This is a genomic window from Escherichia sp. XD33 (genome assembly GCF_019375075.1).
Taxonomy (GTDB): Bacteria; Pseudomonadota; Gammaproteobacteria; order Enterobacterales; family Enterobacteriaceae; genus Enterobacter; species Enterobacter flexneri_A.
On the sequence record NZ_JAENDM010000013.1, the window covers coordinates 1 to 57,671 of the forward strand.

General features: G+C 50.8%; 57 protein-coding genes and 1 pseudogene. 42 read left to right on the forward strand and 16 right to left on the reverse strand.

Annotated elements, in window-relative coordinates; all coding sequences use genetic code 11:
- The coding region (locus K0778_RS09860; protein ID WP_024169623.1) for an IS1 family transposase at window positions 1–225 on the forward strand (225 nt) is incomplete at its 5' end.
- A 15-nt stretch (window positions 226–240) separates the two neighbouring features.
- On the opposite strand, the pseudogene yecR reads toward K0778_RS09860, so the two are convergent.
- A pseudogene (gene yecR, locus K0778_RS09865) lies at window positions 241–441 on the reverse strand (YecR family lipoprotein); the annotation flags it as partial.
- Between the two features lie 262 nt (window positions 442–703).
- Here yecR and azuC point away from each other — a divergent pair.
- Together azuC and yecJ are read left to right on the forward strand one after the other, a co-directional pair.
- Window positions 704–790 carry a stress response protein AzuC gene (gene azuC, locus K0778_RS09870; RefSeq protein WP_010723106.1) on the forward strand — a complete coding sequence of 29 codons (87 nt, stop codon included), beginning with the start codon at window positions 704–706 and terminating at the stop codon, window positions 788–790.
- Window positions 791–904: 114 nt separating this feature from the next.
- Complete coding sequence (gene yecJ, locus K0778_RS09875) at window positions 905–1,156, forward strand: DUF2766 family protein YecJ (RefSeq protein ID WP_000082127.1); 252 nt, start codon at window positions 905–907, stop codon at window positions 1,154–1,156.
- Between the two features lie 78 nt (window positions 1,157–1,234).
- Here the strand turns inward: yecJ and K0778_RS09880 are convergent, their stop codons facing one another.
- Window positions 1,235–1,738, reverse strand: a complete 504-nt coding sequence (locus K0778_RS09880) for a non-heme ferritin-like protein (RefSeq protein WP_000179469.1) — start codon at window positions 1,736–1,738, stop codon at window positions 1,235–1,237.
- Between the two features lie 796 nt (window positions 1,739–2,534).
- Here K0778_RS09880 and araF point away from each other — a divergent pair.
- The 5 genes from araF (at window position 2,535) to otsA (ending at window position 8,475) form a co-directional block, all read left to right on the forward strand.
- Window positions 2,535–3,524 carry an arabinose ABC transporter substrate-binding protein AraF gene (gene araF / locus K0778_RS09885; protein WP_153449074.1) on the forward strand — a complete coding sequence of 330 codons (990 nt, stop codon included), beginning with the start codon at window positions 2,535–2,537 and terminating at the stop codon, window positions 3,522–3,524.
- A 69-nt stretch (window positions 3,525–3,593) separates the two neighbouring features.
- Entirely contained in the window at window positions 3,594–5,108 is a 1,515-nt protein-coding gene (araG, locus tag K0778_RS09890) for an arabinose ABC transporter ATP-binding protein AraG (RefSeq protein ID WP_001187819.1), read from the forward strand.
- A 14-nt stretch (window positions 5,109–5,122) separates the two neighbouring features.
- Window positions 5,123–6,109 carry an arabinose ABC transporter permease AraH gene (araH, locus tag K0778_RS09895; protein WP_000100205.1) on the forward strand — a complete coding sequence of 329 codons (987 nt, stop codon included), beginning with the start codon at window positions 5,123–5,125 and terminating at the stop codon, window positions 6,107–6,109.
- A gap of 166 nt (window positions 6,110–6,275) precedes the next feature.
- Complete coding sequence (gene otsB, locus K0778_RS09900; protein WP_063084783.1) at window positions 6,276–7,076, forward strand: trehalose-phosphatase; 801 nt, start codon at window positions 6,276–6,278, stop codon at window positions 7,074–7,076.
- On the forward strand, window positions 7,051–8,475 hold the full coding sequence (gene otsA / locus K0778_RS09905) for an alpha,alpha-trehalose-phosphate synthase (RefSeq protein WP_001295646.1): 1,425 nt from the start codon (window positions 7,051–7,053) through the stop codon (window positions 8,473–8,475). The genes otsB and otsA overlap by 26 nt, the downstream gene beginning before the upstream one ends.
- A gap of 6 nt (window positions 8,476–8,481) precedes the next feature.
- Here the strand turns inward: otsA and uspC are convergent, their stop codons facing one another.
- Window positions 8,482–8,910, reverse strand: a complete 429-nt coding sequence (gene uspC, locus K0778_RS09910) for a universal stress protein UspC (protein WP_000122426.1) — start codon at window positions 8,908–8,910, stop codon at window positions 8,482–8,484.
- Window positions 8,911–9,689: 779 nt separating this feature from the next.
- Between uspC and flhD the strand changes: the two genes are divergently transcribed.
- From flhD to flhe, 15 genes are all read left to right on the forward strand, one after another.
- Entirely contained in the window at window positions 9,690–10,040 is a 351-nt protein-coding gene (gene flhD / locus K0778_RS09915; protein ID WP_001295647.1) for a flagellar transcriptional regulator FlhD, read from the forward strand.
- 2 nt (window positions 10,041–10,042) lie between these two features.
- Complete coding sequence (gene flhC / locus K0778_RS09920) at window positions 10,043–10,621, forward strand: flagellar transcriptional regulator FlhC (RefSeq protein ID WP_001291581.1); 579 nt, start codon at window positions 10,043–10,045, stop codon at window positions 10,619–10,621.
- 126 nt (window positions 10,622–10,747) lie between these two features.
- Entirely contained in the window at window positions 10,748–11,635 is an 888-nt protein-coding gene (motA, locus tag K0778_RS09925; RefSeq protein ID WP_063084782.1) for a flagellar motor stator protein MotA, read from the forward strand.
- Window positions 11,632–12,558 carry a flagellar motor protein MotB gene (motB, locus tag K0778_RS09930; protein ID WP_000795630.1) on the forward strand — a complete coding sequence of 309 codons (927 nt, stop codon included), beginning with the start codon at window positions 11,632–11,634 and terminating at the stop codon, window positions 12,556–12,558. The genes motA and motB overlap by 4 nt, the downstream gene beginning before the upstream one ends.
- A gap of 4 nt (window positions 12,559–12,562) precedes the next feature.
- Window positions 12,563–14,527 (forward strand): chemotaxis protein CheA, encoded by a 1,965-nt coding sequence (cheA, locus tag K0778_RS09935; protein WP_001300654.1) that lies wholly within the window; start codon window positions 12,563–12,565, stop codon window positions 14,525–14,527.
- Window positions 14,528–14,547: 20 nt separating this feature from the next.
- The gene (gene cheW, locus K0778_RS09940) at window positions 14,548–15,051 is read left to right on the forward strand and encodes a chemotaxis protein CheW (RefSeq protein ID WP_000147302.1); all 504 of its coding nucleotides are present in this window, start codon (window positions 14,548–14,550) and stop codon (window positions 15,049–15,051) included.
- Window positions 15,052–15,195: 144 nt separating this feature from the next.
- Window positions 15,196–16,857: a methyl-accepting chemotaxis protein II gene (tar, locus tag K0778_RS09945; RefSeq protein ID WP_001297437.1), complete on the forward strand. Its 1,662-nt coding sequence runs from the start codon at window positions 15,196–15,198 to the stop codon at window positions 16,855–16,857.
- A 45-nt stretch (window positions 16,858–16,902) separates the two neighbouring features.
- Window positions 16,903–18,504 carry a methyl-accepting chemotaxis protein IV gene (gene tap / locus K0778_RS09950; RefSeq protein ID WP_000483239.1) on the forward strand — a complete coding sequence of 534 codons (1,602 nt, stop codon included), beginning with the start codon at window positions 16,903–16,905 and terminating at the stop codon, window positions 18,502–18,504.
- Between the two features lie 18 nt (window positions 18,505–18,522).
- Complete coding sequence (cheR, locus tag K0778_RS09955) at window positions 18,523–19,383, forward strand: protein-glutamate O-methyltransferase CheR (RefSeq protein WP_000204337.1); 861 nt, start codon at window positions 18,523–18,525, stop codon at window positions 19,381–19,383.
- Between the two features lie 2 nt (window positions 19,384–19,385).
- Complete coding sequence (gene cheB, locus K0778_RS09960; RefSeq protein WP_000036360.1) at window positions 19,386–20,435, forward strand: protein-glutamate methylesterase/protein glutamine deamidase; 1,050 nt, start codon at window positions 19,386–19,388, stop codon at window positions 20,433–20,435.
- Between the two features lie 14 nt (window positions 20,436–20,449).
- Window positions 20,450–20,839, forward strand: coding sequence for a chemotaxis response regulator CheY (gene cheY / locus K0778_RS09965; protein ID WP_000763867.1), 390 nt, complete (start codon window positions 20,450–20,452; stop codon window positions 20,837–20,839).
- Between the two features lie 10 nt (window positions 20,840–20,849).
- Window positions 20,850–21,494 carry a protein phosphatase CheZ gene (cheZ, locus tag K0778_RS09970; RefSeq protein WP_000983609.1) on the forward strand — a complete coding sequence of 215 codons (645 nt, stop codon included), beginning with the start codon at window positions 20,850–20,852 and terminating at the stop codon, window positions 21,492–21,494.
- A 201-nt stretch (window positions 21,495–21,695) separates the two neighbouring features.
- A complete protein-coding gene (flhB, locus tag K0778_RS09975) occupies window positions 21,696–22,844 on the forward strand; it encodes a flagellar biosynthesis protein FlhB (RefSeq protein ID WP_063084780.1) in 1,149 nt (382 codons plus the stop codon).
- Complete coding sequence (gene flhA / locus K0778_RS09980) at window positions 22,837–24,915, forward strand: flagellar biosynthesis protein FlhA (RefSeq protein ID WP_000066951.1); 2,079 nt, start codon at window positions 22,837–22,839, stop codon at window positions 24,913–24,915. The genes flhB and flhA overlap by 8 nt, the downstream gene beginning before the upstream one ends.
- Window positions 24,915–25,307: a flagellar protein FlhE gene (gene flhe / locus K0778_RS09985; protein ID WP_001259583.1), complete on the forward strand. Its 393-nt coding sequence runs from the start codon at window positions 24,915–24,917 to the stop codon at window positions 25,305–25,307. The genes flhA and flhe overlap by 1 nt, the downstream gene beginning before the upstream one ends.
- A gap of 119 nt (window positions 25,308–25,426) precedes the next feature.
- Here flhe and K0778_RS09990 read toward each other — a convergent pair whose 3' ends face one another.
- Window positions 25,427–25,915: a lysozyme inhibitor LprI family protein gene (locus tag K0778_RS09990; protein ID WP_001299676.1), complete on the reverse strand. Its 489-nt coding sequence runs from the start codon at window positions 25,913–25,915 to the stop codon at window positions 25,427–25,429.
- Window positions 25,916–26,005: 90 nt separating this feature from the next.
- Between K0778_RS09990 and yecV the strand changes: the two genes are divergently transcribed.
- Window positions 26,006–26,050, forward strand: a complete 45-nt coding sequence (gene yecV, locus K0778_RS09995; protein WP_211180499.1) for a protein YecV — start codon at window positions 26,006–26,008, stop codon at window positions 26,048–26,050.
- Between the two features lie 41 nt (window positions 26,051–26,091).
- Here yecV and argS read toward each other — a convergent pair whose 3' ends face one another.
- Entirely contained in the window at window positions 26,092–27,825 is a 1,734-nt protein-coding gene (argS, locus tag K0778_RS10000; RefSeq protein WP_001025322.1) for an arginine--tRNA ligase, read from the reverse strand.
- A 215-nt stretch (window positions 27,826–28,040) separates the two neighbouring features.
- Between argS and K0778_RS10005 the strand changes: the two genes are divergently transcribed.
- The 4 genes from K0778_RS10005 (at window position 28,041) to torZ (ending at window position 33,309) form a co-directional block, all read left to right on the forward strand.
- The gene (locus K0778_RS10005) at window positions 28,041–28,607 is read left to right on the forward strand and encodes a VOC family protein (protein WP_001326725.1); all 567 of its coding nucleotides are present in this window, start codon (window positions 28,041–28,043) and stop codon (window positions 28,605–28,607) included.
- 13 nt (window positions 28,608–28,620) lie between these two features.
- Entirely contained in the window at window positions 28,621–29,367 is a 747-nt protein-coding gene (cutC, locus tag K0778_RS10010; RefSeq protein WP_001185741.1) for a copper homeostasis protein CutC, read from the forward strand.
- Between the two features lie 387 nt (window positions 29,368–29,754).
- Window positions 29,755–30,855 (forward strand): NapC/NirT family cytochrome c, encoded by a 1,101-nt coding sequence (locus tag K0778_RS10015; RefSeq protein ID WP_001214290.1) that lies wholly within the window; start codon window positions 29,755–29,757, stop codon window positions 30,853–30,855.
- A 24-nt stretch (window positions 30,856–30,879) separates the two neighbouring features.
- Window positions 30,880–33,309 carry a trimethylamine N-oxide reductase TorZ gene (gene torZ, locus K0778_RS10020; RefSeq protein ID WP_000176782.1) on the forward strand — a complete coding sequence of 810 codons (2,430 nt, stop codon included), beginning with the start codon at window positions 30,880–30,882 and terminating at the stop codon, window positions 33,307–33,309.
- Between the two features lie 164 nt (window positions 33,310–33,473).
- Here torZ and cmoB read toward each other — a convergent pair whose 3' ends face one another.
- The 5 genes from cmoB to K0778_RS10045 are packed head-to-tail and all read right to left on the reverse strand — an operon-like array spanning window position 33,474 to window position 37,055.
- Complete coding sequence (cmoB, locus tag K0778_RS10025) at window positions 33,474–34,445, reverse strand: tRNA 5-methoxyuridine(34)/uridine 5-oxyacetic acid(34) synthase CmoB (RefSeq protein ID WP_000564725.1); 972 nt, start codon at window positions 34,443–34,445, stop codon at window positions 33,474–33,476.
- Window positions 34,442–35,185 carry a carboxy-S-adenosyl-L-methionine synthase CmoA gene (cmoA, locus tag K0778_RS10030; protein ID WP_000019590.1) on the reverse strand — a complete coding sequence of 248 codons (744 nt, stop codon included), beginning with the start codon at window positions 35,183–35,185 and terminating at the stop codon, window positions 34,442–34,444. Before cmoA ends, cmoB begins: the two co-directional genes overlap by 4 nt.
- A 40-nt stretch (window positions 35,186–35,225) precedes the next feature.
- Window positions 35,226–35,621 carry an MAPEG family protein gene (locus K0778_RS10035; RefSeq protein WP_000252980.1) on the reverse strand — a complete coding sequence of 132 codons (396 nt, stop codon included), beginning with the start codon at window positions 35,619–35,621 and terminating at the stop codon, window positions 35,226–35,228.
- 52 nt (window positions 35,622–35,673) lie between these two features.
- The gene (locus K0778_RS10040) at window positions 35,674–36,492 is read right to left on the reverse strand and encodes a DUF72 domain-containing protein (protein ID WP_000639274.1); all 819 of its coding nucleotides are present in this window, start codon (window positions 36,490–36,492) and stop codon (window positions 35,674–35,676) included.
- Window positions 36,489–37,055 carry a hydrolase gene (locus tag K0778_RS10045; RefSeq protein ID WP_000891621.1) on the reverse strand — a complete coding sequence of 189 codons (567 nt, stop codon included), beginning with the start codon at window positions 37,053–37,055 and terminating at the stop codon, window positions 36,489–36,491. Before K0778_RS10045 ends, K0778_RS10040 begins: the two co-directional genes overlap by 4 nt.
- A gap of 309 nt (window positions 37,056–37,364) precedes the next feature.
- Between K0778_RS10045 and aspS the strand changes: the two genes are divergently transcribed.
- The 4 genes from aspS (at window position 37,365) to ruvC (ending at window position 41,032) form a co-directional block, all read left to right on the forward strand.
- On the forward strand, window positions 37,365–39,137 hold the full coding sequence (gene aspS / locus K0778_RS10050; RefSeq protein ID WP_001258678.1) for an aspartate--tRNA ligase: 1,773 nt from the start codon (window positions 37,365–37,367) through the stop codon (window positions 39,135–39,137).
- Window positions 39,138–39,254: 117 nt separating this feature from the next.
- Window positions 39,255–39,707: a dihydroneopterin triphosphate diphosphatase gene (gene nudB / locus K0778_RS10055; RefSeq protein WP_001300367.1), complete on the forward strand. Its 453-nt coding sequence runs from the start codon at window positions 39,255–39,257 to the stop codon at window positions 39,705–39,707.
- Window positions 39,708–39,735: 28 nt separating this feature from the next.
- A complete protein-coding gene (locus tag K0778_RS10060; RefSeq protein WP_000907234.1) occupies window positions 39,736–40,476 on the forward strand; it encodes a YebC/PmpR family DNA-binding transcriptional regulator in 741 nt (246 codons plus the stop codon).
- A gap of 34 nt (window positions 40,477–40,510) precedes the next feature.
- Window positions 40,511–41,032 (forward strand): crossover junction endodeoxyribonuclease RuvC, encoded by a 522-nt coding sequence (gene ruvC, locus K0778_RS10065; protein ID WP_001295503.1) that lies wholly within the window; start codon window positions 40,511–40,513, stop codon window positions 41,030–41,032.
- A gap of 1 nt (window position 41,033) precedes the next feature.
- Here the strand turns inward: ruvC and K0778_RS10070 are convergent, their stop codons facing one another.
- Window positions 41,034–41,636: a YebB family permuted papain-like enzyme gene (locus K0778_RS10070; RefSeq protein WP_001024904.1), complete on the reverse strand. Its 603-nt coding sequence runs from the start codon at window positions 41,634–41,636 to the stop codon at window positions 41,034–41,036.
- A 70-nt stretch (window positions 41,637–41,706) separates the two neighbouring features.
- Here K0778_RS10070 and yobI point away from each other — a divergent pair, with 70 nt between their 5' ends.
- From yobI to ruvB, 3 genes are all read left to right on the forward strand, one after another.
- Window positions 41,707–41,772, forward strand: a complete 66-nt coding sequence (yobI, locus tag K0778_RS10075) for a stress response small protein YobI (RefSeq protein WP_072094247.1) — start codon at window positions 41,707–41,709, stop codon at window positions 41,770–41,772.
- 138 nt (window positions 41,773–41,910) lie between these two features.
- On the forward strand, window positions 41,911–42,522 hold the full coding sequence (ruvA, locus tag K0778_RS10080) for a Holliday junction branch migration protein RuvA (protein ID WP_000580327.1): 612 nt from the start codon (window positions 41,911–41,913) through the stop codon (window positions 42,520–42,522).
- Window positions 42,523–42,530: 8 nt separating this feature from the next.
- Window positions 42,531–43,541 (forward strand): Holliday junction branch migration DNA helicase RuvB, encoded by a 1,011-nt coding sequence (gene ruvB / locus K0778_RS10085; RefSeq protein WP_042111557.1) that lies wholly within the window; start codon window positions 42,531–42,533, stop codon window positions 43,539–43,541.
- A gap of 340 nt (window positions 43,542–43,881) precedes the next feature.
- Here the strand turns inward: ruvB and znuB are convergent, their stop codons facing one another.
- Window positions 43,882–44,667 carry a zinc ABC transporter permease subunit ZnuB gene (znuB, locus tag K0778_RS10090; RefSeq protein ID WP_000571479.1) on the reverse strand — a complete coding sequence of 262 codons (786 nt, stop codon included), beginning with the start codon at window positions 44,665–44,667 and terminating at the stop codon, window positions 43,882–43,884.
- Entirely contained in the window at window positions 44,664–45,419 is a 756-nt protein-coding gene (znuC, locus tag K0778_RS10095) for a zinc ABC transporter ATP-binding protein ZnuC (protein ID WP_000202990.1), read from the reverse strand. The genes znuB and znuC overlap by 4 nt, the downstream gene beginning before the upstream one ends.
- Before the next feature lie 78 nt (window positions 45,420–45,497).
- On the opposite strand from znuC, the gene znuA reads away from it, so the two are divergent.
- From znuA to lpxM, 3 genes are all read left to right on the forward strand, one after another.
- Window positions 45,498–46,430, forward strand: a complete 933-nt coding sequence (gene znuA, locus K0778_RS10100; protein WP_001300644.1) for a zinc ABC transporter substrate-binding protein ZnuA — start codon at window positions 45,498–45,500, stop codon at window positions 46,428–46,430.
- Window positions 46,431–46,445: 15 nt separating this feature from the next.
- Entirely contained in the window at window positions 46,446–47,768 is a 1,323-nt protein-coding gene (gene mepM, locus K0778_RS10105; protein WP_001184045.1) for a murein DD-endopeptidase MepM, read from the forward strand.
- Window positions 47,769–47,887: 119 nt separating this feature from the next.
- The gene (lpxM, locus tag K0778_RS10110; protein ID WP_153449077.1) at window positions 47,888–48,859 is read left to right on the forward strand and encodes a lauroyl-Kdo(2)-lipid IV(A) myristoyltransferase; all 972 of its coding nucleotides are present in this window, start codon (window positions 47,888–47,890) and stop codon (window positions 48,857–48,859) included.
- 130 nt (window positions 48,860–48,989) lie between these two features.
- Here lpxM and pyk read toward each other — a convergent pair whose 3' ends face one another.
- Window positions 48,990–50,432 (reverse strand): pyruvate kinase, encoded by a 1,443-nt coding sequence (gene pyk, locus K0778_RS10115; protein WP_000091148.1) that lies wholly within the window; start codon window positions 50,430–50,432, stop codon window positions 48,990–48,992.
- A 127-nt stretch (window positions 50,433–50,559) separates the two neighbouring features.
- Entirely contained in the window at window positions 50,560–51,429 is an 870-nt protein-coding gene (gene hexR, locus K0778_RS10120) for a DNA-binding transcriptional regulator HexR (RefSeq protein WP_021823808.1), read from the reverse strand.
- A 337-nt stretch (window positions 51,430–51,766) separates the two neighbouring features.
- Here hexR and zwf point away from each other — a divergent pair, with 337 nt between their 5' ends.
- The 3 genes from zwf to kdgA all read left to right on the forward strand — a co-directional run bounded on the left by zwf (window position 51,767) and on the right by kdgA (window position 55,966).
- On the forward strand, window positions 51,767–53,242 hold the full coding sequence (zwf, locus tag K0778_RS10125; protein WP_000301727.1) for a glucose-6-phosphate dehydrogenase: 1,476 nt from the start codon (window positions 51,767–51,769) through the stop codon (window positions 53,240–53,242).
- 234 nt (window positions 53,243–53,476) lie between these two features.
- Entirely contained in the window at window positions 53,477–55,288 is a 1,812-nt protein-coding gene (gene edd / locus K0778_RS10130; RefSeq protein WP_063084779.1) for a phosphogluconate dehydratase, read from the forward strand.
- Between the two features lie 36 nt (window positions 55,289–55,324).
- Entirely contained in the window at window positions 55,325–55,966 is a 642-nt protein-coding gene (gene kdgA / locus K0778_RS10135; protein ID WP_000800512.1) for a bifunctional 4-hydroxy-2-oxoglutarate aldolase/2-dehydro-3-deoxy-phosphogluconate aldolase, read from the forward strand.
- 55 nt (window positions 55,967–56,021) lie between these two features.
- Here the strand turns inward: kdgA and purT are convergent, their stop codons facing one another.
- Window positions 56,022–57,200 carry a formate-dependent phosphoribosylglycinamide formyltransferase gene (gene purT, locus K0778_RS10140; RefSeq protein WP_000173509.1) on the reverse strand — a complete coding sequence of 393 codons (1,179 nt, stop codon included), beginning with the start codon at window positions 57,198–57,200 and terminating at the stop codon, window positions 56,022–56,024.
- 133 nt (window positions 57,201–57,333) lie between these two features.
- Here purT and yebG point away from each other — a divergent pair, with 133 nt between their 5' ends.
- A complete protein-coding gene (yebG, locus tag K0778_RS10145; protein WP_000257738.1) occupies window positions 57,334–57,624 on the forward strand; it encodes a DNA damage-inducible protein YebG in 291 nt (96 codons plus the stop codon).
- Window positions 57,625–57,671 lie beyond the last annotated feature (47 nt).

The following is a 57,671-nucleotide window of genomic DNA, read 5'->3' on the forward strand; positions in this document are numbered from 1 at the left end:
GAGGTCGTGGTATGGATGACGGATGGCTGGCCGCTGTATGAATCCCGCCTGAAGGGAAAGCTGCACGTAATCAGCAAGCGTTACACTCAGCGAATTGAGCGGCATAACCTGAATCTGAGACAACATCTGGCAAGGCTGGGACGGAAGTCACTGTCGTTCTCAAAATCGGTGGAGCTGCATGACAAAGTCATCGGGCATTATCTGAACATAAAACACTATCAATAAGTTGGAGTCATTACCGGTATAGCCTTCCTGCTGGCATGCGCGATCGGCGATCCCGCGACTGACATAACGATCGGTATGGGCATGCTGCAAAAAAGCCTGGTCATAAACTAACCGTACAATACCTGTTGCCGCGTCAACTTCGCTCACATGGGCTTGGCGAGTAACCGTACACCCCGCCAGCGTTATTAATGAAAGAGTCAGAATCAGAAGTCTCATGGTCCAGCCAGAAGAGTAAGAGAAAGCACTATTTTACGCGTTACAGTGCTGCGACAATGGCCGGAAAAGACGCCTGGCAGGCGCTATTTCTTGCCATCTGTAGGTGTCAGAAATAGGGGGGCTGTTTTTTGATTATCATTTTTATAACATTAAAGGGGTATTTATGTGATTTGTATCACATAAAGATTGATTTTTGTGATGGTTGTCATATTATAAGCGCAAAGACAATAACACCTGTATAACAAATGGTCGGAGTGCCGCGATGAAACTGCGCAAAATCCTGAAAAGTATGTTCAATAACTATTGCAAGACGTTCAAAGACGTACCGCCAGGCAATATGTTCCGATAACAAAAAACCTGCTCCGGCAGGTTTTTTTGTGTCCTGATGACGGTGGATGTGACTATCGCTGAAGATGTGAAGTCGCTACTATAACGGCTTTCAAAATGCTATCAGGAGTTTACGATGTCCCAGCCGCTGAATGCCGATCAGGAATTGGTTTCTGATGTGGTTGCTTGCCAGTTGGTTATCAAACAAATTCTGGATGTTCTCGATGTAATCGCGCCCGTTGAAGTTCGTGAAAAAATGTCCAGTCAGCTGAAGAATATCGACTTTACTAACCATCCCGCCGCCGCAGACCCGGTCACCATGCGGGCAATCCAAAAAGCCATCGCGCTTATTGAACTCAAGTTTACCCCACAGGGTGAATCCCATTAAAAAAACCGCTGCTTCAAACAGATGAGGCAGCGGTTTCTCAAAACCTTCATCGGCGCAATGCATTAGCGCCGATGATGATCAATGCAGCTGGTGTGACACGACATTCAGAACATGTTGGTCGGTCTGCACAGGGCACATACCCGCAAGTTTCGCACTGCGCACTTCATCAAGAATGGTTTGCAGCAACAGACCATCATGCTGCTGTTCTTTTTCCAGATCGCGCAGGAAATTGACGGTTGAATCATCATTCAGTTCTTTCGCTTCATCGGCTAACTGTGCCAACGTACTAGAACGTTGCTCGTATTCTTCCATCGTTTTTTGGAACAGTTCTTCCAGAGAGTTCAGTTTTTCACCGGGAACATCAATGGCTTTAACGATGGGGGTAGCGCCGACACTCTTCATAAAGTTAAACATGCGCATCATTTGGGTCACATTACTCTGTGCCTGGGCGCGAAGGAAAGTGGCGGTGCCGTTCAGACTCTGTTCAGAACACCAGTTACTCAGGTGAAGGTAGAGATTGGATGCGTAAAACTCGCGGTTCATTTGAGAGTTGAGTTTGAGAAGCATTCCAGCGGTTGCCATACCTAATATCCTTATATCCAGAAGTGGAGAGGTGCAAGATAAATCAAAACACCATAATTACTGTTTGCAGAATAATTCCTTTCTGCCGGTCCGAAATGTGATCGTGGAGTCAATTCTGACGATGATCTGAAATAAGAATAACGTCTGAACGGGTATAAGAAAATGCTTAAATCATCAAGTTTATATATTTTTACATTTCATTGATGAAATCAATGTAACTGCAATGAATTTTAATGATAGTGCTTTTTGTATCTTGTTGATATTAATCAATGAATTTGAATTCATGATGAAGTGATGATTTTATAAAACGTTTTTTCATTTTTGCGAGATGGCTCTCATTATACGTGTTCTGTTAATTAATGAGCACAGTGATAATTAATGACGAAATGAATGACGTGCATTTTCCACATCTTTGAGTTGCGGTTATTACACCATTTCAAAAACTCAACGCCAGGTAATGCGGCCTATTGACTGGTTAAAAAGAAGACATCCCGCATGGGTACCAAAGACAACAAGGATTTCCAGGCTAATCTTATGGATTAATCTGCTGTGCATTCGACAATTTGTCTGACAAATTGGCTTTCCCTTATGTCTTTTCCCGCTAAATTTATGCACGTTCTCACTGTAATTCTGCGATGTGATATTGCTCTCCTATGGAGAATTAATTTCTCGCTAAAACTATGTCAACACAGTCACTTATCTTTTAGTTAAAAGGTAATGCTTTGTTTTCCGATTAATTTAACGAATGTCATTCGTTTTTGCCCTACACAAAACGACACTAAAGCTGGAGAGAACCATGCACAAATTTACTAAAGCCCTGGCAGCCATTGGTCTGGCAGCCGTTATGTCACAATCCGCTATGGCGGAGAACCTGAAGCTCGGTTTTCTGGTGAAGCAACCGGAAGAGCCGTGGTTCCAGACCGAATGGAAGTTTGCCGATAAAGCCGGGAAGGATTTAGGGTTTGAGGTTATTAAGATTGCCGTGCCGGATGGCGAAAAAACATTGAACGCGATCGACAGCCTGGCTGCCAGTGGCGCAAAAGGTTTCGTTATTTGTACTCCGGACCCCAAACTCGGCTCTGCCATCGTCGCGAAAGCGCGTGGCTACGATATGAAAGTCATTGCCGTGGATGACCAGTTTGTTAACGCCAAAGGTAAGCCAATGGATACCGTTCCGCTGGTGATGATGGCGGCGACTAAAATTGGCGAACGTCAGGGCCAGGAACTGTATAAAGAGATGCAGAAACGTGGCTGGGATGTCAAAGAAAGCGCGGTGATGACGATTACCGCCAACGAACTGGATACCGCCCGCCGCCGTACTACGGGATCTATGGATGCGCTGAAAGCGGCCGGATTCCCGGAAAAACAAATTTATCAGGTACCTACCAAATCTAACGACATCCCGGGGGCATTTGACGCTGCCAACTCAATGCTGGTTCAACATCCGGAAGTTAAACATTGGCTGATCGTCGGTATGAACGACAGCACCGTGCTGGGCGGCGTACGCGCGACGGAAGGTCAGGGCTTTAAAGCGGCCGATATCATCGGCATTGGCATTAACGGTGTGGATGCGGTGAGCGAACTGTCTAAAGCACAGGCAACCGGCTTCTACGGTTCCCTGCTGCCAAGCCCGGACGTACATGGCTATAAATCCAGCGAAATGCTTTACAACTGGGTAGCAAAAGACGTTGAACCGCCAAAATTTACCGAAGTTACCGACGTGGTACTGATCACGCGTGACAACTTTAAAGAAGAACTGGAGAAAAAAGGTTTAGGCGGTAAGTAATTTGCCGGAAAAATTCCCCTCTGCATGATGCAGAGGGGGTGTGAACGACCAGTGATTCACGGAGACGTTATGCAACAGTCTACCCCGTATCTCTCATTTCGCGGCATCGGTAAAACGTTTCCCGGCGTTAAGGCGCTGACGGATATTAGTTTTGACTGCTATGCCGGTCAGGTTCATGCGTTGATGGGTGAAAATGGCGCAGGAAAATCAACTCTCTTAAAAATCCTCAGCGGCAACTATGCGCCAACCACGGGTTCTGTAGTGATTAATGGGCAGGAAATGTCCTTTTCCGACACGACCGCAGCACTTAACGCGGGCGTGGCGATTATTTACCAGGAACTGCATCTCGTGCCGGAAATGACCGTCGCGGAAAACATCTATCTCGGCCAGCTGCCGCATAAAGGCGGCATTGTGAATCGCTCATTGCTGAATTATGAGGCGGGTTTACAACTTAAACATCTTGGTATGGATATTGACCCGGACACGCCGCTGAAATATCTCTCCATTGGTCAGTGGCAGATGGTTGAAATCGCCAAAGCGCTGGCGCGTAACGCCAAAATTATCGCCTTTGATGAGCCAACCAGCTCCCTCTCTGCCCGTGAAATCGACAATCTTTTCCGCGTTATTCGTGAACTGCGAAAAGAGGGGCGGGTAATCTTATACGTTTCTCACCGTATGGAAGAAATATTTGCCCTCAGCGATGCCATTACTGTCTTTAAAGATGGACGTTATGTCAAAACCTTTACCGATATGCAGCAGGTTGACCACGACGCGCTGGTGCAGGCGATGGTCGGGCGCGACATTGGCGATATCTACGGCTGGCAACCGCGTAGTTATGGCGAGGAGCGCCTACGTCTTGATGCTGTGAAAGCACCAGGCGTGCGTACGCCAATAAGTCTGGCGGTTCGCAGTGGTGAAATTGTTGGGCTGTTTGGTCTGGTAGGGGCGGGGCGTAGCGAATTAATGAAAGGCATGTTTGGCGGGACGCAAATCACCGCCGGTCAGGTTTATATCGACCAACAGCCGATCGATATTCGTAAACCGAGCCACGCCATTGCCGCAGGCATGATGCTCTGCCCGGAAGATCGCAAAGCGGAAGGCATTATTCCCGTGCACTCCGTTCGCGACAATATCAACATCAGTGCCAGACGTAAACATGTGCTCGGCGGTTGTGTAATCAACAACGGTTGGGAAGAAAACAATGCCGATCACCACATTCGTTCGCTCAACATCAAAACGCCGGGCGCGGAGCAACTGATCATGAATCTCTCAGGCGGAAATCAGCAAAAAGCCATTCTGGGCCGCTGGTTATCGGAAGAGATGAAGGTCATTTTGCTGGATGAACCTACGCGCGGCATTGATGTTGGCGCTAAGCACGAAATATATAACGTAATTTATGCGCTGGCGGCGCAGGGCGTGGCGGTGCTGTTTGCCTCCAGCGACTTACCTGAAGTCCTCGGCGTTGCCGACCGGATTGTGGTGATGCGGGAAGGTGAAATCGCCGGTGAATTGTTACACGAGCAGGCAGATGAGCGTCAGGCACTGAGCCTTGCGATGCCTAAAGTCAGCCAGGCTGTTGCCTGAGTAAGGAGAGTATGATGTCTTCTGTTTCTACATCGGGGTCTGGCGCACCTAAGTCGTCATTCAGCTTCGGGCGTATCTGGGATCAGTACGGCATGCTGGTGGTGTTTGCGGTGCTCTTTATCGCCTGTGCCATTTTTGTCCCAAATTTTGCCACCTTCATTAATATGAAAGGGTTGGGCCTGGCAATTTCCATGTCGGGGATGGTGGCTTGTGGCATGTTGTTCTGCCTCGCTTCCGGTGACTTTGACCTTTCTGTCGCCTCCGTAATTGCCTGTGCGGGTGTCACCACGGCGGTGGTTATTAACCTGACTGAAAGCCTGTGGATTGGCGTGGCAGCGGGGTTGTTGCTGGGCGTTCTCTGTGGCCTGGTCAATGGCTTTGTTATCGCCAAACTGAAAATAAATGCTCTGATCACGACATTGGCAACGATGCAGATTGTTCGAGGTCTGGCGTACATCATTTCAGACGGTAAAGCGGTCGGTATCGAAGATGAAAGCTTCTTTGCCCTTGGTTACGCCAACTGGTTCGGTCTGCCTGCGCCAATCTGGCTCACCGTCGCGTGTCTGATTATCTTTGGTTTGCTGCTGAATAAAACCACCTTTGGTCGTAACACCCTGGCGATTGGCGGGAACGAAGAGGCCGCGCGTCTGGCGGGTGTACCGGTTGTTCGCACCAAAATTATTATCTTTGTTCTCTCAGGCCTGGTATCAGCGATAGCCGGAATTATTCTGGCTTCACGTATGACCAGTGGGCAGCCAATGACGTCGATTGGTTATGAGCTGATTGTTATCTCCGCCTGCGTTTTAGGTGGCGTTTCTCTGAAAGGTGGCATCGGAAAAATCTCATATGTGGTGGCGGGTATCTTAATTTTAGGCACCGTGGAAAACGCCATGAACCTGCTTAATATTTCTCCTTTCGCGCAGTACGTGGTTCGCGGCTTAATCCTGCTGGCAGCGGTGATCTTCGACCGTTACAAGCAAAAAGCGAAACGCACTGTCTGATGCTTTTTTCTGCAACAATTTAGCGTTTTTTCCCACCATAGCCAACCGCCATAACGGTTGGCTGTTCTTCGTTGCAAATGGCGACCCCCGTCACACTGTCTATACTTACATGTCTGTAAAGCGCGTTCTGCGCAACACAATAAGAAAAGAGAAGGAGGAGAACCGGGTGACAGAACCGTTAACCGAAACCCCTGAACTATCCGCGAAATATGCCTGGTTTTTTGATCTTGATGGAACGCTGGCGGAAATCAAACCGCATCCCGATCAGGTCGTCGTGCCTGACAATATTCTGCAAGGACTACAGCTACTGGCAATCGCAAGTGATGGTGCATTGGCATTGATATCAGGGCGCTCAATGGTGGAGCTTGACGCACTGGCAAAACCTTATCGCTTCCCGTTAGCGGGCGTGCATGGGGCGGAGCGCCGTGACATCAATGGTAAAACACATATCGTTCATCTGCCGGATGCGATTGCGCGTGATATTAGCGTGCAACTGCATACAGTCATCGCTCAGTATCCCGGCGCGGAGCTGGAGGCGAAAGGGATGGCTTTTGCGCTGCATTATCGTCAGGCTCCGCAGCATGAAGACGCATTAATGACATTAGCGCAACGTATTACTCAGATCTGGCCACAAATGGCGTTACAGCAGGGAAAGTGTGTTGTCGAGATCAAACCGAGAGGTACCAGTAAAGGTGAGGCAATTGCAGCTTTTATGCAGGAAGCTCCCTTTATCGGGCGAACGCCCGTATTTCTGGGCGATGATTTAACCGATGAATCTGGCTTCGCAGTCGTTAACCGACTGGGCGGAATGTCAGTAAAAATTGGCACAGGTGCAACTCAGGCATCATGGCGACTGGCGGGTGTGCCGGATGTCTGGAGCTGGCTTGAAATGATAACCACCGCATTACAACAAAAAAGAGAAAATAACAGGAGTGATGACTATGAGTCGTTTAGTCGTAGTATCTAACCGGATTGCACCACCAGACGAGCACGCCGCCAGTGCCGGTGGCCTTGCCGTTGGCATACTGGGGGCACTGAAAGCCGCAGGCGGACTGTGGTTTGGCTGGAGTGGTGAAACAGGGAATGAGGATCAGCCGCTAAAAAAGGTGAAAAAAGGTAACATTACGTGGGCCTCTTTTAACCTCAGCGAACAGGACCTTGACGAATACTACAACCAATTCTCCAATGCCGTTCTCTGGCCCGCTTTTCATTATCGGCTCGATCTGGTGCAATTTCAGCGTCCTGCCTGGGACGGCTATCTACGCGTAAATGCGTTGCTGGCAGATAAATTACTGCCGCTGTTGCAAGACGATGACATTATCTGGATCCACGATTATCACCTGTTGCCATTTGCGCATGAATTACGCAAACGGGGAGTGAATAATCGCATTGGTTTCTTTCTGCATATTCCTTTCCCGACACCGGAAATCTTCAACGCGCTGCCGACATATGACACCTTGCTTGAACAGCTTTGTGATTATGATTTGCTGGGTTTCCAGACAGAAAACGATCGTCTGGCGTTCCTGGATTGTCTTTCTAACCTGACCCGCGTCACGACACGTAGCGCAAAAAGCCATACAGCCTGGGGCAAAGCATTTCGAACAGAAGTCTACCCGATCGGCATTGAACCGAAAGAAATAGCCAAACAGGCTGCCGGGCCACTGCCGCCAAAACTGGCGCAACTTAAAGCGGAACTGAAAAACGTACAAAATATCTTTTCTGTCGAACGGCTGGATTATTCCAAAGGTTTGCCAGAGCGTTTTCTCGCCTATGAAGCGTTGCTGGAAAAATATCCGCAGCATCATGGTAAAATTCGTTATACCCAGATTGCACCAACGTCGCGTGGTGATGTGCAAGCCTATCAGGATATTCGTCATCAGCTCGAAAATGAAGCTGGACGAATTAATGGTAAATACGGGCAATTAGGCTGGACGCCGCTTTATTATTTGAATCAGCATTTTGACCGTAAATTACTGATGAAAATATTCCGCTACTCTGACGTGGGCTTAGTGACGCCACTGCGTGACGGGATGAACCTGGTAGCAAAAGAGTATGTTGCTGCTCAGGACCCAGCCAATCCGGGCGTTCTTGTTCTTTCGCAATTTGCGGGAGCGGCAAACGAGTTAACGTCGGCGTTAATTGTTAACCCCTACGATCGTGACGAAGTTGCAGCTGCGCTGGATCGTGCATTGACTATGTCGCTGGCGGAACGTATTTCCCGTCATGCAGAAATGCTGGACGTTATCGTGAAAAACGATATTAACCACTGGCAGGAGTGCTTCATTAGCGACCTAAAGCAGATAGTTCCGCGAAGCGCGGAAAGCCAGCAGCGCGATAAAGTTGCTACCTTTCCAAAGCTTGCGTAGGAGCGGTTAATCTCCCGTAAGTGGAACTAACAGCACATCGACCTCACTTGAGGCAATAACTCTTTTCGCCGAGCAGGATGCTCGCGAAAAGAAACTGTGATTGTGATTACCGCAAATCACCAAATCGAAATGATGCTTGTGACATACTTCCAGAATATGTTCGCTTAACTCACCGTAGGCAATAAACGTCTTGTCAACGGGATACCCCGCATCCTGAATTAACTTATCAAGAAAGCTTTGCGTTTCTTCCTGCATCACGCTGCGTAAATCTTCAAGCATCGGCGCAGCTAATTGATTGTACATTTCCGGGTCGGAAGCGAGAGTAATTAAACTGATGTGTCCCTTTACTGGCCTGGCGATAGATACCGCTTTTGCCAGCAGTTGCTGACTTTCCGGTGTAACCGCAACAGCGACAAGAATATTGCTATAGCTCATAACCTGTTCCTTATTCTGTGAACTTCAGGTGACATTAAAGCTTTACTCCTAATGGAGAAACGACGCAATCCCAACTCGGTCAAACTGGTAAATATTAGTCTGATTATTAGTAAAGACAATTAATCAATCACTCCCGGTGATCATATAATTTCAAATGTAATTATAAGAAAATAGTGTACTGATTCTCCGCATTAAACAAGTGGTTAATATATGTAAAACATTTCATTAACATTAAGTTGATTGTTGCCTTTCTTTGTATTTAATTAGTTTGTTGTGCGGTAAGTGTCTGTATAAAAATAGCTTATCTGGTATTGCATGAAAGTGATTATTTATAGCAGATGATTATTTACGGTGAGTTATTTTGACTGTGCGCAACATCCCATTTCGATTATTCCTGTTTCATTTTTGCTTGCTAGCGTAGCGAAAAACTTTTTAACAGATTGAAATACACCCAAAACAAAAGTATGACTTATACATTTATGTTAAGTAATTGAGTGTCTTGTGTGATCTGCATCACGCATTATTGAAAATCGCAGCCCCCCTCCGTTGTATGTGCGTGTAGTGACGAGTACAGTTGCGTCGATTTAGGAAAAATCTTAGATAAGTGTAAAGACCCATTTCTATTTGTAAGGACATATTAAACCAAAAAGGTGGTTCTGCTTATTGCAGCTTATCGCAACTATTCTAATGCTAATTATTTTTTACCGGGGCTTCCCGGCGACATCACGGGGTGCGGTGAAACCGCATAAAAATAAAGTTGGTTATTCTGGGTGGGAATAATGCATACCTCCGAGTTGCTGAAACACATTTATGACATCAACTTGTCATATTTACTACTTGCACAGCGTTTGATTGTTCAGGACAAAGCGTCCGCTATGTTTCGTCTCGGCATAAATGAAGAAATGGCGACAACGTTAGCGGCACTGACTCTTCCGCAAATGGTTAAGCTGGCAGAAACCAATCAACTGGTTTGTCACTTCCGTTTTGACAGCCACCAGACGATTACTCAGTTGACGCAAGATTCCCGCGTTGACGATCTCCAGCAAATTCATACCGGCATCATGCTCTCAACACGCTTGCTGAATGATGTTAATCAGCCTGAAGAAGCGCTGCGCAAGAAAAGGGCCTGATCATGAGTGAAAAAAGCATTGTTCAGGAAGCGCGGGATATTCAGCTGGCAATGGAATTGATCACCCTGGGCGCTCGTTTGCAGATGCTGGAAAGCGAAACACATTTAAGTCGCGGACGCCTGATAAAACTTTATAAAGAACTGCGCGGAAGCCCACCGCCGAAAGGCATGCTGCCATTCTCAACCGACTGGTTTATGACCTGGGAACAAAACGTTCATGCTTCGATGTTCTGTAATGCATGGCTGTTTTTACTGAAAACCGGTTTGTGTAATGGCGTCGATGCGGTGATCAAAGCCTACCGTTTATACCTTGAACAGTGCCCACAAGCAGAAGAAGGACCACTGCTGGCATTAACCCGTGCCTGGACATTGGTGCGGTTTGTTGAAAGTGGATTACTGCAACTTTCCAGCTGCAACTGCTGCGGCGGCAATTTTATTACCCACGCTCACCAGCCTGTTGGCAGCTTTGCCTGCAGCTTATGTCAACCGCCATCCCGGGCAGTAAAAAGACGTAAACTTTCCCAGAATCCTGCCGATATTATCCCACAACTGCTGGATGAACAGAGAGTACAGGCTGTTTAACTGATACGGTGAGGCGCAACATTCCAGCAGCGGTAACGACGTACCGCTGCTTTTTTTTGCCCCAATCGCGCGTTAACGCCTGACGACTGAACATCCTGTCATGGTCAACAGTGGAAGGATGATGTCGTGCTTATCTTATTAGGTTACCTGGTTGTTCTCGGTACAGTTTTCGGCGGTTATTTGATGACCGGTGGAAGCCTTGGAGCACTCTATCAACCCGCTGAACTGGTGATTATTGCCGGTGCAGGGATTGGGTCGTTTATCGTCGGCAATAATGGCAAAGCGATTAAAGGCACGCTGAAGGCGCTGCCGTTGCTGTTTCGTCGCTCCAAATACACCAAAGCAATGTATATGGATCTGCTGGCTCTGCTTTATCGGTTGATGGCGAAATCGCGGCAGATGGGGATGTTTTCGCTGGAACGTGATATTGAAAATCCCCGTGAGAGCGAGATCTTCGCCAGCTACCCACGCATCCTCGCGGATAGCGTCATGCTTGATTTTATCGTCGATTATCTGCGCCTGATTATCAGCGGTCACATGAACACCTTCGAAATCGAAGCCCTGATGGATGAAGAGATTGAGACGCACGAAAGCGAGGCAGAAGCCCCGGCGAACAGTCTGGCGCTGGTCGGGGACTCACTTCCGGCGTTTGGTATTGTTGCGGCTGTAATGGGGGTCGTTCACGCGTTAGGTTCAGCCGATCGTCCTGCCGCCGAGCTGGGTGCGCTTATCGCACATGCGATGGTGGGGACTTTCCTCGGCATTTTATTGGCTTACGGATTTATTTCCCCATTAGCGACTGTTTTACGTCAGAAAAGCGCCGAAACCAGCAAAATGATGCAGTGCGTCAAAGTCACTCTGCTTTCTAATCTGAACGGTTACGCACCGCCTATCGCCGTTGAGTTTGGTCGCAAAACGCTCTATTCCAGCGAACGTCCGTCGTTTATTGAACTGGAAGAGCATGTGCGTGCGGTGAAAAATCCGCAACAACAGACGACAACCGAGGAAGCATGAAGAATCAAGCGCATCCGATTATTGTCGTCAAACGACGCAAAGCCAAAAGCCACGGGGCAGCACATGGATCGTGGAAGATTGCTTATGCCGACTTTATGACTGCGATGATGGCCTTTTTTCTGGTGATGTGGCTGATCTCCATCTCCAGCCCAAAAGAGCTGATTCAGATTGCGGAGTACTTCCGGACTCCACTGGCGACTGCGGTTACGGGCGGCGATCGCATTTCTAATAGTGAAAGCCCAATTCCCGGCGGTGGTGATGATTACACCCAAAGCCAGGGGGAAGTGAATAAGCAGCCGAACATCGAAGAGCTGAAAAAACGCATGGAGCAAAGTCGATTGCGGAAATTGCGGGGTGATCTCGACCAGTTGATAGAGTCCGATCCGAAACTGCGGGCGTTACGTCCCCATCTCAAAATCGATCTGGTCCAGGAAGGTCTACGTATTCAGATCATCGATAGCCAGAATCGCCCGATGTTTAGAACCGGCAGTGCCGATGTCGAACCCTATATGCGCGACATTCTGCGCGCCATTGCGCCTGTACTGAACGGTATTCCCAACCGTATTAGCCTTTCAGGTCATACCGATGATTTCCCCTACGCCAGCGGTGAGAAAGGATATAGCAACTGGGAGCTTTCTGCCGATCGGGCCAATGCATCCCGCCGCGAACTGATGGTCGGAGGGTTGGATAGCGGCAAAGTGTTACGTGTCGTCGGCATGGCGGCAACGATGCGCTTAAGCGATCGCGGACCTGATGATGCCGTCAACCGTCGCATCAGCCTGCTGGTACTGAACAAACAAGCCGAACAGGCCATTTTGCATGAAAACGCCGAAAGCCAGAATGAGCCAGTAAGCGCCCTGGAAAAACCTGAGGTTGCACCACAGGTCAGTGTTCCCACAATGCCATCAGCCGAACCGAGGTGACAGCGTGAGCATGGATATAAGCGATTTTTATCAGACATTTTTTGATGAAGCGGACGAACTGTTGGCTGACATGGAGCAGCATTTGCTGGTTTTGCAGCCGGAAGCGCCAGATGCCGAACAATTGAATGCCATCTTTCGGGCTGCCCACTCGATCAAAGGAGGGGCAGGAACTTTTGGCTTCAGCGTTTTGCAGGAAACCACGCATCTGATGGAAAACCTGCTCGATGAAGCCAGACGAGGTGAGATGCAACTCAACACCGACATTATCAATCTGTTTTTGGAAACGAAGGACATCATGCAAGAACAGCTCGACGCTTATAAACAGTCGCAAGAGCCGGATGCCGCCAGCTTCGATTATATCTGCCAGGCCTTGCGTCAACTGGCATTAGAAGCGAAAGGCGAAACGCCATCCGCAGTGACCCGATTAAGTGTGGTTGCCAAAAGTGAACCGCAAGATGAGCAGAGTCGCAGTCAGTCGCCGCGACGAATTATCCTTTCGCGCCTGAAGGCCGGGGAAGTCGACCTGCTGGAAGAAGAACTGGGACATCTGACAACGTTAACTGACGTGGTGAAAGGGGCGGATTCGCTCTCGGCAATATTACCGGGCGACATCGCCGAAGATGACATCACAGCGGTACTCTGTTTTGTGATTGAAGCCGATCAGATTACCTTTGAAACAGTAGAAGTCTCGCCAAAAATATCCACCCCACCAGTGCTTAAACTGGCAGCCGAACAAGCGCCAACCGGCCGCGTGGAGCGGGAAAAAACGACGCGCAGCAATGAATCCACCAGCATCCGTGTAGCGGTAGAAAAGGTTGATCAATTAATTAACCTCGTCGGCGAGCTGGTTATCACCCAGTCCATGCTTGCCCAGCGTTCCAGCGAACTGGACCCGGTTAATCATGGTGATTTGATAACCAGCATGGGGCAGTTACAACGTAACGCCCGTGATTTGCAGGAATCAGTGATGTCGATTCGCATGATGCCGATGGAATATGTTTTTAGTCGCTATCCCCGGCTGGTGCGTGATCTGGCGGGAAAACTCGGCAAGCAGGTAGAACTGACGCTGGTGGGCAGTTCTACTGAACTCGACAAAAGCCTGATAGAACGCATTATCGACCCGCTGACCCACCTGGTACGCAATAGCCTCGATCACGGTATTGAACTGCCAGAAAAACGGCTCGCCGCAGGTAAAAACAGCGTCGGAAATTTAATTCTGTCTGCCGAACATCAGGGCGGCAACATTTGCATTGAAGTGACCGACGATGGGGCGGGGCTAAACCGTGAGCGAATTCTGGCAAAAGCGGCCTCGCAAGGTTTGACTGTCAGCGAAAACATGAGCGACGACGAAGTCGCGATGCTGATATTTGCACCTGGCTTCTCCACGGCAGAGCAGGTCACCGACGTCTCCGGGCGCGGCGTCGGCATGGACGTCGTTAAACGTAATATCCAGGAGATGGGCGGTCATGTCGAAATCCAGTCGAAGCAGGGTACTGGCACTACGATCCGCATTTTACTGCCGCTGACGCTGGCCATCCTCGACGGCATGTCCGTACGCGTTGCGGATGAAGTTTTCATTCTGCCGCTGAATGCTGTTATGGAATCACTGCAACCCCGTGAAGCCGATCTCCATCCACTGGCCGGCGGCGAGCGGGTGCTGGAAGTGCGGGGTGAATATCTGCCCATCGTCGAACTGTGGAAAGTGTTCAACGTCGCGGGCGCGAAAACCGAAGCCACCCAGGGAATTGTGGTGATCTTACAAAGTGGCGGTCGCCGCTACGCCTTGCTGGTGGATCAATTAATTGGTCAACACCAGGTTGTGGTTAAAAACCTTGAAAGTAACTATCGCAAAGTCCCCGGCATTTCTGCTGCGACCATTCTTGGCGACGGCAGCGTGGCACTGATTGTTGATGTCTCCGCCTTGCAGGCGATAAACCGCGAACAACGTATGGCGAACACCGCCGCCTGAATGAGTAAAAAGGTAACAATATGACCGGTATGACGAATGTAACAAAGCTGGCCAGCGAGCCGTCAGGCCAGGAATTTCTGGTATTTACCCTTGGTGATGAAGAGTACGGTATTGATATCCTGAAAGTGCAGGAGATCCGTGGCTACGATCAGGTAACACGGATTGCGAACACGCCAGCGTTTATCAAAGGCGTCACGAATCTGCGCGGCGTTATTGTGCCGATTGTTGACTTACGAATTAAGTTCAGCCAGGTGGATGTGGACTATAACGACAACACGGTAGTTATCGTGCTGAATCTCGGACAGCGGGTGGTCGGCATCGTGGTTGACGGCGTCTCAGACGTGCTTTCATTGACGGCGGAGCAAATTCGTCCGGCACCGGAATTTGCCGTGACGCTTTCAACAGAATATCTCACTGGACTGGGCGCACTGGGCGACCGGATGTTGATTCTGGTGAACATCGAAAAACTGCTGAACAGCGAAGAGATGGCGCTGTTAGATAGCGCGGCGTCAGAAGTGGCGTAATTCTCCCGATTTCCTCAATTGAAATGAACCCGATGATCTGCGCATCGGGTTTTTTATTTCAATTTCGCGGCGGGTGGCATCAGCAATAAAGTTTCCCCCCTCCTTGCCGATAACGAGATCAACTTGTTTTCAGGAAGGTGCCTTATGATTAACCGTATCCGCGTAGTCACGCTGTTGGTAATGGTGCTGGGGGTATTCGCACTGTTACAGCTTATTTCCGGCAGTCTGTTTTTTTCTTCCCTTCACCATAGCCAGAAGAGCTTTGTGGTTTCCAATCAATTACGGGAACAGCAGGGCGAGCTGACGTCAACCTGGGATTTAATGCTGCAAACGCGCATTAACCTGAGTCGTTCAGCGGTACGGATGATGATGGATTCCTCCAATCAACAAAGTAACGCCAAAGTTGAATTGCTCGATAGCGCCAGGAAAACATTGGCGCAGGCAGCGACGCATTATAAAAAATTCAAAAGCATGGCACCGTTACCTGAAATGGTCGCTACCAGTCGTAATATTGATGAAAAATATAAAAACTATTACACAGCGTTAACTGAACTGATTGATTATCTAGATTATGGCAATACTGGAGCTTATTTCGCTCAGCCAACCCAGGGAATGCAAAATGCAATGGGCGAAGCGTTTGCTCAGTACGCCCTCAGCAGTGAAAAACTGTATCGCGATATCGTCACTGACAACGCAGATGATTACCGATTTGCCCAGTGGCAACTGGCGGTTATCGCGCTGGTGGTGGTATTGATTCTGCTGGTGGCGTGGTACGGCATTCGCCGTATGTTGCTTACTCCGCTGGCAAAAATTATTGCTCACATTCGCGAAATCGCCGGTGGTAACCTGGCGAATACCCTGACCATTGACGGGCGCAGTGAAATGGGCGACCTGGCGCAGAGCGTTTCACATATGCAACGCTCTTTGACTGACACCGTCACTCATGTCCGCGAAGGTTCAGATGCCATCTATGCCGGTACCCGTGAAATTGCGGCGGGCAACACCGATCTTTCCTCCCGTACTGAACAGCAGGCATCCGCGCTGGAAGAAACTGCCGCCAGCATGGAGCAGCTCACCGCGACAGTGAAGCAAAACGCCGATAACGCCCGCCAGGCCTCGCAACTGGCGCAAAGTGCCTCCGACACCGCCCAGCACGGCGGCAAAGTGGTGGATGGCGTAGTGAAAACGATGCATGAGATCGCCGATAGTTCGAAGAAAATTGCCGACATTATCAGCGTTATCGACGGTATTGCCTTCCAGACTAATATCCTCGCGCTGAATGCCGCGGTTGAAGCCGCGCGTGCGGGTGAACAGGGCCGTGGTTTTGCCGTGGTGGCGGGTGAAGTGCGTAATCTTGCCAGTCGCAGCGCCCAGGCGGCAAAAGAGATCAAAGCCCTCATTGAAGACTCCGTCTCACGCGTTGATACCGGTTCGGTGCTGGTCGAAAGCGCCGGGGAAACAATGAACAATATCGTCAATGCTGTCACTCGCGTGACTGACATTATGGGCGAGATTGCATCGGCATCGGATGAACAGAGCCGTGGCATCGATCAAGTCGCATTGGCGGTTTCGGAAATGGATCGCGTCACGCAACAGAACGCATCGCTGGTGCAGGAATCAGCTGCCGCCGCCGCTGCGCTGGAAGAACAGGCGAGTCGTTTAACGCAAGCGGTTTCCGCGTTCCGTCTGGCAGCCAGCCCACTCACCAATAAACCGCAAACACCATCCCGTCCTGCCAGTGAGCAACCACCGGCACAGCCACGACTGCGAATTGCTGAACAAGATCCAAACTGGGAAACATTTTGACGAGTATTTACTAACGCGGTCATTGCCGCCTGATGGGGAGCGTTGATGTTTAATCGTATTCGAATTTCGACCACGCTGTTTTTAATTTTGATTCTCTGCGGGATCTTGCAGATTGGCAGTAACGGCATGTCTTTTTGGGCATTTCGCGACGATTTGCAACGACTGAATCAGGTCGAGCAGAGCAATCAGCAACGTGCGGCATTAGCGCAAACTCGGGCGGTAATGTTACAGGCCAGTACCGCGCTGAACAAAGCGGGCACTCTGACGGCACTTAGCTATCCGGCGGATGACATTAAAACGTTGATGACGACGGCGCGCGCCAGTCTGACGCAATCCACCACGCTGTTTAAAAGTTTTATGGCGATGACTGCGGGCAACGAGCACGTCAGGGGATTGCAAAAAGAGACGGAGAAAAGTTTTGCCCGCTGGCACAACGATCTCGAACATCAGGCGACCTGGCTTGAAAGTAATCAACTTTCGGATTTCCTCACTGCGCCGGTGCAGGGATCACAGAATGCGTTTGACGTTAACTTTGAGGCCTGGCAGCTGGAGATCAACCATGTGCTGGAAGCCGCCAGTGCGCAAAGCCAGCGTAACTATCAGATTTCGGCACTGGTGTTTATCAGCATGATTATTGTTGCGGCGATCTACATCAGCAGTGCGCTGTGGTGGACGCGCAAGATGATTGTTCAACCACTGGCCATTATCGGTAGCCATTTTGACAGCATTGCTGCGGGTAATCTGGCGCGTCCGATTGCGGTATATGGTCGTAATGAGATCACCGCCATTTTTGCCAGTCTGAAGACCATGCAGCAGGCTTTGCGTGGGACGGTAAGTGATGTGCGTAAGGGAAGCCAGGAGATGCACATTGGTATCGCGGAGATTGTCGCAGGCAATAACGATCTCTCAAGTCGTACCGAACAGCAGGCGGCATCGCTGGCACAAACGGCCGCCAGTATGGAGCAATTAACCGCCACGGTAGGGCAAAACGCCGATAACGCACGACAGGCGTCGGAACTGGCAAAAAATGCCGCGACAACGGCGCAGGCGGGCGGTGTTCAGGTCAGTACCATGACTCACACCATGCAGGAGATCGCCACCAGCTCGCAAAAAATTGGCGACATTATCAGCGTTATCGACGGAATTGCTTTCCAGACCAATATTCTGGCCCTGAATGCGGCAGTGGAAGCGGCTCGCGCCGGAGAGCAGGGGCGTGGTTTTGCGGTAGTGGCAGGTGAAGTGCGCAATCTTGCCAGCCGTAGCGCGCAGGCAGCAAAAGAGATCAAAGGGCTGATCGAAGAGTCAGTCAATCGTGTCCAGCAGGGTTCGAAACTGGTGAATAACGCCGCCGCGACCATGATCGATATTGTCAGTTCGGTGACCCGCGTGAACGACATTATGGGAGAAATTGCCTCTGCGTCGGAAGAACAACAGCGGGGGATTGAGCAGGTTGCACAGGCTGTCAGCCAGATGGATCAGGTGACTCAGCAGAACGCCTCGCTGGTAGAAGAAGCGGCGGTGGCAACGGAACAACTGGCGAATCAGGCCGACCATCTTTCGTCGCGTGTGGCGGTATTTACCCTTGAAGAACATGAAGTAGCACGACATGAGTCGGTGCAGTTACAAATTGCGCCAGTGGTATCCTGAAGTGATTGAGAAGGCGCTATGACTTCATCTCTGCCCTGTGGGCAAACGTCTTTATTGTTACAGATGACCGAGCGCCTGGCGCTTTCCGACGCGCATTTTCGGCGGATAAGTCAATTGATCTATCAACGAGCCGGGATCGTTCTGGCTGACCATAAACGCGACATGGTTTACAACCGACTGGTTCGTCGTTTGCGTTCGCTGGGACTGACGGATTTCGGTCATTATCTGAACTTGCTGGAATCTAATCAGCACAGCGGTGAGTGGCAGGCGTTTATCAATTCGCTGACCACGAATCTGACGGCATTTTTCCGTGAGGCACATCATTTCCCTCTGCTCGCGGATCACGCACGTCGCCGTTCTGGCGAGTATCGCGTATGGAGCGCGGCGGCTTCGACCGGCGAAGAGCCGTACAGCATTGCGATGACGCTGGCTGACACATTGGGCACCGCGCCCGGACGCTGGAAAGTGTTTGCCAGTGATATCGACACCGAAGTGCTGGAAAAAGCCAGAAGCGGTATCTATCGCCATGAAGAGTTGAAAAACCTGACGCCGCAGCAACTGCAACGGTATTTCATGCGAGGGACGGGGCCGCATGAAGGGCTGGTACGCGTGCGTCAGGAGCTGGCGAACTATGTTGATTTTGCCCCGCTGAATCTACTGGCGAAACAGTACACCGTGCCGGGGCCGTTTGATGCGATCTTCTGTCGTAACGTCATGATCTACTTCGATCAAACTACCCAGCAGGAGATTTTGCGCCGCTTTGTTCCGCTCCTTAAACCCGACGGATTGCTGTTTGCGGGTCACTCTGAAAACTTTAGCCACCTTGAGCGCCGCTTCACGCTGCGTGGTCAGACGGTGTATGCGCTAAGTAAGGATTAACGATGAGCAAAATCAGGGTGTTATCTGTCGATGATTCGGCACTGATGCGCCAGATCATGACAGAAATCATCAACAGCCATAGCGACATGGAAATGGTGGCGACCGCGCCTGATCCGCTGGTCGCGCGTGACTTGATTAAGAAATTCAATCCCGATGTGCTGACGCTGGATGTTGAAATGCCGCGGATGGACGGACTGGATTTCCTCGAAAAATTAATGCGTTTGCGTCCAATGCCCGTTGTGATGGTTTCTTCCCTGACCGGCAAAGGGTCAGAAGTCACGCTGCGCGCGCTGGAGCTGGGGGCGATAGATTTTGTCACCAAACCGCAACTGGGTATTCGCGAAGGTATGCTGGCGTATAACGAAATGATTGCTGAAAAGGTGCGTACGGCAGCAAAGGCGAGCCTTGCAGCACATAAGCCATTGTCGGCACCGACAACGCTGAAGGCGGGGCCGTTGTTGAGTTCTGAAAAACTGATTGCGATTGGTGCTTCAACGGGTGGAACTGAGGCAATTCGTCACGTACTGCAACCGTTGCCGCTTTCCAGCCCGGCACTGTTAATTACCCAGCATATGCCGCCCGGTTTCACCCGCTCTTTTGCCGACAGACTTAATAAGCTTTGCCAGATCGGGGTTAAAGAAGCCGAAGACGGAGAACGTGTCTTGCCGGGGCATGCCTATATTGCGCCGGGCGATCGGCATATGGAGCTGGCGCGTAGTGGCGCAAATTACCAAATCAAAATTCACGATGGCCCGGCGGTTAACCGTCATCGGCCTTCGGTAGATGTGTTGTTCCATTCTGTCGCCAAACAGGCGGGGCGTAATGCGGTTGGGGTGATCCTGACCGGTATGGGCAACGACGGCGCGGCGGGAATGTTGGCGATGCGTCAGGCGGGGGCATGGACCCTTGCGCAAAACGAAGCAAGTTGCGTGGTGTTCGGCATGCCGCGCGAGGCCATCAATATGGGTGGTGTCTGCGAAGTGGTCGATCTTAGCCAGGTAAGCCAGCAAATGTTGGCAAAAATTAGTGCCGGACAGGCGATACGTATTTAAATCAGGAGTGTGAAATGGCGGATAAAGAACTTAAATTTTTGGTTGTGGATGACTTTTCCACCATGCGACGCATAGTGCGTAACCTGCTGAAAGAGCTGGGATTCAATAATGTTGAGGAAGCGGAAGATGGCGTCGACGCTCTCAATAAGTTGCAGGCAGGCGGTTATGGATTTGTTATCTCCGACTGGAACATGCCCAATATGGATGGCCTGGAATTGCTGAAAACAATTCGTGCGGATGGCGCGATGTCGGCATTGCCAGTGTTAATGGTGACTGCAGAAGCGAAGAAAGAGAACATCATTGCTGCGGCGCAAGCGGGGGCCAGTGGCTATGTGGTGAAGCCATTTACCGCCGCGACGCTGGAGGAAAAACTCAACAAAATCTTTGAGAAACTGGGCATGTGAGGATGCGACTATGATGCAACCATCAATCAAACCTGCTGACGAGCATTCAGCTGGCGATATCATTGCGCGCATCGGCAGCCTGACGCGTATGCTGCGCGACAGTTTGCGGGAACTGGGGCTGGATCAGGCCATTGCCGAAGCGGCGGAAGCCATCCCCGATGCGCGCGATCGTTTGTACTATGTTGTGCAGATGACCGCCCAGGCTGCGGAGCGGGCGCTGAACAGTGTTGAGGCGTCACAACCGCATCAGGATCAAATGGAGAAATCAGCAAAAGCGTTAACCCAACGTTGGGATGACTGGTTTGCCGATCCGATTGACCTTGCCGACGCCCGTGAACTGGTAACAGATACACGACAATTTCTGGCAGATGTACCCGCGCATACCAGCTTTACTAACGCGCAACTGCTGGAAATCATGATGGCGCAGGATTTTCAGGATCTCACCGGGCAGGTCATTAAGCGGATGATGGATGTCATTCAGGAGATCGAACGCCAGTTGCTGATGGTGCTGTTGGAAAACATCCCGGAACAGGAGTCGCGTCCAAAACGTGAAAACCAGAGTTTGCTTAATGGACCTCAGGTCGATACCAGCAAAGCCGGTGTGGTAGCCAGTCAGGATCAGGTGGACGATTTGTTGGATAGTCTTGGATTTTGATTTGTATTGCCTGATGTGGCGTGACCACGTCATATCAGGCGGTCTGATAAGGCGATGACGCCGCATCCGACAAACGCACACTATGCTTGATGTGTGGCAGCAAAAGCCCTAAATCCCGCCTGTTTTGCCCCTTACTCAAACCATTGAACGCTTTGCGCTCTGGCATCATTCACGCTTAATACTCTTTCCAGGATTGGCGACGTGTCTGACGAGAGCGACGACAAAACAGAAGCCCCCACACCTCACCGACTAGAAAAAGCGCGGGAAGAGGGGCAAATCCCGCGTTCCCGTGAACTGACCTCACTGCTGATTTTGCTGGTGGGCGTTAGTGTTATCTGGTTTGGCGGTGTGTCGCTGGCCCGTCGATTGTCGGGCATGCTCTCCGCTGGGCTGCATTTTGATCACAGTATTATCAATGACCCGAATCTGATCCTCGGGCAGATTATTCTGCTGATCAGAGAAGCCATGCTGGCGCTGCTGCCGCTGATTAGCGGCGTGGTGCTGGTGGCGCTCATTTCTCCGGTCATGCTGGGAGGGCTGGTATTTAGCGGCAAATCCTTGCAGCCGAAGTTTTCCAAACTCAACCCGCTACCGGACATTAAACGGATGTTCTCGGCTCAGACTGGCGCGGAGTTGCTTAAAGCAATTTTGAAAACCATCCTGGTTGGCAGCGTGACGGGGTTTTTTCTCTGGCATCACTGGCCGCAGATGATGCGCTTGATGGCCGAGTCTCCGATTACCGCCATGGGTAATGCGATGGATTTGGTAGGGCTATGCGCACTGCTGGTGGTGCTTGGTGTCATTCCAATGGTGGGATTTGACGTCTTTTTCCAAATATTCAGCCACCTGAAAAAGCTGCGTATGTCACGGCAGGATATTCGTGATGAGTTCAAACAAAGCGAAGGTGACCCTCATGTTAAAGGGCGGATCCGTCAGATGCAGCGAGCTGCTGCACGGCGTCGGATGATGGCCGATGTGCCGAAAGCGGATGTCATTGTCAATAACCCGACCCACTATTCGGTAGCGTTGCAGTATGACGAAAACAAAATGAGCGCACCGAAAGTGGTCGCTAAAGGTGCAGGGCTGGTCGCGCTGCGCATTCGTGAAATTGGCGCTGAAAATAACGTCCCGACGCTTGAAGCGCCGCCGCTGGCGCGAGCGCTGTATCGACATGCGGAGATTGGTCAACAAATCCCGGGTCAACTGTACGCCGCGGTGGCGGAAGTGCTGGCCTGGGTCTGGCAACTGAAACGCTGGCGTCTGGCTGGTGGACAGCGCCCTGTACAACCTACTCATCTTCCGGTGCCGGAAGCCCTGGATTTTATTAACGAGAAACCGACCCATGAGTAATCTGGCCGCGATGCTGCGCCTGCCCGCAAACCTGAAATCGACACAATGGCAGATCCTTGCCGGACCGATTTTGATCCTGTTGATCTTGTCGATGATGGTGCTGCCACTGCCCGCATTCATACTCGACCTGTTGTTTACCTTCAATATTGCCTTGTCGATCATGGTGTTGCTGGTGGCGATGTTTACCCAGCGCACGCTTGAGTTTGCTGCGTTTCCGACCATTCTGTTGTTTACCACGCTGTTGCGTCTGGCACTTAACGTGGCTTCAACCCGTATCATTTTAATGGAAGGGCATACCGGCGCGGCGGCGGCAGGGAAGGTGGTCGAAGCGTTCGGTCACTTCCTCGTTGGTGGCAATTTCGCTATCGGTATCGTGGTGTTTGTCATTCTCGTGATCATCAACTTTATGGTCATTACCAAAGGTGCCGGGCGTATCGCAGAAGTGGGTGCGCGCTTTGTTCTCGATGGTATGCCGGGTAAGCAGATGGCGATTGACGCCGACCTTAACGCCGGATTGATTGGTGAAGATGAGGCGAAAAAACGCCGCTCCGAAGTGACTCAGGAAGCCGATTTTTACGGCTCAATGGACGGGGCAAGTAAGTTTGTTCGCGGCGATGCCATCGCCGGGATCCTCATCATGGTCATTAACATTGTCGGCGGGTTGCTGGTCGGCGTGCTGCAACATGGCATGAGCATGGGACACGCGGCGGAAAGTTATACGCTATTGACCATTGGCGACGGTCTGGTGGCACAAATTCCGGCGCTGGTGATTTCTACCGCCGCGGGGGTCATCGTTACGCGTGTTAGCACCGATCAGGATGTTGGCGAGCAGATGGTGAATCAGCTTTTCAGTAACCCAAGCGTTATGTTGTTAAGCGCCGCCGTGCTCGGTTTACTCGGCCTGGTGCCTGGAATGCCGAACCTGGTATTTTTGCTGTTCACTGCCGGATTGCTCGGGCTGGCCTGGTGGATACGCGGACGCGAACAAAAAGCGCCTGCCGAACCCAAACCGGTAAAAATGGCAGAGAATAATACCGTTGTCGAAGCGACGTGGAACGATGTACAACTGGAAGATTCTCTGGGAATGGAAGTGGGTTATCGACTGATCCCGATGGTCGATTTCCAGCAGGATGGTGAGTTGTTGGGCCGTATACGCAGTATCCGCAAGAAATTTGCCCAGGAGATGGGATTTCTGCCGCCAGTGGTGCACATTCGCGACAATATGGATCTGCAACCTGCCCGCTATCGCATTTTGATGAAAGGCGTGGAGATTGGCAGTGGTGATGCTTATCCGGGGCGCTGGCTGGCGATTAACCCTGGAACCGCTGCCGGGACGTTACCTGGTGAGGCGACCGTCGATCCGGCATTTGGCCTGAATGCTATCTGGATTGAAAGTGCGCTAAAAGAACAGGCGCAGATTCAGGGGTACACAGTGGTTGAGGCCAGCACGGTGGTAGCAACGCATCTTAACCACCTCATTAGCCAGCATGCCGCAGAGCTGTTTGGTCGTCAGGAGGCGCAACAGCTGTTGGATCGCGTCGCCCAGGAGATGCCAAAGCTGACGGAAGATCTCGTTCCTGGCGTCGTCACGCTCACCACACTGCATAAAGTGCTGCAAAATCTCCTCGATGAAAAAGTACCGATTCGCGATATGCGCACCATTCTCGAAACGCTGGCGGAACATGCGCCCATCCAAAGCGATCCACATGAATTAACCGCCGTCGTGCGCGTGGCGTTGGGACGGGCGATTACCCAGCAGTGGTTTCCTGGCAAAGATGAAGTCCATGTTATTGGCCTCGATACACCGCTGGAACGTTTGTTACTACAGGCGCTGCAGGGCGGGGGAGGACTGGAGCCAGGGCTGGCGGATCGTTTACTGGCGCAAACTCAGGAAGCGCTATCCCGTCAGGAGATGCTGGGTGCGCCGCCAGTATTGTTGGTGAACCACGCGCTGCGACCATTATTGTCTCGCTTCCTGCGCCGCAGCTTGCCGCAGTTAGTGGTCCTGTCGAATCTGGAACTGTCTGATAACCGACATATCCGCATGACGGCGACAATTGGCGGCAAATAATGAGAACCTTATTAGCAATATTATTGTTTCCGCTGCTGGTGCAAGCCGCCGGGGAGGGGATGTGGCAGGCAAGTAGTGTAGGAATTACGCTAAATCATCGCGGTGAGTCGATGTCGTCTGCGCCTCTTTCTACGCGACAACCTGCTTCAGGATTGATGACGCTGGTAGCGTGGCGTTATCAGCTTATCGGCCCGACACCTTCAGGACTGCGGGTTCGCTTGTGTTCGCAATCTCGTTGTGTCGAATTAGAGGGGCAGAGCGGAACCACCGTGGCCTTTTCCGGTATAGCGGCAGCAGAACCGTTGCGATTTATCTGGGAAGTGCCAGGCGGTGGGCGGTTAATTCCACCGCTAAAGGTACAACGTAATGAAGTGATTGTGAATTATCGCTGAAGGACAAAAAAATTACGCGCTCGCGAGTATGTTTAATAACTCAGTGAAAAAGGCTCGATGTCTTGTTGCAATTATTTATCAGGAATAGCTTGCAACAAAACATGCCAAAAAGATGTGAATTATCCTCTTGTCAAAGGGCTTGGATAAAAATCTTCAGAGTTACGGTATAGCTGCAACTGGCGAGTTCGCGTATTGGTCTGTATGATCATACATGAGAGCCATTCTGATTCAGAATAAGGGTCACTTAAATCCTGAACGTCCTCATTTGAAAGGATTAATTCACATTCTTTGTCCCTAAAATCCAGCCAGGCTCGCTGTGATTTTTTAAGCAAGTTAAGTTGTTCGGTATCAGGTTTTTTTACACCTGTGCGTGGCACTTGTTCTATATAACGATAAGCTTCACCATAGGCTTTATTTAATTGCGCATCGACGAGATTGTATTCTTGTCGCAGGCATGATTTGATCACGTTAACGTCAGTATCATCATCTGAATTTTTTTGCCAACAATCTTTGATGGCTGAAATGTCATGGTCGTTTACTATAACCGTATCTTCTGCGTAAGCCTGGCAAGAGATAATGCCTAATGTTAATACAAGAAATTTAAACACTGCGGTATTCCTTAAATTCAACCGTTATCGTTTCCCTGGGGCCGGATATTACGCTTCTGGCCTCTTATCCAACAGTGAGAAAACAATGGCATGTCCATTTTCAGAATACATTTAGATGGCAATAAAAAAGCCTGATCGGCTAACCCTGATCAGGCTTCACTCTCACGAAAAATCGATTACATACGCTCTACAGTCTCAATACCCAGCGTATCCAGACCCAGCTTCAGCGTCTTCGCCGTCAGTTGTGCCAGTTTTAGACGGCTGTTACGCACTTCTTCGTTTTCTGCGCTGAGGATCGGGCAGTGCTCGTAGAAGCCAGAGAACAGACCGGCCAGATCGTACAGGTAAGCACACATTACATGCGGCGTGCCTTCACGGGCAACCACGGTGAGGGTTTCTTCAAACTGCAGCAGGCGAGCTGCCAGTTGCGCTTCACGATCTTCACGGATGATAACCGGAGCTGCAGCCAGTTGCTCTTCGTCAATTTCTGCTTTACGGAACACGGACAATACACGCGTGTATGCATACTGCATGTATGGCGCGGTATTACCCTCAAACGCCAGCATGTTGTCCCAGTCGAAGATGTAGTCCGTGGTGCGGTTTTTGGAGAGATCCGCATATTTCACCGCACCAATACCAACCGCGTTAGCCAGTTTTTCCAGCTCGTCGGCTGGCATATCCGGGTTCTTTTCTGCCACCAGACGGCGTGCACGTTCCAGGGCTTCATCCAGCAGATCGGCCAGTTTCACTGTACCACCCGCGCGGGTTTTGAACGGTTTGCCGTCTTTACCCAGCATCATGCCGAACATGTGGTGTTCCAGCGGTACGGATTCCGGTACATAGCCTGCTTTACGGACGATCGCCCATGCCTGCATCAGGTGTTGATGCTGACGGGAGTCGATGTAATACAGCACGCGATCGGCATGCAGTGTTTCATAACGATATTTCGCACAGGCGATATCAGTGGTGGTGTAGAGATAGCCGCCATCTTTCTTCTGAATGATCACGCCCATCGGTTCGCCTTCCTTGTTTTTAAACTCATCAAGGAATACGACGGTCGCCCCTTCGCTTTCTACTGCCAGACCTTTGGCTTTGAGATCCGCCACAATTCCTGGCAGCATCGGGTTGTAGAGGCTTTCGCCCATCACGTCATCACGGGTCAGCGTCACGTTGAGACGATCGTAGGTGATCTGGTTCTGCGTCATGGTGATGTCGACCAGTTTGCGCCACATCTCGCGGAAATATTCGTCACCGCTTTGCAGTTTTACCACGTAGTTACGTGCGCGCTCGGCGAACTCTTCATCTTCATCGTAATGCTTTTTCGCATCGCGGTAGAAACCTTCAAGGTCAGCCAGCTCCATTTCACCGGCGTTTTCCTGCTGCTGCTTTTCCAGCCATGCAATCAGCATACCGAACTGAGTGCCCCAGTCGCCGACGTGGTTTGCGCGAATCACTTTGTGACCGAGGAACTCCAGAGTACGCACTGCTGCGTCACCAATAATGGTAGAGCGCAGGTGACCGACATGCATCTCTTTCGCCACGTTTGGCGCAGAGTAGTCAACCACAATGGTCTGTTTTTCTGGCGTAGCAACACCGAGACGATCGGACGCCAGCGCCTGCTGAACATGTTCAGCCAGGAATGCCGGATCAAGGAAAATGTTGATAAAGCCTGGACCGGCGATCTCAACTTTGCTGGCGATACCGTTAAGATCCAGATGAGTCAGCACCTGCTCTGCTAATTGTCGCGGTGCCATACCCAGTTTTTTAGCAACTGCCATCATGCCGTTAGCCTGATAGTCGCCGAACTGAACTTTTGCTGACTGACGAACCTGCGGTTCGCAATCCGCAGGCGCGCCTGCCGCAATCATGGCCTGACGGACTTTTTCTGAGAGAAGAGCCTGAATATTCACCGGAATACCTTACATTGATGAAGCGAGCAAAAATTGCCCGCACCAGTTAAAGAAATTAGGGCGGGAGTATACTGCAAATGGCTGTTTTCGTCAGCAACGTGCGCGTGGCGTATTGCCGTTTTCACTATTGCATCAGAAGCGGCGTGAAATCAGCGGTTGGTTGGCACAGGGCAACAGGGTAAATTAACGCTTTTACTGAAAGACGAAGAGTGATTATGGCGAACTGGCAATCTATCGACGAGCTGCAGGATATTGCATCGGATTTACCGCGATTTATCCACGCATTAGATGAACTTTCCCGCCGTCTGGGGTTGAATATCACTCCGCTGACTGCCGATCACATTTCTTTGCGTTGCCATCAAAACGCCACTGCTGAACGCTGGCGTCGCGGGTTTGAACAGTGTGGCGAGCTTTTGTCAGAAAATATGATCAATGGCAGACCGATTTGTCTGTTTAAATTGCATGAACCGGTACAGGTTGCGCACTGGCAGTTTTCTATTGTGGAGCTACCGTGGCCCGGGGAAAAACGTTACCCACACGAAGGTTGGGAACATATTGAAATCGTTCTGCCGGGTGATCCAGAAACGCTGAATGCCCGTGCGCTGGCATTGCTTTCTGATGAAGGACTCAGCCTACCGGGGATCTCAGTGAAAACCAGTTCGCCAAAAGGTGAGCATGAGCGATTACCGAATCCGACGCTGGCGGTCACCGATGGCAAAACAACTATTAAGTTTCATCCGTGGTCCATTGAAGAGATCGTTGCCAGCGAGCAGTCGGCGTAATTAAGGAGTAAAAATGGCATTACTGGAAATTTGCTGTTACAGCATGGAATGTGCACTAACGGCGCAGCAAAACGGCGCAGACAGAGTTGAATTATGCGCAGCCCCAAAAGAGGGGGGCTTAACGCCGTCGTTGGGTGTACTGAAATCCGTGCGCCAGCGGGTGACGATCCCTGTGCATCCGATAATTCGCCCACGCGGTGGTGATTTTTGCTACAGCGACGGTGAGTTTGCCGCCATTCTTGAGGATGTGCGCACGGTCCGCGAATTAGGTTTTCCTGGACTGGTGACGGGCGTTCTCGATGTTGACGGGAATGTCGATATGCCACGAATGGAAAAAATAATGGCTGCTGCCGGTCCGCTGGCAGTGACTTTTCATCGCGCCTTCGATATGTGCGCTAACCCTTTATATACACTCAATAATCTTGCGGAATTGGGCATTGCCCGGGTACTGACATCAGGGCAAAAATCAGACGCACTGCAAGGTTTATCAAAAATTATGGAACTTATTGCCCATCGTGATGCTCCAATCATTATGGCCGGAGCAGGAGTCCGTGCAGAAAACCTGCACCACTTCCTCGATGCCGGAGTGCTGGAAGTCCATAGCTCCGCGGGAGCGTGGCAAGCCTCACCGATGCGTTATCGTAATCAAGGATTGTCCATGTCATCAGATGAACACGCGGACGAGTATTCGCGTTATATCGTAGACGGGGCGGCGGTTGCTGAAATGAAAGGAATCATTGAACGCCATCAGGCCAAATGATTTTTACCGTTGCATCATGTCGCCCAATATGATGCTTGCTCGTACCAGGCCCCTGCAATTTCAACAGGGGCCTTTTTTTATCCCTGAACAGTATAAAAAACGAACGATAACCGTGATCTGTTGAGCGGGTGACAGTGCGCATAGCGTTGTGCTAAAAATATTGTATATATTCACATTAATTATGGGATTTAAATTACTAAAACTGATAAATATATATTCTAAATAGCAACTGGGTTATTCCTTAGCAATTAATGATTACATTGTAATAAATCATATTCTTTATCGATTGTTTCAGGCAGTGTTGTGCCTAATTATGCAAGCGGTTAATTCGTTGTATATTTAATTATACAATGATTTCGGTGTCCAGTAATTTAATTAGAGGAATCTATGCGAGGGAAAAAACGCATTGGGTTATTGTTTTTGCTGATAGCGGTTGTGGTTGGTGGCGGCGGGTTATTGCTGGCGCAAAAAGCCTTACATAAAACGTCGGATACAGCATTTTGCCTTTCCTGCCACTCGATGAGTAAACCTTTTGAGGAATATCAGGGAACTGTCCACTTTTCGAACCAGAAAGGGATACGTGCGGAATGTGCCGATTGCCATATTCCAAAGTCAGGGATGGATTATTTATTTGCTAAATTAAAGGCATCTAAAGATATTTATCATGAATTTGTTAGCGGCAAAATAGACAGTGACGATAAGTTCGAAGCTCATCGCCAGGAAATGGCCGAAACAGTATGGAAAGAATTAAAAGCCACTGACTCTGCAACGTGCCGTAGTTGCCATTCTTTTGATGCCATGGATATTGCCTCGCAAAGTGAATCTGCGCAGAAAATGCATAACAAAGCACAAAAGGACAGCGAAACCTGTATCGATTGTCATAAAGGCATTGCCCATTTTCCGCCAGAAATAAAAATGGATGACAACGCGGCGCATGAGCTGGAAAGTCAGGCCGCTACTTCAGTTACTAATGGCGCACATATTTATCCTTTCAAAACTTCTCACATAGGCGAGCTGGCTACCGTGAATCCTGGAACCGATCTCACCGTCGTTGATGCCAGTGGCAAACAGCCGATCGTTCTGTTGCAGGGTTATCAAATGCAGGGCAGTGAAAACACGCTCTACCTGGCGGCAGGTCAACGGCTGGCGCTAGCCACATTAAGTGAAGAAGGTATCAAGGCGCTCACTGTAAACGGGGAATGGCAGGCTGACGAATACGGCAATCAATGGCGTCAGGCGTCTTTACAGGGTGCGCTTACCGATCCCGCATTAGCGGACCGTAAACCGCTATGGCAATACGCTGAAAAACTTGACGATACCTATTGCGCTGGTTGTCATGCCCCTATTGCCGCCGACCATTACACCGTCAATGCGTGGCCGTCCATTGCCAAAGGAATGGGGGCACGAACCAGCATGAGCGAAAACGAACTGGACATTTTAACGCGGTATTTCCAGTACAACGCCAAAGATATTACCGAGAAACAGTGATCCTCGTTGATCAGGGAGGAAGTTATGACATTAACAAGACGTGAATTTATTAAACACAGCGGTATTGCCGCTGGAGCGCTGGTGGTGACATCGGCAGCACCGCTCCCCGCATGGGCAGAAGAGAAGGGCGGTAAAATCCTCACCGCGGGACGTTGGGGAGCGATGAACGTAGAAGTGAAGGACGGCAAGATTGTTTCTTCAACAGGCGCGCTGGCGAAAACCATACCGAATTCCTTACAGTCTACGGCGGCGGATCAGGTACACACCACGGCGCGTATTCAGCATCCGATGGTGAGAAAAAGCTATCTCGATAATCCACTGCAACCGGCGAAAGGTCGTGGCGAAGATACCTATGTACAGGTGAGCTGGGAACAGGCATTAAAACTGATTCATGAGCAACATGATCGTATTCGTAAAGCTAACGGACCATCGGCCATTTTTGCCGGATCTTACGGCTGGCGCTCTTCTGGCGTGTTGCATAAAGCGCAAACCTTACTGCAACGTTATATGAACCTGGCGGGCGGTTATTCCGGGCATAGCGGCGATTATTCAACCGGGGCAGCACAGGTGATCATGCCGCATGTGGTCGGTTCTGTAGAGGTGTATGAACAGCAGACCTCCTGGCCGCTGATTCTGGAAAACAGCCAGGTTGTGGTGCTGTGGGGAATGAACCCGCTGAATACCTTAAAAATTGCCTGGAGCAGTACCGATGAGCAAGGGCTGGAATACTTCCATCAGCTGAAAAAATCTGGCAAACCAGTGATTGCCATTGATCCTATCCGCTCCGAAACCATCGAATTCTTTGACGATAATGCCACCTGGATCGCGCCGAATATGGGCACCGACGTGGCACTGATGTTAGGGATTGCGCATACCCTGATGACACAAGGCAAACACGATAAAGTGTTCCTTGAAAAATACACTACCGGGTATCCGCAGTTTGAAGAGTATCTGACAGGTAAGAGCGATAATACGCCGAAGAGCGCGGTCTGGGCGGCGGAAATTACTGGCGTACCGGAAGCGCAGATAGTCAAACTCGCTGAACTGATGGCGGCGAATCGCACAATGCTGATGGCAGGCTGGGGAATTCAGCGCCAGCAATATGGTGAACAGAAACACTGGATGCTGGTGACGCTGGCGGCGATGTTAGGGCAGATTGGTACACCGGGCGGCGGTTTTGGTTTCTCTTATCATTACTCCAACGGTGGCAACCCGACGCGTGTTGGCGGCGTGCTGCCGGAAATGTCTGCGGCGATTGCCGGACATGCCAGCGAGGCCGCTGATGATGGCGGAATGACGGCGATTCCTGTTGCCCGTATCGTCGATGCGCTGGAAAATCCTGGCGGCAAATATCAGCATAACGGTAAAGAACAAACGTATCCGAATATCAAAATGATCTGGTGGGCGGGTGGCGGTAACTTTACCCATCACCAGGATACTAATCGTCTGATTAAAGCATGGCAGAAACCGGAGATGATCGTCGTTTCTGAATGCTACTGGACCGCAGCAGCCAAACACGCAGATATCGTATTACCGATCACCACATCGTTTGAGCGCAATGACTTGACGATGACCGGTGATTACAGCAACCAGCATATTGTGCCGATGAAGCAGGCTGTTGCTCCGCAATTTGAAGCGCGTAACGATTTTGACGTGTTTGCCGATCTTGCGGAATTACTCAAACCTGGCGGAAAAGAGATCTATACCGAAGGTAAAGATGAAATGGCGTGGCTGAAATTTTTCTATGATGCCGCTCAGAAAGGTGCCCGTGCGCAACGCGTCACTATGCCAATGTTTAATGCCTTCTGGCAGCAAAATAAACTGATCGAAATGCGCCGCAGCGAGAAGAACGAACAGTACGTTCGTTATGGTGATTTCCGCGCCGATCCGGTGAAAAATGCGCTGGGTACGCCAAGCGGCAAAATTGAAATCTATTCAAAAACGTTGGAAAAATTTGGCTATAAGGATTGCCCGGCACACCCAACCTGGCTGGCTCCTGATGAATGGAAAGGTACCGCCGACGAGAAGCAGTTACAGCTTCTGACCGCACATCCGGCACACCGTTTACACAGTCAGCTTAACTATGCGGAACTGCGTAAAAAATATGCGATCGCCGATCGTGAACCAATCACTATTCACACCGAAGATGCTGCACGCTTTGGTATTGCGAATGGCGATCTGGTGCGTGTCTGGAACAAACGTGGTCAGATTTTGACAGGCGCGGTGGTGACTGACGGGATCAAAAAAGGCGTGGTATGCGTGCATGAAGGTGCATGGCCAGATCTGGAAAATGGCTTGTGTAAAAACGGCAGTGCGAACGTGTTAACGGCGGATATCCCCAGCTCGCAGCTGGCAAATGCCTGTGCCGGTAACTCAGCGTTGGTGTATATCGAAAAATATACGGGCAATGCACCGAAGTTAACGGCGTTTGATCAGCCAGCTGTTCAGGCGTAAGACGTGAATAGCGCCCGGAAACGGGCGCTGAGGTTATGCAAACGTAAAGCTGCCTGATGCGCTATGCTTATCAGGCCTACATAGTCCCTGCAATATATTGAATTAGCAAGGTTTTGTAGGCCGGATAAGGCGTTCACGCCGCATCCGGCAGTAATACCAGACCTTTACGGCTTGCGCGCAATCAGCACCGCGCGTTTAGGTGCCGGATAACCTTCCACCGTTTTACCCGGATCATGTGGGTCGAGGAAATCGGCCAGCGATTCGGTAACCATCCATTCGGTGCGTCGCTGCTCTTCTGTGGTGGTAACGCTCACATCCGCAATGCGGATATCTACAAAACCACACTTCTTCAGCCAGTTTTTCAGCGCCAGCGCGGAAGGGATGAAATAGACATTACGCATTTGCGCGTAACGATCGCCTGGTACCAGCACCGTGTTCTCATCACCATCAATAACCAGCGTTTCCAGCACCAGTTCACCTTCATTGACCAGTTGATCTTTCAACTGCCATAGATGCTCCAGCGGTGAACGGCGATGGTAAAGCACGCCCATCGAAAAGACGGTATCAAAGGCTTTCAGTGCCGGAAGTTGTTCAATACCTAACGGTAACAAATGCGCGCGCTGATCATTACCCAGTAGTTTACGCACCGCTTCAAACTGGCACAGAAACAGTTGCGTAGGGTCGATCCCCACCGCGAGGTGCGCGCCTGCGCCAATCATGCGCCACATGTGATAACCGCTGCCGCAGCCGACATCCAGAATGGTGCGTCCGGTTAAATCAGAAAGATGGGGCAGAACACGATCCCATTTCCAGTCGGAACGCCATTCGGTATCGATGTTGACGCCATACAGTGAGAACGGCCCTTTGCGCCACGGCATCAGGTTGCGCATCAGCGTTTCAATGCGTTTAATTTGCCCTGCGCTCAGTGGCTCTTCGCTTTCTGCCGTAACGCTATGCAATAAATCAAGACGATACGGTTTAATTTCAGGTAGAAACTCCACCGCATTTGACCACTGCTTAAACAACCCGTGCTGCTGCTCGCGCTGCCAGTTAGCAATCTGCGCGGGCAGCGTTTCGAGCCAGTGTGAAAGATGATTTTTGGCAATCAGAGAATAAAAGTTACCAAAGTCGATCATGCAGCGTCCTCTGCTTTTAATGCCACCAGTGAACCAAAGTTAAAGCACTGGAACCACAGCTCACTATGCTCAAAACCGGCGTTATGCAGGCGTGCTTTATGGGTTTCCACGGAATCGGTCAGCATCACGTTTTCCAGCATGCTGCGCTTCTGGCTGATCTCCAGTTCGCTGTAACCGTTGGCACGTTTAAAGTCGTGGTGCATGTTGAACAACAGTTCACCAACTTTGGCATCTTCGAAACTGAATTTTTCCGAAAGCACCAGCGCGCCGCCGGGGTTCAGCCCTTGATAAATTTTATCCAGTAACGCCTGGCGCTCGGAAGGTTCCAGGAATTGCAGGGTAAAATTCAGCACCACCATCGATGCGTTTTCAATGGCGATATCGCGAATATCACCTTCAATGACGTCTACTGGCGTAGGGGCTTTATAGGCGTCAATATGACGACGGCAGCGTTCAATCATCGCCGGGGAGTTGTCGATGGCAATAATTTTGCAATTATCATGATGAATGTTGCGACGCACCGAGAGCGTCGCCGCGCCCAGAGAACAACCCAGATCGTAAACCTGCGTACCAGGTTGAACGAAGCGCTCGGCTAACATACCAATCATGGAAATAATATTGGAATAGCCGGGAACGGAACGCTGGATCATATCCGGGAAGACTTCAGCTACCCGTTCATCAAAGGTCCAGTCGCCCAGTCTGGCGATAGGGGCAGAAAATAGCGTGTCGCGGTGAGACATAACGTAAAAATCCGGGAAAAAGAAAGTGGCGTATTGTGCGCTAACGCAGGGAGAAAACCAACTCCCAGGGCATATACCAAAGATTCGCCAGCACCATCAGCAACAGCGCACACCAGGTGGCGCTCATGCCGGAACGTCGCCAGCGAAACAGACGGTGATGAAAACCGTAATAATGCATCAGACGACCAGCAAGCAAAACGATGCCGCAAATATGCACCATCCAGGTTTCTGCGCCATTCATTTCCATAAACAGCATCAGCACAATCGCGATGGGAATATATTCCACCGCGTTACCATGAATGCGAATAGCGCTTTGCAGTTCGCTAAAACCACCGTCACCATAGGCAACGCGGTACTGCATTCGCAGGCGAACGACATCAAAAGAGAACTTCATTAATAACAACGCACTTAAAACGGCATACAGCGCGCTTACCATACAAACTCCCTTTAAAATGGCCGATGGCACTTGTCTATGATAGGTGGCAAATTCAGAAAAGAGAAGATTGCTGTGGAATAGCCGGAACTGCTCCGATCTCTGGAAGCGTTTTACGTAAGTCTTCCCACAGGGTATGTACCAGTTCCGGGGCCTGGGCAATATCTGGCGTATGTAAAAAAAGATAAGGCGTAGTGGTCTGATGCCACTGCGCTAATTTTTGTAACCAGACCTGAAATAATTCACGGTTTTGCGTCATATCATCACTACCGATAAAACGGATCAGCGGATTTGTCGCCGTCAGTACAGCATGTACCGGAACTTTAGGTTTTTTTCGTTGAGCGTCGCGAATAGCTTCACTGTGTGGACGTGCTGCATGAACCGGGCGGCTGTCTAAAATCACCCGATTAACGCCGCGCTGATGTAAACCGCGATTAAGCGTTTGTTCCTCTTCTCCTTTGGCGAAAAACTGTGGATGGCGGACTTCCACGCCATAATTAAATTCGCCAGGAAGAGAATCGAGAAAATGCCAAAGCGCAGGCAGCTCCCGTGGGCCGAATGTGGCAGGCAGTTGCAGCCAGTATTGCCCAATGCGCGGAGCCAACGGTGACATGCGGGTCAAAAATTCAGTCACTAAATCATCGCAATGCCGTAATGCTGCCTGATGCGAAATGGTCGCCGGAAACTTAAAACAGAAGCGGAAGTCATCTGTGGTCTGCTCACGCCAGCGCAGGACAACCTCGGGTTTCGGCAGGGCGTAAAGCGTGGTGTTGCCCTCCACGCAGTTAAAGTGGCGGGCATACTCTTCAAGGCTGGTGATCCCCAACCGCACCCATTTAGGATGCGACCATTGCGGTAGACCGATGTAAATCATAACGCGTTGAGGATCTCTTCCACGCTACGCACACGGGCGATGCGCGGGTAGATATGGTTGATACTGTTATTGTGCTGCTCGGCGCTGGCGGCACTACAGGCGTCTTCGGCAATCACCAGATTAAAGCCAAGTTCCCAGGCATTGCGGGCGGTGGATTCAACACCGATATTGGTCGAGATCCCACATAACACTATTGTATCGATACCTCGGCGGCGTAATTGCAACTCCAGATCCGTACCGTAAAACGCACCCCATTGACGTTTGATGATTTCGATATCGCTGTCGGTTGCACCTAATGCAGCAGGATGTTGCCACCAATTTTCGGGCAACACTTTAGCCGGTGAGGGCGCATCGACCGGCTGTTTTAATGCTTCAGCGTAATCGGCAGACCAGCCAACGCGCACCAGAAACACGGGCTGACCGCTGGCGCGAAATTTCGCCGCCAGCTTCCCGGCGCGATTAACTACCTCATCGGCAGTATGTGGACCACCGGCAAAAGGTAAGATGCCTTCTTGTAAATCGATCACCACCAGCGCAGTGGTTTTAGCATTAAGTTCAAGCATAATGACTCCTGAAAAAACAAAATCGTGCCTCACACCTTAATGCGATTAGCCGATGGCGGAACGACAAATTTTGTTAATTTTTATGAGTTCGGGCAACACCTTTATAGCAAACTGGCGTAGAGTCTGATTTCAGGCCCGATATAAAGTGGTAACGAGGCGTTCCAGCGCGGGCCAGGCTCTTACGGTGCGGCAGAATTTCCAGTATAATAGCCGCCTTTTTTCATTCAGTTGTGACATACAGCTAACGCTGCGACTTGGTCACCTGCGCAGCAGGGGGCATCCGCCGGCAGCTAAGTTAAGGGATATCTCATGCGTACAGAATATTGTGGACAGCTCCGTTTGTCCCACGTGGGGCAGCAGGTGACTCTGTGTGGTTGGGTCAACCGTCGTCGTGATCTTGGTAGCCTGATCTTCATCGATATGCGCGACCGCGAAGGTATCGTGCAGGTATTTTTCGATCCGGATCGTGCGGACGCGTTAAAGCTGGCCTCTGAACTGCGTAATGAGTTCTGCATTCAGGTCACGGGCACCGTACGTGCGCGTGACGAAAAAAATATTAACCGCGATATGGCGACCGGCGAAATCGAAGTGCTGGCGTCCTCGCTGACTATCATCAACCGCGCAGATGTTCTGCCGCTTGACTCTAACCACGTCAACACCGAAGAAGCGCGTCTGAAATACCGCTACCTCGACCTGCGTCGTCCGGAAATGGCTCAGCGCCTGAAAACCCGCGCTAAAATCACCAGCCTGGTGCGCCGTTTTATGGATGACCACGGCTTCCTCGACATCGAAACTCCGATGCTGACCAAAGCCACGCCGGAAGGCGCGCGTGACTACCTGGTGCCTTCTCGTGTGCACAAAGGTAAATTCTACGCACTGCCGCAATCCCCGCAGTTGTTCAAACAGCTGCTGATGATGTCCGGTTTTGACCGTTACTATCAGATCGTTAAATGCTTCCGTGACGAAGACCTGCGTGCTGACCGTCAGCCTGAATTTACTCAGATCGATGTGGAAACTTCTTTCATGACCGCGCCGCAAGTGCGTGAAGTGATGGAAGCGCTGGTGCGTCATCTGTGGCTGGAAGTGAAGGGTGTGGATCTGGGCGATTTCCCGGTAATGACCTTTGCGGAAGCAGAACGCCGTTATGGTTCTGATAAACCGGATCTGCGTAACCCGATGGAACTGACTGACGTTGCTGATCTGCTGAAATCTGTTGAGTTTGCTGTATTTGCAGGTCCGGCGAACGATCCGAAAGGTCGCGTAGCGGCTCTGCGCGTTCCGGGCGGCGCATCGCTGACCCGTAAGCAGATCGACGAATACGGTAACTTCGTTAAAATCTACGGCGCGAAAGGTCTGGCTTACATCAAAGTTAACGAACGCGCGAAAGGTCTGGAAGGTATCAACAGCCCGGTAGCGAAGTTCCTTAATGCAGAAATCATCGAAGACATCCTGGATCGTACTGCCGCGCAAGATGGCGATATGATTTTCTTCGGTGCCGACAACAAGAAAATTGTTGCCGACGCGATGGGTGCACTGCGCCTGAAAGTGGGTAAAGACCTTGGTCTGACCGACGAAAGCAAATGGGCACCGCTGTGGGTTATCGACTTCCCGATGTTTGAAGACGACGGTGAAGGCGGCCTGACGGCAATGCACCATCCGTTCACCTCACCGAAAGATATGACGGCTGCAGAACTGAAAGCTGCACCGGAAAATGCGGTGGCGAACGCTTACGATATGGTCATCAATGGTTACGAAGTGGGCGGTGGTTCAGTACGTATCCATAATGGTGATATGCAGCAGACGGTGTTTGGTATTCTGGGTATCAACGAAGAGGAACAGCGCGAGAAATTCGGCTTCCTGCTCGACGCTCTGAAATACGGTACTCCGCCGCACGCAGGTCTGGCATTCGGTCTTGACCGTCTGACCATGCTGCTGACCGGCACCGACAATATCCGTGACGTTATCGCCTTCCCGAAAACCACGGCGGCAGCGTGTCTGATGACTGAAGCACCGAGCTTTGCTAACCCGACTGCACTGGCTGAGCTGAGCATTCAGGTTGTGAAGAAGGCTGAGAATAACTGATATGACTCAAATACACGAAATCATTCGCGTTGCATCGAGGCGGCAACTGAGTGAACTCCCATGAGCATAGATAACTATGTGAATGGGATGAGCGAAGGCAGTCAACGAAGAGGCAGCGTGAAGGATAAAGTGTATAAGCGTCCCGTTTCGATCTTAGTGGTCATCTACGCACAAGATACGAAACGGGTGCTGATGTTGCAGCGGCGTGACGATCCCGATTTCTGGCAGTCGGTAACCGGCAGCGTGGAAGAGGGTGAAACCGCGCCGCAAGCTGCCATGCGCGAAGTAAAGGAAGAGGTCACCATTGATGTTGTCGCTGAACAACTGACCTTAATTGACTGTCAGCGCACGGTAGAGTTTGAAATTTTTTCACATTTACGTCATCGCTATGCGCCGGGCGTGACGCGTAATACGGAATCATGGTTCTGTCTTGCGCTTCCGCACGAGCGGCAGATCGTTTTCACTGAACATCTGGCTTACAAGTGGCTTGATGCGCCTGCTGCGGCGGCGCTCACTAAGTCCTGGAGCAACCGGCAGGCGATTGAACAGTTTGTAATTAACGCTGCCTGAACAGGCAGGGCTATCTGGAGATATTTTTATGGCAGGTCATAGTAAATGGGCCAACACCAGACATCGTAAAGCTGCGCAGGATGCTAAGCGCGGTAAAATCTTCACTAAAATCATTCGTGAGCTGGTAACCGCGGCTAAGCTGGGCGGTGGCGATCCGGACGCTAACCCGCGTCTGCGTGCAGCAATTGATAAAGCACTGTCTAACAACATGACCCGCGACACACTGAACCGCGCAATTGCACGTGGTGTGGGCGGTGATGATGATGCAAACATGGAAACCATCATCTACGAAGGTTACGGTCCTGGCGGCACGGCAATCATGATTGAATGTCTGTCTGACAACCGCAACCGTACCGTTGCTGAAGTGCGTCATGCATTCAGCAAATGTGGCGGTAACCTCGGTACTGATGGTTCCGTAGCTTATCTGTTCAGCAAAAAAGGCGTGATCTCCTTCGAGAAAGGCGATGAAGACACCATCATGGAAGCAGCACTGGAAGCAGGTGCTGAAGACGTTGTGACCTATGATGACGGCGCGATTGATGTCTACACTGCATGGGAAGAAATGGGTAAAGTGCGCGACGCTCTGGAAGCGGCAGGTCTGAAAGCAGACAGCGCGGAAGTTTCCATGATCCCGTCTACCAAAGCTGATATGGATGCAGAAACCGCACCGAAACTGATGCGTCTGATCGATATGCTGGAAGATTGCGACGACGTGCAGGAAGTTTACCATAACGGTGAAATCTCTGATGAGGTCGCAGCGACTCTCTGATGAGGCCTGCTAAACAGCAAAACGGAGACGCGTGATGGCTATTATTCTCGGCATTGATCCGGGTTCGCGCGTGACCGGCTACGGCGTCATCCGCCAGGTAGGTAGGCAACTGTCCTACCTGGGTAGCGGATGCATACGCACCAAAGTGGATGATTTACCGTCTCGTCTGAAACTCATCTATGCGGGCGTGACGGAAATCATCACCCAGTTCCAGCCTGATTATTTCGCCATTGAACAAGTCTTTATGGCAAAGAACGCTGACTCAGCCCTGAAACTGGGCCAGGCGCGCGGCGTGGCGATTGTGGCGGCGGTGAATCAGGAGTTGCCGGTATTTGAATATGCTGCACGTCAGGTGAAGCAAACGGTGGTGGGTATTGGTAGCGCCGAAAAAAGCCAGGTGCAGCATATGGTCCGCACCTTGCTGAAACTGCCCGCTAATCCACAGGCGGATGCCGCTGATGCGTTGGCGATTGCCATCACCCACTGCCACGTTAGTCAGAATGCGATGCAGATGAGCGAATCGCGGCTGAACCTGGCGAGAGGGCGACTGCGTTAAGTTATACCGCCTCGGTCAGTTCCGGCTGAGGCGTTTCCACTCCCTCCGCATGAATCAACACCAAACCCGGATGATGCCACAAACTGGCTGGCGTAACGGTTTTACGCTCCCACGGAATAGAACCCAGGAACCAGAATTTCCAGAAAGTGAGTTTTGCATTCGGATTGCTATTTAACAATTCTCCAAACGTCTCTATTTCACCCACCGGAATACATAGCGCCTCTTTATAAATATCAAAGACAAATTTTGAACAGAACTGGCGCGAAGATTCGTATTTAAAACCGGTGTGGTAAAGTTTGCGTAGCCGGGAGGGAACCTGTTCAACAATTCGTTGTTTTTGTTGTTCTGTCAGCCCAGCGTCTAATCGCTTTATAGCATAGCGTTGATTAGCAGAGCGTTTAATAAAACGGGATAGCGTAGTGATGGTTGAGAGGGGAACCCGGCTTTCTGCAACCAGGAAGTCTTCACCGTTATGACCGATAATGATCCCGACGTGATTACTCCAACAATTTGATGCAGCTGATATTTGACCAAATAAGGCAGCACCTATACATGTAAAGGCGATATCTCCAATTTCATATTCAGCAGGGTAATTAATATTCACGTTGTCATTCCATTGAAATAGATACGAATATACGTAATAGCATAAAAAATTTATTTTTTCAGGAGGCGCAATGTATATTTTTATTACGCATTTTTTCACTGAATATGTAATATTAAAATATTTGCTTCCAAAATAACCTGTAGAATAAATTATACTGTGCCATTTTTCAGATCATCGAGACACCTCGCAAGTTTTCTTCATCCTTCGCTGGATATCTATCCAGCATTTTTTTATCATACAGCATTATCTTTGATTCATTACGCAGGAGCGTCATGTGATAGGCAGACTCAGAGGCATCATCATTGAAAAACAACCCCCGCTGGTGTTAATTGAAGTGGGCGGCGTAGGCTATGAAGTGCATATGCCGATGACCTGTTTTTATGAACTCCCTGAAGCGGGACAGGAAGCGATCGTTTTCACCCACTTTGTGGTGCGTGAAGACGCGCAGCTGCTGTACGGTTTTAACAATAAACAAGAGCGCACGTTGTTCAAAGAGTTGATCAAAACCAACGGCGTCGGCCCGAAGTTGGCGCTGGCGATCCTCTCCGGAATGTCAGCGCAGCAGTTCGTTAATGCCGTTGAGCGTGAAGAAGTGGGGGCGCTGGTGAAACTGCCGGGTATTGGCAAAAAAACCGCCGAACGCTTGATTGTTGAAATGAAAGACCGATTTAAAGGTCTGCATGGCGATCTCTTTACGCCAGCCGCCGATCTGGTGCTCACGTCGCCTGCCAGCCCGGCAACCAACGATGCTGAACAGGAAGCGGTTGCTGCGCTGGTGGCGCTGGGCTATAAACCACAAGAAGCCAGCCGCATGGTGAGCAAAATCGCTCGCCCTGACGCCAGCAGTGAAACATTAATTCGCGAAGCCCTACGCGCCGCGTTATGAGGTAAAGGATGATTGAAGCAGACCGTCTGATTTCTGCCGGTACCACTTTGCCGGAAGATGTAGCAGATCGCGCCATTCGCCCTAAATTACTGGAAGAGTATGTTGGTCAGCCGCAGGTTCGTTCACAGATGGAGATTTTCATCAAAGCAGCGAAACTGCGCGGCGATGCCCTCGATCATTTGTTGATTTTTGGTCCTCCGGGGTTGGGTAAAACTACGCTTGCCAACATTGTCGCCAATGAAATGGGCGTTAAATTACGCACGACTTCTGGTCCGGTGCTGGAAAAGGCGGGCGATCTGGCAGCGATGCTCACTAACCTTGAACCGCATGACGTGCTGTTTATTGATGAGATCCACCGTCTATCGCCAGTTGTTGAAGAAGTGCTGTACCCGGCAATGGAAGACTACCAACTGGATATCATGATTGGTGAAGGTCCGGCGGCACGCTCCATTAAAATTGATTTGCCGCCGTTTACCCTGATTGGTGCAACCACGCGCGCAGGTTCGCTGACATCACCGTTGCGCGACCGTTTTGGGATTGTGCAACGTCTGGAGTTTTATCAGGTGCCGGATCTGCAATATATCGTCAGTCGCAGCGCACGCTTTATGGGGCTTGAGATGAGTGATGACGGGGCGCTGGAAGTTGCTCGTCGCGCTCGCGGTACGCCGCGCATTGCCAACCGTCTGCTGCGTCGAGTGCGTGATTTCGCCGAAGTGAAGCACGATGGCACCATCTCGGCAGATATCGCTGCTCAGGCGTTGGATATGTTGAATGTCGATGCTGAAGGTTTCGATTATATGGACCGCAAGTTATTGCTGGCGGTAATCGATAAGTTCTTTGGTGGGCCGGTAGGTCTGGATAACCTTGCGGCAGCCATTGGCGAAGAACGTGAAACCATTGAGGATGTGCTGGAACCTTATTTGATTCAGCAAGGCTTTTTGCAGCGTACACCGCGTGGGCGTATGGCGACGACGCGGGCGTGGAATCACTTTGGCATAACGCCGCCAGAAATGCCGTAAGTCGGATTGGTCGCTCGCACCGCATCCGAAATTGGCAGTGTGCCTGATGCGACGCTATTCGCGTCTTATCCGGCCTACCAGAGATAGCGAACCGTAGCTCGGATAAGGCGCTCGCGACGCATCCGACATTGGCAGTGTGCCTGATGCGACGCTATTCGCGTCTTATCCGGCCTACGAGAGATAGCGAACCGTAGGTCAGATAAGGCGCTCGCACCGCATCCGACATTGGCAGTGTGCCTGATGCGACGCTGTTCGCGTCTTATCAGGCCAGCCAGAGATAGCGAACCGTAGGTCGGATAAGGCGCTCGCGCCGCATCCGACAAATGTGTTCAGCGATAGATTAGCTGGCCTGCTTTTTCATCATACTGAGAATAAATAACAGTGCCGCACATAGCACCACCGACGGACCAGCCGGCGTATCGTAAAATGCGGAAAAGGTTAAACCGCCAGTCACTGCCACCATCCCCACCAAAACAGCGACACCAGCCATCTGTTCCGGCGTACGGGCAAAGCGACGCGCAGTAGCTGCAGGAATAATCAGCAACGAAGTAATAATCAACGCACCGACAAATTTCATCGCTACACCAATCGTCAATGCCGTCACCAGCATCAACAACAATTTCACGCGCTGTAATTTCACACCATCAACAAACGCCAGATCCGGGCTAATCGTCATCGACAGCAAATTGCGCCATTGCCAGAACAAAATAGCCACCACGATGACCACGCCAATGGCGATGGAGATGAGATCTTCCGGCGTCACTGCCAGCAAATCACCGAACAAGTAAGCCATCAAATCAACACGAATATTAGACATCAGACTAACGACCACCAGGCCCAGCGACAGGGCACTGTGCGCCATAATCCCTAATAACGTGTCGATCGCCAGCTGTGGACGCTTCTCCAGCCATACCAGACCGCCCGCCAGCAGCAGCGTAACGGCAATCACCGCATAGAATGGATTCACGTCCAGCAACAAACCAAACGCGACGCCAAGTAATGAGGCATGAGCCAGCGTATCACCGAAATAAGACATACGACGCCAGACTACAAACGAACCCAGCGGACCCGCGGCACAGGCGAGCATGATCCCGGCTAACCAACCGGGAAATAATAATTCAATCATGAGCGATCATTTCCCCGACGCAAAACAATTCGTCCCTGTAAATCGTGACGATGGTTATGATGATGGCGATAGATACCCAGTTGTTCAGCACCACGAGGACCAAACATTGAAATAAACTCCGGATGCAGGGAAACAACTTCCGGTGTGCCGGAACAACAAATGTGGTGATTCAGGCACAGCACTTCATCGGTTTTTGCCATCACCAGATGCAGATCGTGAGAAACCATTAAAACGCCACAATCCAGTTCACGACGCAGTTGGTCAATAAGGTCATATAACGCCACCTGGCCATTTACATCCACGCCTTGAGTGGGTTCATCCAGCACTAATAATTGCGGGCGATTTAACAATGCTCGCGCTAACAGTACACGCTGCGTTTCGCCACCAGAGAGCTTTTGCATCGGTGCGTTAATCAGGTGCCCGGCATGGACACGTTTCAGTGCAGGCAAAATATCTTCTTTATGTGTACCAGGGCGTAAGCGTAAAAAACGGTTTACGGTCAGTGGCAACGTGGTGTCGAGATACAGCTTCTGCGGTACATAGCCGATGCGCAGTTTTCCGTTGCGCTTGATAACCCCTTCATCGGGTGTTACCAGCCCGAGCACTACCCGTACCAGTGTCGACTTACCTGCGCCATTTGGCCCAAGTAAAGTCAAAATTTTTCCAGGTTTAAGTTCCAGCGACACATCAGAGAGGACGCGGCGTTGGCCAAAAGAAACCGAGACATTTTCCAGGGAAACCAGACTTGTCATGTTAATTTTAGTCTTGCAGTAGTCATGAAATGTTATAATATCACACTTCTCATATTCATTACGATGATTGGTCGCATTATGTTACATAAAAAAACGCTTCTTTTCGCAGCATTATCCGCCGCTCTCTGGGGAGGTGCAACACAGGCCGCAGATGCCGCCGTTGTCGCTTCGCTTAAACCCGTTGGGTTCATCGCTTCTGCCATTGCTGATGGGGTAACAGAAACAGAGGTTTTACTTCCTGACGGCGCTTCAGAACATGATTATTCACTGCGCCCATCGGATGTAAAACGCTTACAGAACGCGGACTTAGTCGTTTGGGTTGGCCCGGAGATGGAAGCGTTTATGCAAAAACCGGTAAGCAAATTACCAGGAGCGAAGCAGGTAACGATTGCGCAGCTTGAAGATGTGAAACCGCTACTGATGAAAAGTATTCACGGCGATGATGATGATCACGACCACGCGGAAAAAAGTGACGAAGATCACCATCACGGCGATTTCAACATGCATCTTTGGCTTTCCCCAGAGATAGCGCGGGCTACAGCGGTTGCAATCCATGGAAAATTAGTGGAACTTATGCCGCAAAGTCGAGCCAAACTTGACGCCAACCTGAAGGATTTTGAGGCACAATTAGCCTCAACCGAAACGCAGGTTGGTAACGAGCTCGCGCCGCTCAAGGGGAAAGGTTATTTCGTTTTTCACGATGCTTACGGCTATTTCGAAAAACAGTTTGGACTGACACCGCTTGGTCATTTTACCGTTAACCCTGAGATTCAACCTGGCGCGCAGCGTTTACATGAAATAAGAACACAGTTGGTTGAGCAAAAAGCAACCTGCGTTTTTGCTGAGCCACAGTTCAGGCCAGCGGTCGTTGAGAGCGTCGCACGAGGGACATCCGTTCGTATGGGAACGTTGGATCCCCTGGGGACGAATATCAAACTGGGTAAAACAAGCTATTCAGAATTCCTGAGTCAATTAGCCAACCAGTATGCGAGCTGCCTGAAAGGAGATTAATGAGGAAGTGATTACGTGCAACAGATAGCCCGCTCTGTCGCCCTGGCGTTTAATAATTTACCGCGACCACACCGCGTTATGTTGGGGTCGCTCACCGTTCTTACTCTGGCCGTCGCTGTCTGGCGGCCTTATGTTTATCACCGTGATGCCACGCCAATTGTCAAAACCATTGAGCTGGAACAGAACGAAATTCGTTCGCTCTTACCTGAAGCCAGTGAGCCGATTGATCAAGCTGCACAAGAAGATGAAGCCATTCCCCAGGACGAACTGGATGACAAAATCGCCGGTGAAGCGGGCGTGCATGAATATGTTGTTTCCACTGGCGATACGCTAAGCAGCATTCTCAATCAGTATGGTATTGATATGGGTGATATCACCCAACTGGCTGCGGCCGACAAAGAATTGCGTAACCTGAAAATCGGTCAACAACTCTCCTGGACATTAACCGCGGACGGCGAACTGCAGCGCCTCACCTGGGAAGTGTCTCGTCGTGAAACCCGAACCTATGACCGTACTGCCGCTAACGGTTTTAAAATGACCAGCGAAATGCAGCAAGGAGAGTGGGTTAACAATCTGCTGAAAGGTACCGTCGGGGGAAGCTTTGTTGCCAGCGCCAGAAACGCCGGTTTAACCAGCGCCGAAGTGAGCGCAGTGATTAAAGCCATGCAGTGGCAAATGGATTTCCGCAAACTGAAAAAAGGCGATGAATTTGCGGTGTTAATGTCTCGAGAAATGCTTGATGGTAAACGTGAGCAAAGCCAGCTGCTGGGCGTACGTTTGCGTTCAGAAGGTAAAGATTATTACGCTATCCGCGCTGAAGATGGCAAATTCTACGATCGTAACGGTACTGGTCTGGCGAAAGGATTCTTGCGATTCCCGACGGCGAAACAGTTCCGTATCTCGTCTAACTTTAACCCGCGTCGTACTAATCCGGTGACCGGTCGCGTTGCACCACACAGAGGTGTTGATTTCGCCATGCCGCAGGGTACGCCAGTGCTTTCAGTGGGTGACGGTGAAGTGGTGGTTGCCAAACGCAGTGGCGCAGCAGGTTATTATGTGGCTATTCGTCATGGTCGCAGCTACACCACGCGTTATATGCACTTGCGCAAGATTCTGGTGAAACCGGGACAGAAGGTGAAACGTGGCGACCGTATCGCGCTTTCCGGTAATACCGGACGTTCAACCGGGCCGCATCTGCACTATGAAGTATGGATAAACCAGCAGGCCGTAAACCCGCTGACGGCAAAACTGCCGCGTACCGAAGGGCTGACCGGCTCCGATCGTCGCGAATTCCTGGCGCAGGCCAAAGAGATTGTGCCGCAGCTACGGTTTGATTAATTAACATCCATTCGCAGCCGGTACGCAGTCAGTACCGGCTTTTTTTATTTGGTGCGGGGCAAGTTGCGCCGCTACACTATCACCAGATTGATTTTTGCCTTATCCGAAACTGGAAAAGCATGGAAACGAAAAAAAATAATAGCGAATACATTCCTGAGTTTGATAAATCCTTTCGCCACCCGCGCTACTGGGGAGCATGGCTGGGCGTAGCAGCGATGGCGGGTATCGCTTTAACGCCGCCAAAGTTCCGTGATCCCATTCTGGCACGGCTGGGACGTTTTGCCGGACGACTGGGAAAAAGCTCACGCCGTCGTGCGTTAATCAATCTGTCGCTCTGCTTTCCAGAACGTAGTGAAGCTGAACGCGAAGCGATTGTTGATGAGATGTTTGCCACCGCGCCGCAAGCGATGGCAATGATGGCTGAGTTGGCAATACGCGGGCCGGAGAAAATTCAGCCGCGCGTTGACTGGCAAGGGCTGGAGATCATCGAAGAGATGCGGCGTAATAACGAGAAAGTTATCTTTCTGGTGCCGCACGGTTGGGCCGTCGATATTCCTGCCATGCTGATGGCCTCGCAAGGGCAGAAAATGGCAGCGATGTTCCATAATCAGGGCAACCCGGTTTTTGATTATGTCTGGAACACGGTGCGTCGTCGCTTTGGCGGTCGTCTGCATGCGAGAAATGACGGTATTAAACCATTCATCCAGTCGGTACGTCAGGGGTACTGGGGATATTATTTACCCGATCAGGATCATGGCCCAGAGCACAGCGAATTTGTGGATTTCTTTGCCACCTATAAAGCGACGTTGCCCGCGATTGGTCGTTTGATGAAAGTGTGCCGTGCGCGCGTTGTACCGCTGTTTCCGATTTATGATGGCAAGACGCATCGTCTGACGATTCAGGTGCGCCCACCGATGGATGATCTGTTAGAGGCGGATAATCATACGATTGCGCGGCGGATGAATGAAGAAGTCGAGATTTTTGTTGGTCTGCGACCAGAACAATACACCTGGATACTAAAATTGCTGAAAACTCGCAAACCGGGCGAAATCCAGCCGTATAAGCGCAAAGATCTTTATCCCATCAAATAAAAAAGCCTCTCGCGAGGAGAGGCCTTCGCCTGATGATAAGTTCAAGTTTGCTTCAGAATATTCGAAATCTGTTGAACTATCATTGAACTGTAGGCCGGATGTGGCGTTTTCGCCGCATCCGGCAACGTACTTACTCTACCGTTAAAATACGCGTGGTATTAGTAGAACCCACGGTACTCATCACGTCGCCCTGGGTGACAATCACCAGGTCACCAGACATCAAGTAACCTTTATCGCGCAGCAGATTAACCGCTTCGCTGGCAGCTGCTACGCCGTCATTAGCGCTATCAAAGTGCACCGGCGTAACGCCACGATAGAGAGCAGTCAGGTTCAGCGTACGTTCATGGCGCGACATGGCGAAAATTGGCAGACCAGAGCTGATACGGGAGGTCATCAGCGCGGTACGACCCGATTCGGTCATGGTGATGATCGCCGTAACGCCTTTCAGGTGGTTAGCTGCGTACATTGCTGACATGGCAATAGCTTCTTCCACATTGTCGAACTGAACGTCCAGACGGTGTTTAGAAACGTTGATGCTCGGGATTTTTTCCGCACCCAGGCAAACGCGCGCCATGGCTGCAACGGTTTCTGACGGATACTGCCCAGCGGCAGTTTCTGCAGACAGCATCACAGCGTCAGTACCATCCAGAACGGCGTTTGCTACGTCCATGACTTCTGCACGCGTCGGCATCGGGTTAGTAATCATTGACTCCATCATCTGGGTCGCCGTGATTACCGCTCGGTTTAGCTGACGCGCACGACGGATCAACGCTTTCTGAATGCCGACCAGTTCCGGGTCGCCAATTTCCACACCGAGGTCGCCACGTGCAACCATTACCACGTCAGAGGCGAGGATGATGTCATCCATTGCATCCTGGCTGCAAACGGCTTCCGCACGTTCAACCTTGGCAACAATTTTCGCATCACATCCTGCATCGCGTGCCAGGCGACGGGCATAGTTCAGATCTTCGCCACAGCGTGGGAAGGAGACAGCCAGGTAATCTACGCCAATCAACGCCGCAGTCTTAATGTCTGCTTTGTCTTTTTCGGTCAGCGCTTCAGCCGACAAACCGCCGCCAAGTTTGTTGATACCTTTATTGTTGGAGAGGGGACCACCGACGGTGACTTCGGTGAACACTTTCATGCCCTGAACTTCCAGTACTTTTAACTGGACGCGACCATCGTCCAGCAGCAGGATGTCACCAGGCACGACGTCAGCAGGCAGGCCTTTGTAGTCGATACCGACTTTTTCTTTGTCGCCTTCACCTTTACCCAGGTTGGCGTCGAGCAGGAATTTATCCCCAATATTGAGGAAAACTTTGCCTTCTTTAAAGGTGGATACACGGATTTTGGGCCCCTGGAGGTCACCCAGAATAGCCACATGACGCCCCAGTTTTGCGGCAATCTCACGAACTTTATCCGCGCGCATTTTGTGATCTTCAGGCGAGCCGTGAGAAAAGTTCATACGTACAACGTTGGCACCCGCCGCGATAACTTTTTCAAGATTATTATCGCGATCTGTTGCTGGGCCTAACGTGGTAACGATTTTTGTTCTGCGAAGCCTTCTGGACATGTAATACTCCGTTGACTGAAACAACCAGGTGTTGCTTGAACATGAAATCCGAATGAAATAACGCCGCGATGGCGATAAATTAATCTCATTCGGATGTCGTATAAGATTAGGACAGTGACAGTCGTTTTTAGCGATCGTCACTTAAATTAAGTAACTGCTTATCAAAACGCGATTCCTTCAGCGCTTCTTTGACCCGCTTCAAGTTATCTCTGAATTTTGCACCGCGTCGCAAAGTAAATCCTGTCGCCAGCACATCTATCACGGTCAGCTGTGCAAGTCGAGAAACCATGGGCATATAAATGTCAGTATCTTCCGGTACGTCGAGGGTAATTGCCAGCGTTGCTTCCCGGGCGAGCGGGGTACCCGCAGAGGTGAGGGCAATCACCATGGCGTCGTTTTTGCGTGCCAGCTGCGCCAGCTCGACCAGATTTTTTGTTCTTCCAGTGTGAGAAATCAGCACCACCACGTCTCCGTCGCTACAATTCATACAACTCATGCGTTGCAGCACGATATCATCGGAGTACACCACCGGAACATTAAAACGAAAGAACTTATTCATCGCATCGTGGGCAACGGCGGCTGAAGAGCCTAATCCGAAAAAGGCGATTTTTTTTGCCTGAGTGAGCAAGTCGACGGCGCGGTTGATGGCAGATTTATCCAGTGAATGACGGACATGATCAAGCGTTGCCATTGCGGACTCAAATATTTTCCCTGTGTATGATTCAACGCTGTCATCTTCATTGACATTGCGATTAACATAGGGAGTGCCATTCGCCAGACTCTGTGCCAGATGAAGTTTAAAATCAGGAAAACCGCGCGTGTCCATGCTGCGACAGAAACGATTCACCGTCGGTTCGCTAACATTGGCTTCCAGTGCCATAGCAGCAATACTCGAATGGATCGCGTTATCGGGCGAAGCCAGAATGACCTCGGCAACTTTGCGCTCTGATTTGCTCAAATGTTCCAGCTGAGACTGGATTTTTTCCAGCATATTCATGATGTAAAGAGACTCACGGGTAATGACGATTTCCGCACTGAAAGAAATCGAAATGCAGTTTTGTCAGATATTACGCCTGTGTGCCGTGTTAATGACAAAAGCAGATAAAAAAGTTGTTATTTTTTTTCATAACATGATCAGTGTCAGATTTTTACCCAATGGAAAACGATGATTTTTTTATCAGTTTTGCCGCACTTTGCGCGCTTTTCCCGTAATCGCACGGGTGGATAAGCGTTTACAGTTTTCGCAAGCTCGTAAAAGCAGTACAGTGCACCGTAAGAAAATTACAAGTATACCCTGGCTTAAGTACCGGGTTAGTTAACTTAAGGAGAATGACATGGCGGTAACGCAAACAGCCCAGGCCTGTGACCTGGTCATTTTCGGCGCGAAAGGCGACCTTGCGCGTCGTAAATTGCTGCCTTCCCTGTATCAACTGGAAAAAGCCGGTCAGCTCAACCCGGACACCCGGATTATCGGCGTAGGGCGTGCTGACTGGGATAAAGCGGCATATACCAAAGTTGTCCGCGAGGCGCTCGAAACTTTCATGAAAGAAACCATTGATGAAGGTTTATGGGACACCCTGAGTGCACGTCTGGATTTTTGTAATCTCGATGTCAATGACACTGCTGCATTCAGCCGTCTCGGCGCGATGCTGGATCAAAAAAATCGTATCACCATTAACTACTTTGCCATGCCGCCCAGCACTTTTGGCGCAATTTGCAAAGGGCTTGGCGAGGCTAAACTGAATGCTAAACCGGCACGCGTAGTCATGGAGAAACCGCTGGGGACGTCGCTGGCGACCTCGCAGGAAATCAATGATCAGGTTGGCGAATACTTCGAGGAGTGCCAGGTTTACCGTATCGACCACTATCTTGGTAAAGAAACGGTGCTGAACCTGTTGGCGCTGCGTTTTGCTAACTCCCTGTTTGTGAATAACTGGGACAATCGCACCATTGATCATGTTGAGATTACCGTGGCAGAAGAAGTGGGGATCGAAGGGCGCTGGGGCTATTTTGATAAAGCCGGTCAGATGCGCGATATGATCCAAAACCACCTGCTGCAAATTCTCTGCATGATTGCGATGTCTCCGCCATCTGACCTGAGCGCAGACAGCATCCGCGATGAAAAAGTGAAAGTACTGAAGTCCCTGCGCCGCATCGACCGCTCCAACGTACGCGAAAAAACCGTACGTGGGCAATATACTGCGGGCTTCGCCCAGGGCAAAAAAGTGCCGGGATATCTGGAAGAAGAGGGCGCGAACAAGAGCAGCAATACAGAAACCTTCGTGGCGATCCGCGTCGACATTGATAACTGGCGCTGGGCCGGTGTGCCATTCTACCTGCGTACTGGTAAACGTCTGCCGACCAAATGTTCTGAAGTCGTGGTCTATTTCAAAACACCTGAACTGAATCTGTTTAAAGAGTCGTGGCAGGATCTGCCGCAGAATAAACTGACTATCCGTCTGCAACCTGATGAAGGCGTGGATATCCAGGTACTGAATAAAGTTCCTGGCCTTGACCACAAACATAACCTGCAAATCACCAAGCTGGATCTGAGCTATTCAGAAACCTTTAATCAGACGCATCTGGCGGATGCCTATGAACGTCTGCTGCTGGAAACCATGCGTGGTATTCAGGCACTGTTTGTACGTCGTGATGAAGTGGAAGAAGCCTGGAAATGGGTAGACTCCATTACTGAGGCGTGGGCGATGGACAATGATGCGCCGAAACCGTATCAGGCCGGAACCTGGGGACCCGTTGCCTCGGTGGCGATGATTACCCGTGATGGTCGTTCCTGGAATGAGTTTGAGTAATATCTGCGCTTATCCTTTATGGTTATTTTACCGGTAACATGATCTTGCGCAGATTGTAGAACAATTTTTACACTTTCAGGCCTCGTGCGGATTCACCCACGAGGCTTTTTTTATTACACTGACTGAAACGTTTTTGCCCTATGAGCTCCGGTTACAGGCGTTTCACTCATAAATCCTCTGAATGAAACGCGTTGTGAATCATCCTGCTCTGACAACTCAATTTCAGGAGCCTTTATGAATCCACAAATGTTACGCGTAACAAATCGAATCATTGAACGTTCGCGCGAGACTCGCTCTGCTTATCTCGCCCGGATAGAACAAGCGAAAACGTCGACCGTTCATCGTTCGCAGTTGGCATGCGGTAACCTGGCACACGGTTTCGCTGCCTGCCAGCCAGAAGACAAAGCCTCTTTGAAAAGCATGTTGCGTAACAATATCGCCATCATCACCTCCTATAACGACATGCTCTCCGCGCACCAGCCTTATGAACACTATCCAGAAATCATTCGTAAAGCCCTGCATGAAGCGAATGCGGTTGGTCAGGTTGCGGGCGGTGTTCCGGCGATGTGTGATGGTGTCACCCAGGGGCAGGATGGAATGGAATTGTCGCTGCTAAGCCGCGAAGTGATAGCGATGTCTGCGGCGGTCGGGCTGTCCCATAACATGTTTGATGGTGCTCTGTTCCTCGGGGTGTGCGACAAGATTGTCCCGGGTCTGACGATGGCAGCCCTGTCGTTTGGTCATTTGCCTGCGGTGTTTGTACCGTCTGGACCGATGGCAAGCGGTTTGCCAAATAAAGAAAAAGTGCGTATTCGCCAGCTTTATGCCGAAGGTAAAGTGGACCGCATGGCCCTACTGGAGTCAGAAGCCGCGTCTTATCATGCGCCGGGAACATGTACTTTCTACGGTACTGCCAACACCAACCAGATGGTGGTGGAGTTTATGGGGATGCAGTTGCCAGGCTCTTCTTTTGTTCATCCGGACTCTCCGCTGCGCGATGCTTTGACCGCTGCCGCTGCGCGTCAGGTTACACGCATGACCGGTAATGGTAATGAATGGATGCCGATCGGTAAGATGATCGATGAGAAAGTGGTGGTGAACGGTATTGTTGCACTGCTGGCGACCGGTGGTTCCACTAACCACACCATGCACCTGGTGGCGATGGCGCGCGCGGCCGGTATTCAGATTAACTGGGATGACTTCTCTGACCTTTCTGATGTTGTACCGCTGATGGCACGTCTCTACCCGAACGGTCCGGCCGATATTAACCACTTCCAGGCGGCAGGTGGCGTACCGGTTCTGGTGCGTGAACTGCTCAAAGTAGGTCTGCTGCATGAAGATGTCAATACGGTGGCAGGCTTTGGTCTGTCTCGTTATACGCTTGAACCATGGCTGAATAATGGTGAACTGGACTGGCGGGAAGGGGCGGAAAAATCACTCGACGGCAATGTGATCGCTTCCTTCGAACAACCTTTCTCTCATCATGGTGGGACAAAAGTGTTAAGCGGTAACCTGGGCCGTGCGGTTATGAAAACCTCTGCCGTGCCGGTTGAGAACCAGGTGATTGAAGCGCCAGCGGTTGTTTTTGAAAGCCAGCATGACGTTATGCCGGCCTTTGAAGCGGGTTTGCTGGACCGCGATTGTGTCGTTGTTGTCCGTCATCAGGGGCCAAAAGCGAACGGAATGCCAGAATTACATAAACTCATGCCGCCACTTGGTGTATTATTGGACCGGTGTTTCAAAATTGCGTTAGTTACCGATGGACGACTCTCCGGCGCTTCAGGTAAAGTGCCGTCAGCTATCCACGTAACACCAGAAGCCTACGATGGCGGGCTGCTGGCAAAAGTGCGCGACGGGGACATCATTCGTGTGAATGGACAGACAGGCGAACTGACGCTGCTGGTAGACGAAGCGGAACTGGCTGCTCGCGAACCGCACATTCCTGACCTGAGCGCGTCACGCGTGGGAACAGGACGTGAATTATTCAGCGCCTTGCGTGAAAAACTGTCCGGTGCCGAACAGGGCGCAACCTGTATCACTTTTTAAGACGACAAATTTGTAATCAGGCGAGAGAAAACTCTGATGAAAAACTGGAAAACAAGTGCAGAATCAATCCTGACCACCGGCCCGGTTGTACCGGTTATCGTGGTAAAAAAACTGGAACACGCGGTGCCGATGGCAAAAGCGTTGGTTGCTGGTGGGGTGCGCGTTCTGGAAGTGACTCTGCGTACCGAGTGTGCAGTTGACGCTATCCGTGCTATCGCCAAAGAAGTGCCTGAAGCGATTGTGGGTGCCGGTACGGTGCTGAATCCACAGCAGCTGGCAGAAGTCACTGAAGCGGGTGCACAGTTCGCAATTAGCCCGGGTCTGACCGAGCCGCTGCTGAAAGCTGCTACCGAAGGGACTATTCCTCTGATTCCGGGGATCAGCACTGTTTCCGAACTGATGCTGGGTATGGACTACGGTTTGAAAGAGTTCAAATTCTTCCCGGCTGAAGCTAACGGCGGCGTGAAAGCCCTGCAGGCGATCGCGGGTCCGTTCTCCCAGGTCCGTTTCTGCCCGACGGGTGGTATTTCTCCGGCTAACTACCGTGACTACCTGGCGCTGAAAAGCGTGCTGTGCATCGGTGGTTCCTGGCTGGTTCCGGCAGATGCGCTGGAAGCGGGCGATTACGACCGCATTACTAAGCTGGCGCGTGAAGCTGTAGAAGGCGCTAAGCTGTAAAAGTCAAAATGCCCGATCGAGGATCGGGCATTTTTGTAGCGTTTTTTTGCCGGGTTTAACCCTGTACTTTTACCTGTCCGGCGGCGTGCTTCGCGCGTTCAATGGCGTCAACAACACTCTCAGCGGTCGCCAGCGCAACACCCAGACGACGGCTGCCATCAATTTCCGGCTTACCAAATAAACGAATCTGCAAATCTGCGCCTACGGCATTCTGCACATTATCAAACGTGACATTCTGACTGGTCAGTTGTGGCAGAATAACGGCAGAAGCTGCAGGACCATACTGACGGATCCCGCCAACCGGAAGTCCGAGGAAGGCACGTACATGCAGGGCAAACTCTGAGAGATCTTGAGAAATTAACGTCACCATCCCGGTATCATGTGGACGAGGGGAGACCTCACTGAAAATCACCTCATCACCACAGACAAATAGCTCGACACCAAACAACCCATAACCGCCCAGTGCCAGCACCACTTTACGGGCAATCTCCTGCGCACGTTCAAGGGCAAGCGGGCTCATTTGCTGTGGTTGCCAGGATTCACGGTAGTCGCCATCTTCCTGGCGATGACCTACTGGTGCACAGAAATGGACGCCATCCACCGCGTTGACGGTTAGCAGGGTAATTTCGAAGTCAAACTTAACGACGCCTTCAACAATTACGCGGCCCGCTCCGGCGCGACCGCCTTGCTGAGCGTATTCCCATGCCTGAGCAAGTTGCTCTGCAGAGCGAATAAACGTCTGCCCCTTGCCGGAAGAGCTCATCACCGGTTTTACAATGCAGGGATAGCCAATGGCGGCAACCGCCTCGCGGAAAAGGCTTTCGCTATCGGCAAAACGATAAGTGGAAGTGGGCAGCTGCAGCTCTTCTGCCGCCAGGCGACGGATACCCTCGCGATTCATCGTTAATTTCGTTGCGCGAGCGCAGGGGACAACATTCAGTCCTTCCTCTTCAAGTTGGATCAGCATATCGGTGGCAATAGCTTCGATCTCCGGCACGATATAATGTGGTTTTTCCAGTTCAACCACACGGCGTAATGCATCACCATCAAGCATATTAATGACATGGGAGCGATGCGCGACATGCATGGCTGGTGCGTCGGAATAGCGATCGACGGCAATCACCTCTACGCCGAGACGCTGACACTCGATTGCCACTTCTTTACCCAGTTCACCGGAGCCTAATAACATCACGCGAGTTGCTGCCGGACGCAGCGCAGTGCCTAATAACGTCATAACGAATATCCCCTGATTAATTCCGCGCGCAGTATAAACGAAAACGTTTGCGCGTGTCTTTATTGCTGATGTTGATTTCTCAACCGAAAAGAAATATACTGTATAAAATCACAGTTATTATGAGAGGCTGCAAATGGCGGTTGAAGTTAAATACGTAGTCATTCGTGAGGGCGAAGAGAAAATGTCGTTTACCAGCAAAAAGGAAGCCGATGCTTATGATAAAATGCTTGATACGGCGGATCTGCTTGACACCTGGCTGACAAATTCTCCAGTGCAAATGGAAGACGAGCAACGTGAAGCCCTTTCGCTATGGCTGGCAGAACAAAAAGATGTGCTGAGCACCATTCTGAAAACCGGCAAATTACCGTCCCCACAGGTCGTCGGTGCTGAATCCGAAGAGGAAGATGCCTCACACGCGGCCTGAAGCAACTTGCGCTCCTGACAATTTGTACCATGCTTTCTCCTGAATCA

Coding starts and splice junctions, on each gene's coding strand:
- azuC (WP_010723106.1), top strand. CDS start 704: ATGAAACTGCGCAAAATCCTGAAAAGTATGTTCAATAACTATTGCAAG.
- yecJ (WP_000082127.1), top strand. CDS start 905: ATGTCCCAGCCGCTGAATGCCGATCAGGAATTGGTTTCTGATGTGGTT.
- K0778_RS09880 (WP_000179469.1), bottom strand. CDS start 1,738: ATGGCAACCGCTGGAATGCTTCTCAAACTCAACTCTCAAATGAACCGC.
- araF (WP_153449074.1), top strand. CDS start 2,535: ATGCACAAATTTACTAAAGCCCTGGCAGCCATTGGTCTGGCAGCCGTT.
- araG (WP_001187819.1), top strand. CDS start 3,594: ATGCAACAGTCTACCCCGTATCTCTCATTTCGCGGCATCGGTAAAACG.
- araH (WP_000100205.1), top strand. CDS start 5,123: ATGTCTTCTGTTTCTACATCGGGGTCTGGCGCACCTAAGTCGTCATTC.
- otsA (WP_001295646.1), top strand. CDS start 7,051: ATGAGTCGTTTAGTCGTAGTATCTAACCGGATTGCACCACCAGACGAG.
- uspC (WP_000122426.1), bottom strand. CDS start 8,910: ATGAGCTATAGCAATATTCTTGTCGCTGTTGCGGTTACACCGGAAAGT.
- flhD (WP_001295647.1), top strand. CDS start 9,690: ATGCATACCTCCGAGTTGCTGAAACACATTTATGACATCAACTTGTCA.
- flhC (WP_001291581.1), top strand. CDS start 10,043: ATGAGTGAAAAAAGCATTGTTCAGGAAGCGCGGGATATTCAGCTGGCA.
- motB (WP_000795630.1), top strand. CDS start 11,632: ATGAAGAATCAAGCGCATCCGATTATTGTCGTCAAACGACGCAAAGCC.
- cheW (WP_000147302.1), top strand. CDS start 14,548: ATGACCGGTATGACGAATGTAACAAAGCTGGCCAGCGAGCCGTCAGGC.
- tar (WP_001297437.1), top strand. CDS start 15,196: ATGATTAACCGTATCCGCGTAGTCACGCTGTTGGTAATGGTGCTGGGG.
- tap (WP_000483239.1), top strand. CDS start 16,903: ATGTTTAATCGTATTCGAATTTCGACCACGCTGTTTTTAATTTTGATT.
- cheR (WP_000204337.1), top strand. CDS start 18,523: ATGACTTCATCTCTGCCCTGTGGGCAAACGTCTTTATTGTTACAGATG.
- cheB (WP_000036360.1), top strand. CDS start 19,386: ATGAGCAAAATCAGGGTGTTATCTGTCGATGATTCGGCACTGATGCGC.
- cheY (WP_000763867.1), top strand. CDS start 20,450: ATGGCGGATAAAGAACTTAAATTTTTGGTTGTGGATGACTTTTCCACC.
- cheZ (WP_000983609.1), top strand. CDS start 20,850: ATGATGCAACCATCAATCAAACCTGCTGACGAGCATTCAGCTGGCGAT.
- flhA (WP_000066951.1), top strand. CDS start 22,837: ATGAGTAATCTGGCCGCGATGCTGCGCCTGCCCGCAAACCTGAAATCG.
- flhe (WP_001259583.1), top strand. CDS start 24,915: ATGAGAACCTTATTAGCAATATTATTGTTTCCGCTGCTGGTGCAAGCC.
- K0778_RS10005 (WP_001326725.1), top strand. CDS start 28,041: ATGGCGAACTGGCAATCTATCGACGAGCTGCAGGATATTGCATCGGAT.
- cutC (WP_001185741.1), top strand. CDS start 28,621: ATGGCATTACTGGAAATTTGCTGTTACAGCATGGAATGTGCACTAACG.
- K0778_RS10015 (WP_001214290.1), top strand. CDS start 29,755: ATGCGAGGGAAAAAACGCATTGGGTTATTGTTTTTGCTGATAGCGGTT.
- torZ (WP_000176782.1), top strand. CDS start 30,880: ATGACATTAACAAGACGTGAATTTATTAAACACAGCGGTATTGCCGCT.
- cmoB (WP_000564725.1), bottom strand. CDS start 34,445: ATGATCGACTTTGGTAACTTTTATTCTCTGATTGCCAAAAATCATCTT.
- cmoA (WP_000019590.1), bottom strand. CDS start 35,185: ATGTCTCACCGCGACACGCTATTTTCTGCCCCTATCGCCAGACTGGGC.
- K0778_RS10035 (WP_000252980.1), bottom strand. CDS start 35,621: ATGGTAAGCGCGCTGTATGCCGTTTTAAGTGCGTTGTTATTAATGAAG.
- K0778_RS10040 (WP_000639274.1), bottom strand. CDS start 36,492: ATGATTTACATCGGTCTACCGCAATGGTCGCATCCTAAATGGGTGCGG.
- K0778_RS10045 (WP_000891621.1), bottom strand. CDS start 37,055: ATGCTTGAACTTAATGCTAAAACCACTGCGCTGGTGGTGATCGATTTA.
- aspS (WP_001258678.1), top strand. CDS start 37,365: ATGCGTACAGAATATTGTGGACAGCTCCGTTTGTCCCACGTGGGGCAG.
- K0778_RS10060 (WP_000907234.1), top strand. CDS start 39,736: ATGGCAGGTCATAGTAAATGGGCCAACACCAGACATCGTAAAGCTGCG.
- ruvC (WP_001295503.1), top strand. CDS start 40,511: ATGGCTATTATTCTCGGCATTGATCCGGGTTCGCGCGTGACCGGCTAC.
- ruvB (WP_042111557.1), top strand. CDS start 42,531: ATGATTGAAGCAGACCGTCTGATTTCTGCCGGTACCACTTTGCCGGAA.
- znuB (WP_000571479.1), bottom strand. CDS start 44,667: ATGATTGAATTATTATTTCCCGGTTGGTTAGCCGGGATCATGCTCGCC.
- znuC (WP_000202990.1), bottom strand. CDS start 45,419: ATGACAAGTCTGGTTTCCCTGGAAAATGTCTCGGTTTCTTTTGGCCAA.
- znuA (WP_001300644.1), top strand. CDS start 45,498: ATGTTACATAAAAAAACGCTTCTTTTCGCAGCATTATCCGCCGCTCTC.
- lpxM (WP_153449077.1), top strand. CDS start 47,888: ATGGAAACGAAAAAAAATAATAGCGAATACATTCCTGAGTTTGATAAA.
- pyk (WP_000091148.1), bottom strand. CDS start 50,432: ATGTCCAGAAGGCTTCGCAGAACAAAAATCGTTACCACGTTAGGCCCA.
- hexR (WP_021823808.1), bottom strand. CDS start 51,429: ATGAATATGCTGGAAAAAATCCAGTCTCAGCTGGAACATTTGAGCAAA.
- zwf (WP_000301727.1), top strand. CDS start 51,767: ATGGCGGTAACGCAAACAGCCCAGGCCTGTGACCTGGTCATTTTCGGC.
- edd (WP_063084779.1), top strand. CDS start 53,477: ATGAATCCACAAATGTTACGCGTAACAAATCGAATCATTGAACGTTCG.
- kdgA (WP_000800512.1), top strand. CDS start 55,325: ATGAAAAACTGGAAAACAAGTGCAGAATCAATCCTGACCACCGGCCCG.
- purT (WP_000173509.1), bottom strand. CDS start 57,200: ATGACGTTATTAGGCACTGCGCTGCGTCCGGCAGCAACTCGCGTGATG.
- yebG (WP_000257738.1), top strand. CDS start 57,334: ATGGCGGTTGAAGTTAAATACGTAGTCATTCGTGAGGGCGAAGAGAAA.